This is a genomic window from Mesorhizobium sp. Ca11, from assembly GCF_020165275.1.
Lineage (GTDB): Bacteria > Pseudomonadota > Alphaproteobacteria > Rhizobiales > Rhizobiaceae > Mesorhizobium.
The window spans coordinates 170,296-226,823 of record NZ_JAIUHU010000004.1 but is presented as its reverse complement, the minus strand read 5'-3'; the positions used below and the strand labels follow the sequence as shown (position 1 = coordinate 226,823).

At 64.5% G+C, this 56,528-nt stretch carries 55 protein-coding genes (2 of these 55 only partly in view); 29 read left to right on the top strand and 26 right to left on the bottom strand.

Translation table 11 applies throughout. The features are described 5' to 3' along the window. On the bottom strand, positions 1 to 441 hold the 5' portion of the coding sequence (locus LB538_RS09605) for an IlvD/Edd family dehydratase (protein ID WP_224526886.1). Its footprint begins 1,365 nt before the window's first position; only the first 441 of its 1,806 coding nucleotides appear in the window; its start codon is at positions 439 to 441; its stop codon lies off the left edge, out of view. A gap of 150 nt (positions 442 to 591) precedes the next feature. On the opposite strand from LB538_RS09605, the gene LB538_RS09600 reads away from it, so the two are divergent. Then, positions 592 to 1,041, top strand: coding sequence for an SRPBCC family protein (locus tag LB538_RS09600; protein WP_224526890.1), 450 nt, complete (start codon positions 592 to 594; stop codon positions 1,039 to 1,041). Positions 1,042 to 1,059: 18 nt separating this feature from the next. On the opposite strand, the gene LB538_RS09595 is transcribed toward LB538_RS09600, so the two are convergent. Beyond that, the gene (locus LB538_RS09595) at positions 1,060 to 2,238 is read right to left on the bottom strand and encodes an Mrp/NBP35 family ATP-binding protein (protein ID WP_224527111.1); all 1,179 of its coding nucleotides are present in this window, start codon (positions 2,236 to 2,238) and stop codon (positions 1,060 to 1,062) included. 207 nt (positions 2,239 to 2,445) lie between these two features. On the opposite strand from LB538_RS09595, the gene LB538_RS09590 reads away from it, so the two are divergent. Continuing rightward, on the top strand, positions 2,446 to 2,823 hold the full coding sequence (locus LB538_RS09590) for a VOC family protein (RefSeq protein WP_224526892.1): 378 nt from the start codon (positions 2,446 to 2,448) through the stop codon (positions 2,821 to 2,823). Between the two features lie 29 nt (positions 2,824 to 2,852). Here the strand turns inward: LB538_RS09590 and LB538_RS09585 are convergent, their stop codons facing one another. Both LB538_RS09585 and LB538_RS09580 read right to left on the bottom strand, forming a co-directional pair. Then, positions 2,853 to 3,857, bottom strand: coding sequence for an inorganic phosphate transporter (locus LB538_RS09585; RefSeq protein WP_224526895.1), 1,005 nt, complete (start codon positions 3,855 to 3,857; stop codon positions 2,853 to 2,855). Between the two features lie 3 nt (positions 3,858 to 3,860). Next, positions 3,861 to 4,502 carry a DUF47 domain-containing protein gene (locus LB538_RS09580; protein WP_095766211.1) on the bottom strand — a complete coding sequence of 214 codons (642 nt, stop codon included), beginning with the start codon at positions 4,500 to 4,502 and terminating at the stop codon, positions 3,861 to 3,863. Positions 4,503 to 4,660: 158 nt separating this feature from the next. Between LB538_RS09580 and LB538_RS09575 the strand changes: the two genes are divergently transcribed. From LB538_RS09575 to LB538_RS09530, 10 genes are all read left to right on the top strand, one after another. Then, positions 4,661 to 5,560, top strand: coding sequence for a LysR family transcriptional regulator (locus LB538_RS09575; protein WP_095766056.1), 900 nt, complete (start codon positions 4,661 to 4,663; stop codon positions 5,558 to 5,560). 193 nt (positions 5,561 to 5,753) lie between these two features. Beyond that, a complete protein-coding gene (locus tag LB538_RS09570; protein ID WP_095766057.1) occupies positions 5,754 to 6,233 on the top strand; it encodes a formate dehydrogenase subunit gamma in 480 nt (159 codons plus the stop codon). Then, positions 6,230 to 7,786 carry a formate dehydrogenase beta subunit gene (locus tag LB538_RS09565; protein ID WP_224526898.1) on the top strand — a complete coding sequence of 519 codons (1,557 nt, stop codon included), beginning with the start codon at positions 6,230 to 6,232 and terminating at the stop codon, positions 7,784 to 7,786. The genes LB538_RS09570 and LB538_RS09565 overlap by 4 nt, the downstream gene beginning before the upstream one ends. A gap of 10 nt (positions 7,787 to 7,796) precedes the next feature. Continuing rightward, positions 7,797 to 10,709 (top strand): formate dehydrogenase subunit alpha, encoded by a 2,913-nt coding sequence (gene fdhF / locus LB538_RS09560; RefSeq protein ID WP_224526901.1) that lies wholly within the window; start codon positions 7,797 to 7,799, stop codon positions 10,707 to 10,709. A 144-nt stretch (positions 10,710 to 10,853) separates the two neighbouring features. Further along, entirely contained in the window at positions 10,854 to 11,684 is an 831-nt protein-coding gene (gene fdhD / locus LB538_RS09555; protein WP_224526906.1) for a formate dehydrogenase accessory sulfurtransferase FdhD, read from the top strand. Further along, positions 11,674 to 11,985: a formate dehydrogenase subunit delta gene (locus tag LB538_RS09550; RefSeq protein WP_224526908.1), complete on the top strand. Its 312-nt coding sequence runs from the start codon at positions 11,674 to 11,676 to the stop codon at positions 11,983 to 11,985. Before fdhD ends, LB538_RS09550 begins: the two co-directional genes overlap by 11 nt. 113 nt (positions 11,986 to 12,098) lie before the next feature. Then, complete coding sequence (locus tag LB538_RS09545) at positions 12,099 to 13,652, top strand: alpha/beta fold hydrolase (protein ID WP_224526911.1); 1,554 nt, start codon at positions 12,099 to 12,101, stop codon at positions 13,650 to 13,652. Between the two features lie 109 nt (positions 13,653 to 13,761). Next, complete coding sequence (locus LB538_RS09540; RefSeq protein ID WP_224526914.1) at positions 13,762 to 14,235, top strand: carboxymuconolactone decarboxylase family protein; 474 nt, start codon at positions 13,762 to 13,764, stop codon at positions 14,233 to 14,235. Positions 14,236 to 14,320: 85 nt separating this feature from the next. After that, on the top strand, positions 14,321 to 14,683 hold the full coding sequence (locus LB538_RS09535; RefSeq protein ID WP_027166011.1) for a nuclear transport factor 2 family protein: 363 nt from the start codon (positions 14,321 to 14,323) through the stop codon (positions 14,681 to 14,683). 42 nt (positions 14,684 to 14,725) lie between these two features. Continuing rightward, a complete protein-coding gene (locus LB538_RS09530; RefSeq protein WP_095766062.1) occupies positions 14,726 to 15,040 on the top strand; it encodes a hypothetical protein in 315 nt (104 codons plus the stop codon). Between the two features lie 183 nt (positions 15,041 to 15,223). Here the strand turns inward: LB538_RS09530 and LB538_RS09525 are convergent, their stop codons facing one another. The 6 genes from LB538_RS09525 to LB538_RS09500 all read right to left on the bottom strand — a co-directional run bounded on the left by LB538_RS09525 (position 15,224) and on the right by LB538_RS09500 (position 22,209). After that, the gene (locus LB538_RS09525; protein ID WP_224551436.1) at positions 15,224 to 16,651 is read right to left on the bottom strand and encodes a gamma-aminobutyraldehyde dehydrogenase; all 1,428 of its coding nucleotides are present in this window, start codon (positions 16,649 to 16,651) and stop codon (positions 15,224 to 15,226) included. A 104-nt stretch (positions 16,652 to 16,755) separates the two neighbouring features. Beyond that, complete coding sequence (locus LB538_RS09520; RefSeq protein WP_127227748.1) at positions 16,756 to 17,571, bottom strand: ABC transporter permease; 816 nt, start codon at positions 17,569 to 17,571, stop codon at positions 16,756 to 16,758. Then, positions 17,561 to 18,526, bottom strand: coding sequence for an ABC transporter permease (locus tag LB538_RS09515; protein WP_224526921.1), 966 nt, complete (start codon positions 18,524 to 18,526; stop codon positions 17,561 to 17,563). The genes LB538_RS09520 and LB538_RS09515 overlap by 11 nt, the downstream gene beginning before the upstream one ends. A gap of 223 nt (positions 18,527 to 18,749) precedes the next feature. Continuing rightward, entirely contained in the window at positions 18,750 to 19,748 is a 999-nt protein-coding gene (locus tag LB538_RS09510; protein ID WP_224526922.1) for an ABC transporter ATP-binding protein, read from the bottom strand. Positions 19,749 to 19,930: 182 nt separating this feature from the next. Continuing rightward, positions 19,931 to 21,085, bottom strand: a complete 1,155-nt coding sequence (locus LB538_RS09505; protein WP_140843908.1) for an ABC transporter substrate-binding protein — start codon at positions 21,083 to 21,085, stop codon at positions 19,931 to 19,933. A 212-nt stretch (positions 21,086 to 21,297) separates the two neighbouring features. Further along, positions 21,298 to 22,209: a LysR substrate-binding domain-containing protein gene (locus tag LB538_RS09500; protein WP_224526924.1), complete on the bottom strand. Its 912-nt coding sequence runs from the start codon at positions 22,207 to 22,209 to the stop codon at positions 21,298 to 21,300. 90 nt (positions 22,210 to 22,299) lie between these two features. Here LB538_RS09500 and LB538_RS09495 point away from each other — a divergent pair, with 90 nt between their 5' ends. Continuing rightward, positions 22,300 to 22,749, top strand: a complete 450-nt coding sequence (locus tag LB538_RS09495) for an RrF2 family transcriptional regulator (protein WP_224526927.1) — start codon at positions 22,300 to 22,302, stop codon at positions 22,747 to 22,749. Next, positions 22,739 to 23,635 carry an NAD(P)/FAD-dependent oxidoreductase gene (locus tag LB538_RS09490; protein ID WP_224526928.1) on the top strand — a complete coding sequence of 299 codons (897 nt, stop codon included), beginning with the start codon at positions 22,739 to 22,741 and terminating at the stop codon, positions 23,633 to 23,635. Before LB538_RS09495 ends, LB538_RS09490 begins: the two co-directional genes overlap by 11 nt. Positions 23,636 to 23,655: 20 nt before the next feature. Here the strand turns inward: LB538_RS09490 and LB538_RS09485 are convergent, their stop codons facing one another. Beyond that, the gene (locus LB538_RS09485) at positions 23,656 to 24,420 is read right to left on the bottom strand and encodes a DeoR/GlpR family DNA-binding transcription regulator (RefSeq protein WP_224526931.1); all 765 of its coding nucleotides are present in this window, start codon (positions 24,418 to 24,420) and stop codon (positions 23,656 to 23,658) included. 387 nt (positions 24,421 to 24,807) lie between these two features. Here LB538_RS09485 and LB538_RS09480 point away from each other — a divergent pair, with 387 nt between their 5' ends. Continuing rightward, on the top strand, positions 24,808 to 25,692 hold the full coding sequence (locus tag LB538_RS09480; protein WP_224526932.1) for a phosphotransferase: 885 nt from the start codon (positions 24,808 to 24,810) through the stop codon (positions 25,690 to 25,692). Continuing rightward, on the top strand, positions 25,689 to 28,142 hold the full coding sequence (locus LB538_RS09475; protein ID WP_224526934.1) for an FAD-dependent oxidoreductase: 2,454 nt from the start codon (positions 25,689 to 25,691) through the stop codon (positions 28,140 to 28,142). The genes LB538_RS09480 and LB538_RS09475 overlap by 4 nt, the downstream gene beginning before the upstream one ends. Before the next feature lie 12 nt (positions 28,143 to 28,154). Here LB538_RS09475 and LB538_RS09470 read toward each other — a convergent pair whose 3' ends face one another. Beyond that, positions 28,155 to 28,787, bottom strand: coding sequence for a class I SAM-dependent DNA methyltransferase (locus LB538_RS09470; protein ID WP_224526937.1), 633 nt, complete (start codon positions 28,785 to 28,787; stop codon positions 28,155 to 28,157). 96 nt (positions 28,788 to 28,883) lie between these two features. Here LB538_RS09470 and LB538_RS09465 point away from each other — a divergent pair, with 96 nt between their 5' ends. Beyond that, on the top strand, positions 28,884 to 29,786 hold the full coding sequence (locus tag LB538_RS09465; protein WP_224526940.1) for a phosphotransferase family protein: 903 nt from the start codon (positions 28,884 to 28,886) through the stop codon (positions 29,784 to 29,786). Positions 29,787 to 29,870: 84 nt separating this feature from the next. On the opposite strand, the gene LB538_RS09460 is transcribed toward LB538_RS09465, so the two are convergent. Beyond that, on the bottom strand, positions 29,871 to 30,791 hold the full coding sequence (locus LB538_RS09460; protein WP_224526943.1) for a DMT family transporter: 921 nt from the start codon (positions 30,789 to 30,791) through the stop codon (positions 29,871 to 29,873). An 81-nt stretch (positions 30,792 to 30,872) separates the two neighbouring features. Then, positions 30,873 to 32,153: an amidohydrolase family protein gene (locus tag LB538_RS09455; protein WP_224526946.1), complete on the bottom strand. Its 1,281-nt coding sequence runs from the start codon at positions 32,151 to 32,153 to the stop codon at positions 30,873 to 30,875. 175 nt (positions 32,154 to 32,328) lie between these two features. On the opposite strand from LB538_RS09455, the gene LB538_RS09450 reads away from it, so the two are divergent. Next, on the top strand, positions 32,329 to 34,083 hold the full coding sequence (locus LB538_RS09450; protein ID WP_224526948.1) for an ABC transporter ATP-binding protein: 1,755 nt from the start codon (positions 32,329 to 32,331) through the stop codon (positions 34,081 to 34,083). Positions 34,084 to 34,278: 195 nt separating this feature from the next. Here LB538_RS09450 and ilvD read toward each other — a convergent pair whose 3' ends face one another. Further along, positions 34,279 to 36,123 carry a dihydroxy-acid dehydratase gene (gene ilvD / locus LB538_RS09445; protein WP_224526950.1) on the bottom strand — a complete coding sequence of 615 codons (1,845 nt, stop codon included), beginning with the start codon at positions 36,121 to 36,123 and terminating at the stop codon, positions 34,279 to 34,281. Between the two features lie 271 nt (positions 36,124 to 36,394). Between ilvD and LB538_RS09440 the strand changes: the two genes are divergently transcribed. Next, the gene (locus tag LB538_RS09440; protein ID WP_140843932.1) at positions 36,395 to 36,862 is read left to right on the top strand and encodes a VOC family protein; all 468 of its coding nucleotides are present in this window, start codon (positions 36,395 to 36,397) and stop codon (positions 36,860 to 36,862) included. Positions 36,863 to 37,033: 171 nt separating this feature from the next. Here LB538_RS09440 and LB538_RS09435 read toward each other — a convergent pair whose 3' ends face one another. The 4 genes from LB538_RS09435 to LB538_RS09420 all read right to left on the bottom strand — a co-directional run bounded on the left by LB538_RS09435 (position 37,034) and on the right by LB538_RS09420 (position 39,885). After that, positions 37,034 to 38,626, bottom strand: a complete 1,593-nt coding sequence (locus LB538_RS09435; RefSeq protein WP_140843934.1) for a peptide chain release factor 3 — start codon at positions 38,624 to 38,626, stop codon at positions 37,034 to 37,036. Positions 38,627 to 38,749: 123 nt separating this feature from the next. After that, positions 38,750 to 39,001, bottom strand: coding sequence for a DUF1127 domain-containing protein (locus LB538_RS09430; RefSeq protein WP_224526952.1), 252 nt, complete (start codon positions 38,999 to 39,001; stop codon positions 38,750 to 38,752). 71 nt (positions 39,002 to 39,072) lie between these two features. Beyond that, complete coding sequence (locus LB538_RS09425; protein WP_140843938.1) at positions 39,073 to 39,588, bottom strand: hypothetical protein; 516 nt, start codon at positions 39,586 to 39,588, stop codon at positions 39,073 to 39,075. Between the two features lie 15 nt (positions 39,589 to 39,603). Continuing rightward, positions 39,604 to 39,885, bottom strand: a complete 282-nt coding sequence (locus tag LB538_RS09420; RefSeq protein ID WP_140843940.1) for a DUF4242 domain-containing protein — start codon at positions 39,883 to 39,885, stop codon at positions 39,604 to 39,606. Positions 39,886 to 40,088: 203 nt separating this feature from the next. Here LB538_RS09420 and LB538_RS09415 point away from each other — a divergent pair, with 203 nt between their 5' ends. Further along, complete coding sequence (locus LB538_RS09415) at positions 40,089 to 41,903, top strand: winged helix-turn-helix domain-containing protein (protein WP_224526954.1); 1,815 nt, start codon at positions 40,089 to 40,091, stop codon at positions 41,901 to 41,903. A gap of 62 nt (positions 41,904 to 41,965) precedes the next feature. Then, on the top strand, positions 41,966 to 43,039 hold the full coding sequence (locus LB538_RS09410) for an NAD(P)/FAD-dependent oxidoreductase (RefSeq protein ID WP_224526956.1): 1,074 nt from the start codon (positions 41,966 to 41,968) through the stop codon (positions 43,037 to 43,039). Here the strand turns inward: LB538_RS09410 and LB538_RS09405 are convergent. From LB538_RS09405 to LB538_RS09390, 4 genes are all read right to left on the bottom strand, one after another. Continuing rightward, entirely contained in the window at positions 43,033 to 44,406 is a 1,374-nt protein-coding gene (locus tag LB538_RS09405; protein ID WP_224526958.1) for an amidase, read from the bottom strand. The genes LB538_RS09410 and LB538_RS09405 overlap by 7 nt on opposite strands. Before the next feature lie 126 nt (positions 44,407 to 44,532). Then, complete coding sequence (locus LB538_RS09400; RefSeq protein WP_224526961.1) at positions 44,533 to 45,333, bottom strand: class II glutamine amidotransferase; 801 nt, start codon at positions 45,331 to 45,333, stop codon at positions 44,533 to 44,535. Positions 45,334 to 45,481: 148 nt separating this feature from the next. After that, a complete protein-coding gene (locus LB538_RS09395; RefSeq protein ID WP_224526963.1) occupies positions 45,482 to 46,282 on the bottom strand; it encodes a class II glutamine amidotransferase in 801 nt (266 codons plus the stop codon). Between the two features lie 16 nt (positions 46,283 to 46,298). Further along, positions 46,299 to 46,553, bottom strand: coding sequence for a DUF6356 family protein (locus LB538_RS09390; RefSeq protein WP_040994452.1), 255 nt, complete (start codon positions 46,551 to 46,553; stop codon positions 46,299 to 46,301). A 115-nt stretch (positions 46,554 to 46,668) separates the two neighbouring features. On the opposite strand from LB538_RS09390, the gene LB538_RS09385 reads away from it, so the two are divergent. The 5 genes from LB538_RS09385 (at position 46,669) to LB538_RS09365 (ending at position 50,420) form a co-directional block, all read left to right on the top strand. Further along, entirely contained in the window at positions 46,669 to 47,139 is a 471-nt protein-coding gene (locus LB538_RS09385) for an Lrp/AsnC family transcriptional regulator (protein WP_095766090.1), read from the top strand. 330 nt (positions 47,140 to 47,469) lie between these two features. After that, the gene (dut, locus tag LB538_RS09380) at positions 47,470 to 47,955 is read left to right on the top strand and encodes a dUTP diphosphatase (protein WP_224526966.1); all 486 of its coding nucleotides are present in this window, start codon (positions 47,470 to 47,472) and stop codon (positions 47,953 to 47,955) included. After that, on the top strand, positions 47,956 to 48,615 hold the full coding sequence (locus LB538_RS09375; protein WP_224526969.1) for an HAD family hydrolase: 660 nt from the start codon (positions 47,956 to 47,958) through the stop codon (positions 48,613 to 48,615). A gap of 130 nt (positions 48,616 to 48,745) precedes the next feature. Further along, positions 48,746 to 49,534, top strand: coding sequence for a hypothetical protein (locus tag LB538_RS09370; RefSeq protein ID WP_224526972.1), 789 nt, complete (start codon positions 48,746 to 48,748; stop codon positions 49,532 to 49,534). A 79-nt stretch (positions 49,535 to 49,613) separates the two neighbouring features. After that, positions 49,614 to 50,420, top strand: coding sequence for an isocitrate lyase/phosphoenolpyruvate mutase family protein (locus LB538_RS09365; RefSeq protein WP_224526975.1), 807 nt, complete (start codon positions 49,614 to 49,616; stop codon positions 50,418 to 50,420). Here LB538_RS09365 and LB538_RS09360 read toward each other — a convergent pair. Both LB538_RS09360 and LB538_RS09355 read right to left on the bottom strand, forming a co-directional pair. After that, a complete protein-coding gene (locus LB538_RS09360) occupies positions 50,417 to 51,112 on the bottom strand; it encodes a sulfate transporter family protein (protein WP_224526978.1) in 696 nt (231 codons plus the stop codon). The two genes, LB538_RS09365 and LB538_RS09360, sit on opposite strands and share 4 nt — an antisense overlap. Positions 51,113 to 51,176: 64 nt before the next feature. Then, complete coding sequence (locus LB538_RS09355; RefSeq protein WP_411909000.1) at positions 51,177 to 52,052, bottom strand: EamA family transporter; 876 nt, start codon at positions 52,050 to 52,052, stop codon at positions 51,177 to 51,179. A 317-nt stretch (positions 52,053 to 52,369) separates the two neighbouring features. On the opposite strand from LB538_RS09355, the gene LB538_RS09350 reads away from it, so the two are divergent. The 3 genes from LB538_RS09350 (at position 52,370) to LB538_RS09340 (ending at position 55,879) form a co-directional block, all read left to right on the top strand. Continuing rightward, a complete protein-coding gene (locus LB538_RS09350) occupies positions 52,370 to 53,362 on the top strand; it encodes an adenosine kinase (protein ID WP_224526984.1) in 993 nt (330 codons plus the stop codon). Positions 53,363 to 53,624: 262 nt separating this feature from the next. Beyond that, a complete protein-coding gene (locus tag LB538_RS09345) occupies positions 53,625 to 54,335 on the top strand; it encodes an antitoxin Xre/MbcA/ParS toxin-binding domain-containing protein (RefSeq protein WP_224526987.1) in 711 nt (236 codons plus the stop codon). Positions 54,336 to 54,715: 380 nt separating this feature from the next. Beyond that, positions 54,716 to 55,879, top strand: coding sequence for a porin (locus LB538_RS09340; RefSeq protein WP_140846668.1), 1,164 nt, complete (start codon positions 54,716 to 54,718; stop codon positions 55,877 to 55,879). Between the two features lie 101 nt (positions 55,880 to 55,980). On the opposite strand, the gene LB538_RS09335 is transcribed toward LB538_RS09340, so the two are convergent. Then, positions 55,981 to 56,528: the end of an NADP-dependent malic enzyme gene (locus tag LB538_RS09335; protein ID WP_095766100.1), read on the bottom strand. It continues 1,732 nt past the right edge of the window; the window shows 548 of its 2,280 coding nt (coding positions 1,733–2,280); its start codon lies off the right edge, out of view — the gene reads right to left on this strand; its stop codon occupies positions 55,981 to 55,983.

The window sequence follows — 56,528 nt, the reverse complement described above, 5'->3', positions numbered from 1 at the left end:
CGGGATGTTGACGGTGGCCGCCGCCATCAGCAAGGCAGGCGTCGTCTTGTCGCAGCCGATGGTCAGCACGACGCCGTCGAGCGGATAGCCGTAGAGCACTTCGACCAGGCTGAGATAGGCAAGGTTGCGGTCGAGCGCGGCCGTGGGGCGCTTGCCGGTCTCCTGGATCGGATGGCAGGGGAATTCGAAGGGGATGCCGCCCATCGAGACGATGCCCTCGCGCACGCGCTTGGCAAGCTCGAGGTGATGCCGGTTGCAGGGCGAAAGGTCGGAACCGGTCTGCGCGATGCCGATCAGCGGCTTGCCCGACATCAGCTCGGCGCGAGTCAGGCCGTAATTGAGGTAGCGTTCGAGATAGAGCGCCGTCATGCCCGGATTGTCGGGATTGTCGAACCACTCCTGCGAGCGAAATTTCTTCTTCTTGGTGGGGGCGCCTGCCATGGTGGTCTCCGTATTTGTATGACAAATCGATAGGACAATGCGTTCATGCAGGCAAGAGGCAGGCGCAGCCGGAACCCGGACTTTGGTGCGATAGACTTGTTTCGGGCCGCGCGCTACGACCAACCGGCATCAGCAATGCGGGAGGTCTTGATGGCTTTGGTGATCGAAGGCGAGGAGCGGATCGCCGCACCCATCGGGAAAGTGTGGGAAGCCCTTAACGACCCGGAGATCCTGAAGGTGGCGATTCCCGGCTGCCAGAGCCTTGAGAAGAATTCGGACACCGCCATGGCTGCGACCGTGGTGCTCAAGATCGGCCCCATCAAGGCGACCTTCAACGGCGAAGTCACGCTGAAAAACCTCAAGCCACCGCATTCCTACACCATCCAGGGCGAAGGCAAGGGCGGCGTTGCCGGTTTCGCCAAGGGCGGCGCCGACGTGACGCTGACCGCCGAAGGGGCGGACTCGACAGTGCTCAAATACGCCGCCAAGGCCGAGGTCGGCGGCAAGATCGCGCAACTCGGCAGCCGGCTGATCCAATCGACATCGAAGAAATTGGCAGGGCAGTTCTTCTCGACGTTTGGCGAGAAGGTCGGCGCCTGACCCTCAAAGGAAAGGGCGTTATTCGAACACGATGCTTGGCACGGCGGCTTCGGCGGCGCCGCGCTCTTCCTGGACCCTTTCCCAGACCTTGCTGGCGATATCGCGGTAGATCTTTGCTTCCGCGCCCTCCGGCTTGGAGGCGACGACCGGGGCGCCGGCATCCGAGCTTTCGCGGATGCCCATCTCAAGCGGCACCTCGCCGAGGAAGGTGACGCCGAGGCGCTCGGCCTCGCGGCGCGCGCCGCCATGGCCGAAAATGTCGTAGCGCTTGCCGGTGTCGGGAGCGAGAAAGTAGCTCATATTCTCGACGATGCCGAGCAGCGGCACGTCGACCTTCTTGAACATGTTGAGGCCCTTGCGGGCGTCGATCAGCGCCAGATCCTGCGGCGTCGAGACGATGACGGCGCCGGCGAGCGGCACCTGCTGGGCCATGGTGAGTTGGGCATCGCCGGTGCCGGGCGGCATGTCGACCACCAGCACGTCGAGCGGACCCCATTCGACCTCGCGCAGCATTTGCGTCAGCGCCGACATCACCATCGGGCCGCGCCAGATCATCGGCGTCTCCTCATCGACGAGGAAGCCCATCGACATCACCTTGAGGCCGTAATTCTGCATCGGCTTCAGCACCTTGCCGTCGACGGTCTGCGGCCGGCCGTGGATGTTGAGCAGCCTGGGCATGGACGGGCCGTAGATATCGGCATCAAGCACGCCGACCTTCAGCCCGTTGGCGGCAAGGCCGAGCGCCAGGTTGACGGCGGTGGTCGACTTGCCGACGCCGCCCTTGCCGGAGGCGACGGCGATGATGGCGTCGATGCCGGGCACGCCGCGCCTGCCATGGCTCTGCGAGGCGGGCGCATGCGGCGCGGGGCGCTGCGGCGCCGGCTGCGGAGTCGGCCGCTGCGGGGCAGACGCGCGCGGCGGAACCGGCGCTTCCATGCCGCCGCCCTTCTTCTCCGCCGTCAGCGCGACGACCGCGCTGGCGACGCCGGGGATAGCCTTCACCGCGCGCTCGGCGGCGGCACGCAACGGCTCCAGCTCCTGGGCGCGGGCGGCGGGCACGGTGATCGAGAAGAAGACCTTGGAATCGGCGATGAAAATCTCCGAGACCATGCCGAGATCGACGATGTTGCCGGTGAAGTCCGGCCCGTTCACCGTCTTCAGGCGCTCGATGACGGATTCCTTGGTAACGGTCATGATCTTTCCTCGGCGTTTGGCGTTCCAGATAGTGCAGTTTGCCGGCGGAACCAAGCCGTGGCGCAACGGCTCGCCTGGCGTGCCCCGGAAAGCGACGGATGGTGTCGGATTTGGCCACGGCCGCGGCGCAGGTTCGGGCCCGGTCATAGCCAAACGGTGCGCCCGCGCTATCTCCATCGCCATCACGACAACCGGGGAAGGAAGACGGTCATGCTTGAAAACAGCAATGTGACAGCCAATCTCGCGGTGAAGGACATCGCCAAGGCAAGGACGTTCTACGAGGGCACGCTGGGCCTCAGCCAAGTGGATGACATGGATGGCGAGCTGATCGTCTACAAAACCGGTGACACGCTCCTCAATGTCTATCGCTCGCAATTCGCCGGCACCAACAAGGCGACGGCCGCAACCTGGGCGGTAGGCGACCGCATCGAGCCGATCGTCAAATCGCTGCGGTCGAAGGGCATCACCTTCGAGCACTATGATATGCCCGGCCTGTCGCTCGAAGGCGACATCCATGTCGGCTCGGGCATGAAGGTGGCCTGGTTCAAGGATCCCGACGGCAACATCCTGAACCTGGTGGGCAAATAGCGGCCGCTCTCAGGCGGAGCCGGAACCCGTCATCCGGCCAGCCTTGTGGCGAGATAGGTCAACGCCGAAATCGCCGCCGTCGCCGGCAAGGTGATCACCCAGGCGACGACGATGTTGCCTGCGATGCCCCAGCGCACGGCGGAGACGCGGCGCGCGGCACCCACGCCGATGATGGCGCCTGTGATGGTATGCGTCGTCGAAACCGGGACACCGAGCCAGGTGGCGGCGAAGAGCGTAATGGCGCCGCCGGTCTCGGCGCAAAAACCCTGCATCGGGTTCAGCCGCGTGATCTTCGATCCCATGGTGTGGACGATGCGCCAGCCGCCGAGCAGCGTGCCCAGCGCCAGCGCCGACTGGCAGGTGAGCACCACCCACAGCGGCACATGGAAAGTCGGGCCGAGCGCGCCCTGCGAAAAGAGCAGCACGGCGATGATGCCCATGGTCTTCTGCGCGTCGTTGCCGCCGTGTCCCAGCGAATAGAGCGAGGCGGAAAAGAACTGCAGCACGCGAAAGCTGTTGTCGACCGCGAATGGCGTCTGGCGCACGAACAGCCATGAGACGATGAGCACCAGGACGAGCGCCAGCACGAATCCCGTCGCAGGCGAGAGCACGATGGCCGCGACCGTCTTGCCGAGCCCCGACCAGACGATGGCGCCCAGGCCTGCCTTGGCGACGCCGGCGCCGACCAGCCCGCCGATCAGCGCGTGCGAGCTGCTCGACGGAATGCCGGCGACCCAGGTGACGATATTCCAGACGATGGCGCCGACGAGTGCGGCAAAAATCACCGCCGGCGTGACGATGCTGGCGTCGATGATGCCTTTTCCCACCGTCTCGGCGACATGCAGGCCGAAGAACAGGAAGGCGATAAAATTGAAGAAAGCCGCCCACAGCACCGCGTAATGCGGCCTGAGCACCCGGGTGGAGACGATGGTCGCGATCGAGTTGGCGGCATCGTGCAGGCCGTTGAGGAAATCGAAGAACAGCGCCACGGCAACGAGGCCGACCAGCAGGGGAAAGGCGATCGTGGCGTCCATCGCCTAAACGTTCTCGATGACGATGCCGCTGATCTCGTTGGCGACATCCTCGAAACGGTCGACCACCTTCTCCAGCTGGCCATAAATCTCCGAACCGATCAGATAGGCCATGGCGTCGCTGCGGCCGTGACGCTTGAACAGATCCTTCAGGCCATGCTCGTGCAGATCGTCGGCGCGGCCCTCGACGCGCATGACCTCCTCGGCGATGGCGTTGAGGCGCGCTGCGTTGGCGCCGACCTTGCCGAGCAGCGGGATCGCCTCGGCGACCAACCGGGCCGCCTGGACGATGACGCCGCCCATTTCCCGCATCAGCGGATCGAATTCCCTCACTTCGAACAGTTTCACCGTCTTGACGGTCTTGTGCATCATGTCGATGGCGTCATCCATCGACTGGATCAGATCCTTGATGTCGCCGCGGTCGAAGGGCGTGATGAAGGAGCGCCTGACGGCAAGCAGGACCTCGGCGGTGATGCCGTCAGCCTCGTTTTCGAGATCGATGATTTTTTGGCACCAGCGGTCGATGTCCTTGCCCTGGAGAAGCTGCTCAAGGGCTTCGGCGCCGCCGACCACGGTGCGCGAATGCCGCTCGAACAGGTCGAAGAAGCGATCCTCGCGCGGCAACAGCTTGCGAAACCAACCCAGCATGTCGTCCCTCCCTGCTTCCACCTATCCCACATAACGCCACGCGCGGCGCGGGAAAACAGATAGCCGGCTCAAAAATGTGGACGAGGCCGATTGCGCATGCGTCTTGCGAAGCAGGGCGATTTCCCCGACCTTGGGCAAACCGCGGCGGATCGGACGGCATGATCGACAAACTGGAATTCTTCATCGCTCTCGCCAAGGAGGAGCATTTCGGCCGGGCCGCAGAAGTGTGCGGTGTCACCCAACCGACCTTATCGGCCGGCATCAAGCAGCTCGAGGAACAGCTCGGCGTCATGCTGGTGCTGCGCGGCTCGCGCTTCCAGGGCCTGACGCCGGAGGGCACGCAGGTGCTGGGCTGGGCGCGCCGCATCGTCGGCGACTCCCGCACGATGCGCGAGGAGATGCGGGCGGCGCGCCACGGCCTATCCGGGCGCATCCGCATCGCCGCGATCCCGACGGCGCTCGCCATGGTGGCGCGGCTGACGACGCCATTCCGCGAAAAGCATCCGGGCGTCACCTTCTCGGTGCTGTCGCGCACATCCATCGAAGTGCTGTCGCTGCTCGGCAATTTCGACGTCGATGCCGGCATCACCTATCTCGACAACGAGCCGCTCGGGCGCGTGACCAGCGTGCCGCTCTATGACGAGCGCTATCAGCTGATCACGGCGGTCGGGAACCCCTATTCCGACCGCGACAAAGTGTCGTGGGCCGAGATCAGCCAGCTGCCGCTCTGTCTGCTGACGCCGGATATGCAGAACCGGCGCATCATCGACCAGCATCTGGCGGAAGCCGGCGTGCAGGTGCGGCCGACGCTGGAATCGAATTCGATGATCGTGCTGTTCTCGCATATCCGCACAGGCAAATGGTCATCGATCATGCCGCTCAACCTTGCGGAAACGTTCGGCTTTTCCGAGCCCATCCGGGCCATCCCGATCGTCGAGCCGGACGCCAGCCACACGGTCGGGCTGGTGGCGGCGCCGCGCGAGCCGCACACGCCGCTGGTGCAGGCGCTTCTGGGAGAGGCGATGGCGCTGGCGGACGATTTCCGCGCCCACCGCTAGGTTAGACAATGCGAGCCGCCGGATCTTGATAGAAAATTTCTATCAAACGACGAAAGCGCTTTATTGATTTCGGAGGTTTCCTCTGATTTCGTAAGGACTTAGCGATATTGCGCCCTATGCATGTCGTTGCCCCGAAACCGCTCTATATTCCGGGGTGACATACATTGGCCGCCACGACCAGGGAGGGCGCTGCGTGAGCATGCAGGCCGCAAGTACCGAGATCGCGTCGCGCACGGCGGCGATCATTGACGAGATGAAGGGCCTCGAAGGCCCGTTGCTGCCGATCCTGCACAGCATACAGGAAGAGTTCGGCCATGTTCCGAAAGACGCGCTGCCGGTGATCGCCGATGGGCTGAACCTGTCGCGGGCCGAGGTGCACGGCGTGGTCAGCTTCTATCACGATTTCCGCGCCAAGCCCGCCGGACGGCACGTGCTGAAGCTCTGCCAGGCGGAAGCCTGCCAATCGATGGGCTCGGACGCCGTCGCGGCCAAGATCAAGCAGTTGCTGGGCATCGATTTCCACGAGACCACGCGCGACGGATCGGTTACACTGGAGCCGGTCTATTGCCTCGGGCTTTGCGCCTGCTCGCCGTCGGCGATGCTCGACGGCGAAGTCATCGGCCGGCTCGATGACGAGAAGATCGAAGAGATCGTCGCGGAGGTACGTTCATGATCCCGCGCATCTATGTCCCGGCAGATTCCGGCGCGCTGGCGCTCGGTGCCGAAAAGGTCGCCAAAGCGATCGAGAAGGAGCTCAAGGAGCGCGGCGTCGAAGCCAAGATCGTGCGCAACGGCTCGCGCGGCGCCTATTTCCTGGAGCCGATGGTCGAGGTGGCCACGGCTGAGGGCCGCGTCGCCTATGGGCCGGTCAAGCCGTCCGACGTCAAGAGCCTGTTCGACAGCGGCTTCCTCAAGGGCGGCCATCATAAGCGCTGGTTGGGCTCCCCCGACAAGATCCCCTTCTTCGCCAAGCAGACGCGGCTGACCTTCGCGCGCTGCGGCATCATCGATCCGCTGTCACTCGACAGCTACAAATCGCATGGCGGCCTGAATGGCCTGCAGAATGCAGTGGCGATGGCGCCCGCGGACATCGTGAAACAGGTGACCGAATCCGGCCTGCGCGGTCGCGGCGGCGCCGGCTTCCCGACCGGCATCAAGTGGAAGACGGTGCTGGATACGGCGGGCGAGCAGAAATACATCGTCTGCAACGCCGACGAAGGCGACAGCGCCACTTTCGCCGACCGCATGATCATGGAAGGCGATCCCTTCGTGCTGATCGAGGGCATGGCGATCGCCGGCATCGCCACCGGCGCGACCAAGGGCTTCGTCTATATCCGCTCGGAATATCCGCATGCGGTGGCGACGATGAACAAGGCCGTCGCTATCGCCCGCAAGGCGGGCGTGCTGGGCGTCAACGTGCTGGGCTCGCCCAACGCCTTCGACATGGAAATCCGCGTCGGCGCCGGCGCCTATGTCTGCGGCGAAGAAACCTCGCTCTTGAACAGTCTCGAAGGCAAGCGCGGCGTGGTGCGCGCCAAGCCGCCGCTGCCCGCGATCCAAGGCTTGTTCGGCAAGCCGACGGTGATCAACAACGTCATCTCGCTGGCTTCCGTGCCGATCATCATGGACAGGGGCGCTGCCTACTACAAGGATTTCGGCATGGGCCGCTCGCGCGGCACGATCCCGATCCAGATCGCCGGCAACGTCAAGCATGGCGGCCTGTTCGAGACGGCTTTCGGCCTGACGCTGGGCGAGATCGTCGACGACATCGGCGGCGGCACGGCTTCGGGGCGTCCGGTGAAGGCGGTGCAGGTCGGCGGTCCGCTCGGCGCCTATTTCCCGCGAGCTTTGTTCGACACGCCGTTCGACTACGAGGAATTCGCCAAGCGCGACGGGCTGATCGGCCATGCCGGCATCACCGTGTTCGACGACACCGCCGACATGCTGAAGCAGGCGCGCTTCGCCATGGAGTTCTGCGCCATCGAAAGCTGCGGCAAGTGCACGCCCTGCCGCATCGGCTCGACGCGCGGCGTGGAGGTTCTGGACAAGGTCGCCGCCGGCATCGAGGCGGAGAAGAACCTCGCGCTTGTCACCGACCTCTGCAACACGATGAAGTTCGGATCGCTTTGCGCGCTGGGCGGCTTCACGCCCTACCCGGTGATGAGCTCGATCACGCATTTCCCCGAGGATTTCAAGCCCGCGCCGGCGCGTGTGGCTGCTGAATAGGAGCTGGCAGATGAACATCAAGGCCGACTTCCCGACACTCATCGAAGAGATCGACTACGGCACGCCGGAGTCGAAAGCGACGAAGCAGGTGACCCTGACAGTCGACGGGCAAAGCATCACCGTGCCGGAAGGCACCTCGATCATGCGCGCGGCCATGGAAGGCGGCGTCGAGATCCCGAAGCTCTGCGCTACCGATATGCTGGACTCCTTCGGCTCCTGCCGCGTCTGCCTGGTCGAGATCGAAGGACGCGGCGGCACGCCGGCCTCCTGCACCACGCCAGTCGGCGAAGGCATGGTGGTGCGCACGCAGTCCGACCGGCTCGACGCCATCCGCCGCGGCGTCATGGAACTCTATGTCTCCGACCATCCGATGGGCTGGAACGAAAAGGCCGGAACCGGCGCCAGCGAGTTCGACGCGGTGGCGAAGTCGGTCGGCCTCACCGAGAACCGCTATGGTGTCGAGGGCCGCAACCACGTCAAGGAAGAAGGCGGCGTCGCGCCCGGCCACGGCTCGCTGGCGGTCGACTACATCGCCCGCGACGAATCCAATCCCTATTTCACCTATGATCCGGCACAGTGCATCGTCTGCTCGCGCTGCGTGCGCGCCTGCGAGGAGGTGCAGGGCACCTTCGCGCTGACCATCGAGGGCCGCGGCTTCGAATCGCGCATGGTCGCCGGCATGCATGAGGACTTCATCGCTTCCGAATGCGTGTCCTGCGGCGCCTGCGTGCAGGCCTGCCCGACCGACGCGCTGCGCGAGAAGACCGTGCTCGAGAAGGGCATGCCGGAGCGCTCGGCCGTCACCACCTGCGCCTATTGCGGCGTCGGCTGCTCGTTCAAGGCCGAGGTCAAGGATGACGAGGTCATCCGCATGATGCCCTACAAGGACGGCAAGGCGAACCACGGCCATAGCTGCGTCAAGGGCCGTTTCGCCTATGGCTATGCCACGCACAAGGACCGCATCCTGTCGCCGATGGTCCGCGAGAAGATCACCGATCCGTGGCGCGAAGTGACCTGGGAAGAGGCGATCGCCCATACGGCGAAGGAATTCCGCCGCATCCAGTATCAGTATGGACGCACGGCAATCGGCGGCATCACGTCCTCGCGCTGCACGAATGAGGAGACCTATCTCGTCCAGAAGCTGGTGCGGCAGGGCTTCCGCAACAACAACGTCGACACCTGCGCGCGCGTCTGCCACTCGCCGACCGGCTACGGGCTCGGCCAGACCTACGGCACCTCGGCAGGCACGCAGGATTTCGATTCGGTCGAATTCACCGACGTCGCCGTCATCATCGGCGCCAATCCGGCTTCCGCCCACCCGGTGTTCGCCTCGCGGCTGAAGAAGCGGCTGCGCCAGGGCGCCAAGCTGATCGTGCTTGATCCGCGCCGCACCGAAATGGTCAAGTCGGCGCATATCGAAGCCGACTACCACCTGCCCTTGAAGCCCGGCACCAATGTGGCGGTGCTGACGGCGCTGGCGCATGTCATCGTCACCGAAGGCCTGTTCGACGAGGCGTTCATCCGCGAGCGCTGCGACTGGGCCGAGTTCCAGGACTGGGCATCCTTCGTCGCCCTGCCGGAAAACAGCCCCGAAACCGTCGGCAAGCTCTCGGGCGTCGATCCGGAGCTGATCCGGGGTGCCGCGCGCATGTACGCCAAGGGCGGCAATGGCGCGATCTATTACGGCCTCGGCGTGACGGAGCACAGCCAGGGCTCCACTACGGTGATCGCCATCGCCAACCTCGCCATGGCCACGGGCAATATCGGCCGTCCGGGCGTCGGCGTGAACCCGCTACGCGGCCAGAACAACGTGCAGGGCTCCTGCGACATGGGCTCGTTCCCGCATGAATTGCCGGGCTACCGCCACATCTCGGGCGAAGCGGTGCGCGATATCTATGAGAGCCTGTGGGGCGTGAAGCTGGACGACGAGCCGGGCCTGCGCATCCCCAACATGCTGGACGCCGCCGTCGACGGCTCGTTCAAGGGCATCTACATCCAGGGCGAGGACATCCTGCAGTCCGATCCCGACACCAAGCATGTCGCCGGCGGCCTCGCCGCGATGGAATGCGTGGTCGTGCACGACCTCTTCCTCAACGAGACGGCGAACTACGCGCATGTCTTCCTGCCGGGTTCGACCTTCCTCGAGAAGGACGGCACCTTCACCAATGCCGAGCGCCGCATCAACATGGTGCGCAAGGTCATTGAGCCGAAGGCGCGCTATGCCGACTGGGAAGCGACGCAGGAGCTTGCCCGCGCCATCGGGCTCGACTGGAACTATACCCATCCCTCGCAGATCATGGACGAGATCGCCCAGACGACGCCGAGCTTCGCCGGCGTCTCGTTCGAGCTGCTCGACCGCGTCGGCTCGGTGCAGTGGCCATGTAACGAGAAGGCGCCGCTCGGCACGCCGATCATGCATGTCGACGGCTTCGTGCGCGGCAAGGGCAAGTTCATCCGCACCGAATATGTGGCGACGGACGAGCGGACCGGTCCGCGCTATCCGCTGCTGCTCACCACCGGCCGTATCCTGTCGCAATACAATGTCGGCGCGCAGACAAGGCGCACCGAAAACGTCGCGTGGCATGCCGAGGACCGGCTGGAGATCCATCCGCACGACGCCGAGGTCCGCGGCCTCCGCGACGGCGACTGGGTGCGGCTGGCGAGTCGCTCCGGCGAAACCACGCTGCGCGCGCTGATCACCGACCGCGTCTCGCCCGGTGTCGTCTACACGACCTTCCACCACCCGGACACGCAGGCCAACGTCATCACGACCGACTTCTCGGACTGGGCGACCAACTGTCCGGAATACAAGGTCACCGCCGTGCAGGTGGCGCCGTCCAACGGTCCGACCGATTGGCAGAAGGACTATAACGAGCAGGCCAAGCAGAGCCGGCGCATCGCCCCGCTGCAGGCGGCGGAGTAGGTGTGTCGAGGCAAGAGCTTCAATCTTGACGGCTGATCGACCCTCACTCCATCGAGCTTCGCTCGACACCTCTCCCCCGATCGACGGGGGAGAGGAAAGGCGCGAGTTGCTGCGAAGGGTGGGCAGTGCAGGGAGGCGCGCCTCGTGACGAAAGAACGTCCCGCCATTTCCCAGATCTCTCGCCTCGCGCATCGCGCCGGCGGCACCGCGGCCGCGAATCGCATGGTGCCGGAAGAGACGCCGGTGGCGTTCTCCTATGCCGGCACGACGCATGCGGTGATGATGGCGAGCCCCGCCGATTTCGAGGATTTCGCGCTCGGCTTCTCGCTGACCGAAGGCATCATTGCCGGCCCGGCAGAGATCGAGGCGATCGAGGTCGAGGATCTCGGCGCCGGCATCGACATCCAGATACGGCTCAAGGACAAGGCCAACACGCGCTTCCAGGCGCGGCGGCGCAGGCTGGCCGGGCCGGTCGGCTGCGGGCTGTGCGGCATCGAATCCATCGAGGAGGCGATGCGCTCGGTCGACGCCGTTGGTGCATCGCGACTTACGCTTCAATCTGACGATATAACAAGCGCCGTCCGCCTGCTGTCGAAGCAGCAGCCGCTGCACAAAGAGACCGGCGCAGTGCATGCCGCCGGCTTCTACGTTCCAGGCAAGGGCATCGTCATGGCGCGCGAGGATGTCGGCCGTCACAACGCGCTGGACAAGCTGGCCGGCGCGCTGGCCAGGGCCGGCATCGACGGTGCGAGCGGCGCCGTCGTGGTGACGTCGCGCGTCTCGGTGGAGATGGTGCAGAAGACGGCCGCCATCGGCGCCGCGATCATCATGGCGGTTTCGGCGCCGACCGCGCTCGCCATCCGCACGGCCGAGGCTGCCGGCATGACGCTGGTGGCGCTGGTTCGCGGCGACGATTTCGATGTTTTTACCCACCCTGAACGGGTGGCTTCCGGAGTTGCCAAGCATGTCGCATGACGAAGACCACATCACCAGCACCAGGGAGAAGCTGGTGCGCATGGCCAACCAGATCGCCACCTTCTTCCATTCGAAACCGCGCGAGGAAGGCATTGCCGGCGTTGCCGAGCACATCAACAAGTTCTGGGAGCCGCGGATGCGGCGCCAGTTCTTCGAGATGCTCGACGCCGGCACCGAGAATTTCGACGAGCTCGTGGTCGCCGCCTCGGCCAAGATCAAGCGGCCGATCAGCCCCGCGGAGGCCGACATGAAGCTTGGTCTTACGGCCTTCCCGGCAGATGTCGCCGCTTCGCAAAAATAGCGTAGTGACCGGGCGGTCTTATATTTCTTTCTCCTAAAATTTAAGCTGCCGCTATCCGCGCGGCTCTGCTATGTTTGACGATCGGAAAATCGTCGGGCCGGGCGGAAGAACTCGTGAGGCCGATCGAGACGCGATATGCCCGCAGCGGGGACGTGCGGATCGCCTATCAGGTGGTCGGCCAAGGCGCGTTCGATCTTGTGTTCGTGCCGGGCTTCATCTCCAATCTCGACCTGCACTGGGAAGACGAAGGCTACAGCCGCCTGTTGAAACGGCTTTCGGCTTTCTCGCGGCTCATCCTGTTCGACAAGCGCGGCACCGGGCTCTCCGACCGTGTCGATGCCCGTCATCTGCCGAGCTTAGAGGCCCGCATGGACGACGTGCGCGCGGTGATGGACGCGGCCGGCAGCGGTCGGGCGGCGATCCTCGGCGCCTCGGAAGGCGCGCCTATGGCGATGCTGTTCGCCGCCACCTATCCGGAGCGGACGCGCGCGCTGGTGCTTTATGGCGGCTATGCGCATTTCCACAAATGGGTGATGCCGCCGGAGCGGCTGGAGGCCTTCATCGAGACGGCGGAGACGTCGTGGGGCACCGGCGCCACCTTGCCCAATTTCGCGCCTGGCCGGGTCGACGATGCGCATTTCGCCCAGTGGTGGGCCCGGTTCGAGCGGCTGTCGGCGAGCCCGACCGCCGTGGCAGCCCTTGCCCGCATGAACGCCGACATCGATGTGCGCGGCATCCTGGCGATGATCAGCGCGCCGACGCTGATCATCCATCGCCGCAACGACGTCCGTGTCGATCCTGACGCCAGCCGTTTCCTGGCGAAGAAGATCCCGCATGCCCGGCTGGTCGAGATAGCCGGGCGCGATCATCCGATCTGGACCGGCGATGTCGATCGCGTTGCCGACCTGATCGAGGAATGCCTCACCGGTGAGCCCGCGGTGGCCGATACCGAGCGCGTGCTGGCGGCGCTGCTGGTGACGCGCATCTACGACACGGCCAGGCTCGGCGATCGCATGTGGAGCGAGCGCAGCCAGCGCTTCCAGGAAACCTGGCGGCTTCTTGTCGGCCGCCATGGCGGCCGCACGGCCGGCACGCATAGCGAATTGATGATGTCGCGCTTCGATGGGCCGGCGCGCGCCGTGCGCTGCGCCGCGGCATTGCGCGAGGCGGCGCAGCAGATCGGCGTGGCGAGCGCGCAAGGCGTGCATGTCGGCGAGATCGAAATGCGCGGCCAGCCGGTCGGGCTGACCGCGCGAGTGACGATGCAGCTCGCCACGCATGCCGGGCGCGGCGACATCCTCGCCTCACGGCTGGTCGCCGATCTCGCAACAGGCTCCGGCCTGCATTTCGTCGATGCCGGCCGCGTCAGCCTCGACGAGCTGGATGAGCCCATGCCGGCGGTTCTGGCGACGTCGGAGCAGCATCTGGAGCCCGCCTGCCGGCCCAGGGCCAGGCCGGCCGAGCCGCCCGCGCTGACGGCGCGCGAGAGCGAGGTGGTGAACCTGATCGCCGATGGCAAGAGCAATGCGGCGATCGCCGCCGAGCTCAGCCTCAGCGAGCACACGGTCAAGCGGCACGTCGCCAACATTCTATTGAAGCTCGATCTGCCGTCGCGGGCGGCGGCGGCGGCATTTTCGGCGAGGCACACTGGCCCGGACGGGCCATGAGAGCCATGGCGCTTTCGGGGGAAGCGCCGGGGCTGCCACAAGCGATACCAATTCACCCCATGCAGGCCGGGCGATGTCGCCGAAAGGGCGCTGCGAAATGGAGGATGAAATGCTGAAACTCAATCGCAAGATCGGATTGCTGGCATTCGCCGCGGGCGCATTGCTGGCCATCACTCCGGCGCATGCCGAAGACGCTTCGGCCAGCGCCGCCTACAAGGACATCCAGGCCACCCTCGGCTCGGTGCCCGACATGTTCAAGACCTTGCCGGACGTCGCGGTCGCCGGCGCCTGGGCCGAGATCAAGGGCGTGCAGCTCAACCCCAAGACCGCGCTCGACGGCAAGACCAAGGAGCTGCTGGGCCTTGCGGTCGCCGCGCAGATTCCCTGCCAGTACTGCATCTATTTCCACACCGAGGCCGCCAAGCTCAACGGCGCGAGCGACGAGGAAATCAAGGAGGCGGTGGCCATGGCGGCGATCGTGCGCCACTGGTCGACGATGCTCAACGGCAGCCAGGTCGACCTGGCGACCTTCAAGAAACAGACAGACGACGTGTTCGCGGCCGTCAAGGCCAAGTCGCAGTGAACGAAATCCCTGCCCGACGATGATCGCCGGGCAGTCCTTCCCTCGTCAACAGCCCGATCGAGAAGACGGGCACATGGAGGATGACATGCTGACCAAGACACAGACAGTGGACGGCGCGGCGATCAAGAAGGCGATCGAAGGCCGTGACGGCAAGCTCCTGTCGAGCTTCTACAATGACGACGCGCTGGTGCGGGTGATCGACCGCAACAATCCGCCGAGCAAGCCGCGCGAGATCCGCGGCCGGGCGGCGATCAGCACCTTCTGGGACGATATCTGCAGCCGGGCGATGACCCACAAGGTCGACACCACGATCGCCGAGGGCGACAGCCTCGCCTTCACCCAGGCCTGCGCCTATCCGGACGGCACGAAGGTGTTCTGCGCGGCGATGCTGGAATTGAAGAACGGCCGTATCGCACGCCAGACCGTCGTGCAGGCTTGGGACGAATAGATCAACCGCGGGCTCAACCGCAAATCAGGGAGGAGAACCAAAATGTTCAGCGCCAGATGGCAGATCGACGCCAAGTTCGGTCACAAGCAGACCGCGCTCGAGCTGATGCGCAAATGGGAGCGTGAGATCGGGTCGCAGGTCGGGCTCGCCGACATGAAGTTCCAACTCATGACCGGTTCCGTGGGCGCGCGCGAAGCGACGATCGAGGCGCACCACCAGGTCGAAAGCCTGGCCCAGTTGGAGGAGTTCTTCGCCAAGATCGCCAAGATCGATGCGCATGCCAAATGGGGCAAGGAGCTGGAGCCCTATGTGGTGTCGGGCACCAGCAAATGGACGATCTTCCGGATCGTGGAGTAGTGGCCTGAGCGCCGCCCGGCCTTCTCCCCTTGTGGGAGAAGGTGGCTCGGCGCGCCGCGCCGAGACGGATGAGGGGTGCTCCAGCTTGGCGCCAAGCTACCCCTCACCCGGATTGCCATCCGATTTGCGAAGAGCAAATCGGGGCAATCCGACCTCTCCCACAAGGGGAGAGGTAAAGGGAGCCTACCCATGCGCCACCATCACATGCCGCACGGCGGTGTAATCCTCCAGTGCGTAGAGCGACATGTCCTTGCCGTAGCCGGACTGCTTCAATCCGCCATGCGGCATCTCGTTGGTCAGCATGAAATGCGTGTTGATCCAGGTGCAGCCATATTGCAGGCGGGCGGCGGTCGCCATGGCGCGCGAGACATCCTTGGTCCACACCGACGAGGCCAGGCCGTAGTCGCTGTCGTTCGCCCAGCTCACCGCCTCGTCGACATCCGCGAAGCGGGTGACCGAAACGACCGGACCGAACACCTCGCGGCGCACGATCTCGTCCTCCTGCAGCGCACCGGCGACGACCGTCGGCTGGTAATAGAAGCCGGAGCCTTCGCCCGGCTTGCCGCCGGTGGTGATCTCGATGTGCTTCAGTTCCGAAGCGCGCTCGACGAAGCTCGACACACGGTCGCGCTGGCGACGCGAGATCAACGGTCCGATCTCATTGTCCGTATCGTCCGGCTGATTGTACCTGATGGTCGAGACAGCCGAGGAGAGGTCGGCGACGAGCTTGTCATAGATCTTCTTGCCGGCATAGATGCGGCAGGCGGCGGTGCAGTCCTGGCCGGCATTGTAATAGCCGAAGGCGCGCAGGCCGTTGACTACGGCGCCGAGGTCGGCGTCGTCGAAGACGATGACAGGCGCCTTGCCGCCGAGCTCCAGATGCGTGCGCTTGACCGACTTGGCGGCTGCCTGCAGCACCTTCTTGCCGGTGGCGACGTCGCCGGTGATCGAGATCATGTTGACCTTAGGGTGGTTGATCAGCGTGTTGCCGACGCTGTCGCCGCGGCCGAGCACGACATTGACGACGCCCTCGGGCAGCACCTCGGCGAGGATCTTCGCCAGCTTCAAAGCCGTCAGCGGCGTCTGCTCCGACGGCTTGAAGACCACCGTGTTGCCGCCGCCGATCGCCGGGGCCAGCTTCCAGGCCATCATCATCAGTGGATAATTCCAGGGCGCGATGGAAGCGACGATGCCGATCGGGTCGCGCCGCACCATCGAGGTGTGGCCTGGAATATACTCGCCGGCAACCTGGCCCGGCATCGAGCGCACCGCGCCGGCGAAGAACCGGTAGCAGTCGACGATCGCCGGAAGCTCGTCCTTGAGCACGGCATTGATCGGCTTGCCGCAGTTCAGCGCCTCGAGCGCGGCGAACTCCTTCGCTTCGGCTTCGATGCGGTCGGCGATCTTGAGCATGTAGCCCGAGCGCCGCGCCGGCGTGGTGCGCGACCAACTGACGAACGCCTGTTCGGCGGCCCTGACGGCAGCCTCGATCTGCGCCGGACTCGCCTCCGGCAGGTTGAAGATGGTCGCCCCGGTCTTCGGATTGAGGATCGGCTCCTCGGCCTCGGTGCCCTTCTCGAATTTCGAGCCGATCAGCATTTGGGTGTCCATTGGATTTCTCCCTTAACAGGAGCGAATAGGGAGTAGCGAATGGCGAGTAGGGTTGGGCCATCGATTTCCCTATTCGCTATTCGCTACTCCCTATTCGCTGTTTTTCATTTTCCACTGCCCGCAATCTGATCGCCGTCGCGGGTCAGGTAATAGGCAAAGAGGATCGGCAGCAGCGTCACCAGCACGACGACCATGGCCACGACATTGGTGACCGGGCGCTGGCGCGGGCGGATCAGTTCCTCCAGCATCCAGATCGGCACGGTCTGCTGTTGGCCGGCGGTGAAGGTGGTGACGATGACCTCGTCGAAGGACAGCGCGAAAGCGAGCATGCCGCCGGCAAGCAGCGCGGTTGCGATGTTCGGCAACACGACATGCCGGAAGGTCTGAAAACCGTCGGCGCCGAGATCCATCGAGGCTTCGATCATCGAGCCCGACGTGCGGCGGAAGCGGGCGACGGCGTTGTTGTAGACGACGACCACGCAAAAGGTCGCGTGGCCGAGCACGATCGTCCAGAACGAGAACGGGATATCGGCGAGCGCGAAGGCCGAGCGCAGCGCGATGCCGGTGATGATGCCGGGCAGCGCGATCGGCAGGATGACCAGCAGAGAGATGGCCTCGCGGCCGAAGAAGCGCGTCTGCGAGACGGCCGCGGCGCAGAGCGTGCCGAGCACCAGCGCGATCGCCGTCGAGATGGCGGCGACGCGGACCGACAGCGACAGCGCATCCCATACGTCCGGTCGGTTCCAGGTGACGGCGAACCATTGCGTGGTCAGTCCCGGCGGCGGCCAGACGAAACTCTTCTCCTCCGTCGTGAAGGCGTAGACGAAGATCAGCAGGATCGGCAGGTGCAGGAAGAGCAAGCCGCAGGCGGCGGCGATCTTCAGGCCGAGCGGAGCGGATTGACCACGGTCAGAGCGCATCGAAAGCCCCCATGCGCTTGGCGCCCCAGAGGTAGAAGCCCATGATGACGATGGGCACCACGGTGAAGGCGGCGGCCAAAGGAATGTTGCCGGCGGTGCCCTGCTGCGAATAGACGGCCTGGCCGATGAAGAGGCGCGAGGTGCCGATGATCTGCGGGATGATGTAGTCGCCGAGCGTCAGCGAGAAGGTGAAGATCGACCCGGCGACGATGCCGGGCAGCGCCAGCGGGAACAGCACGTTGCGGAAGGTCTGGCCGGGCGAGGCGCCGAGATCTGACGAAGCCTCGACCAGATTGCCGGGCACGCGCTCGAGCGCCGCCTGAACGGGGAGGATCATGAAAGGCAGCCAGACATAGACGAAGACGATGAAGGTGCCGGTGAAAGAGACCGACAGCGAATTGCCACCGACGATGGGCAGCGACAGCCAGCCGTCGAGCAGCCACAGAAGGTTCAGCTTGGCGAGCAGCCAGGTGAGGATGCCTTCCTTGGCCAGGATCAGCTTCCAGGCATAGATCTTGACCAGGTAGCTCGACCACAGCGGCAGCATGACGCCGAGATAGAACAGCGCCTTCCAGCGGCCGCGCGCATAGCGCGCCGCATAATAGGCGATGGGGAAAGCAATGATCGCCGAAGCAAGCGTGACCAGCGCCGCCATCGTCACCGTGCGCAGGATGATGTCGAGATTGGCGGCCTGAAACAGGTCGCCATAGGTCTTCAGCGTGAACTGGCGATTGATGAGGCCGGAGAACTCGTCGATCGAGAAGAAGCTCTGCAGGAGCAGCGCAAACAGCGAGCCGATATAGACGATGCCCAGCCACAGAAGCGGCGGCAGCAACATGAGCAGCAGCAGGAGTTTTGGGCGGCGCCAGAAGAGGTCGGAGAACGCGCCGCGCATGCCGCCGCTGCCCGGCAGGATGGCGGGTGTGGGGTTGGATTGAACAGCGGCGATGGTCATGGCGCCGCCGCGTGTTGAACGGGATCAGGGGAGAGGCCGAGATCCTTCGCGCCCCTCTCTTTCCTGCCGGACATCTCCCCCTCTAGGGGGGAGATTGGATGTCGCGTCGGGTTTCGCCAATTGCCAACGTGACAGGATTGGCGAGGCCGAGAAACTGCTGATCTCCCCCCTAGAGGGGGAGATGGCCGGCAGGCCAGAGGGGGGCGCCTCGCGCAAACCTTGCTCATGCCGGCTCGTCCATCAGATGCAGGCTGTCGCGGTTGAAGGTCAGCATCACCGCCTCGCCCTCGGCCGGCAGCGCCATTCCCGCCGGCACCACCGCATGCAGCCTCAGCCCGTCGGCATCGAGCGCGAGCCTGGTCGTCGCGCCGAGATAATTGGTCCCGACCAGGCGGGCGGCAACGCCGTCGCCGCTTGCCGCGCTTGAAACGCGGATCGACTCCGGGCGCAGGCTGCCCCAGCGGTGCTGGCCGGAATAGCGCTGGACGAAATCCGGCGGCAGCACATTGGACGAGCCGACGAAATCGGCGACGAAGCGCGTGTTCGGCCGCTGGTAGATATCCTCCGGCGTGCCGACCTGCATGATCTTGCCGTCGTTGAAGACGGCGACGCGATCGGCCATGGACAGCGCCTCGCCCTGGTCGTGGGTGACGAAGACAAAGGTGATGCCGAGCACTTTCTGCAGCGACTTCAACTCCTCCTGCATGTTCTCGCGCAGCTTGAGGTCGAGCGCGCCGAGCGGCTCGTCGAGCAAAAGCACCTTGGGCTGGTTGACCAGTGCACGCGCCAACGCAACGCGCTGGCGCTGGCCGCCGGAGAGCTGGCCGGGACGGCGCGCGCCGTAGCCCGGCAGGCGCACCAGCGAAAGCGCTTCCTCGGCCGCCTTCAGCCGCTCGGCCTTGCGGACACCCTTGACCATCAGGCCGTAGGCGACGTTGTCGAGCACATTGAGATGCGGAAACAGCGCATAGTCCTGGAAGACGGTGTTGACGTTGCGGCGATAGGGCGGAACGCCTTCGGCGCGCTCGCCGAAGATGGAGATCGAGCCCGTCGTCGGCTGCTCGAAGCCGGCGATCAGCCTGAGGCACGTCGTCTTGCCGGAACCGGACGGACCCAGCATGGCGAAGAACTCGCCGGGCACGATGTCGAGATCGACAGCGTCGACGGCGCGCACGCTGCCGAAATGGCGCGAGACTTGTTTGAAGGAAACGGCAGAGGTCATGGGCCCAGTCAGTTCAGTTGCCGGTTAAACGAAGGCGAGTTCGCACGGCGCCCTGCCTCCCCTCGATGGGGGAGGTCGCGGCGAAGCCGCGGGTGGGGGTGGTTGGCGCCAATGTCGATGCCGACCCCCACCCCGACGCTACGCGTCGACCCTCCCCACAAGAAGGAGGGTAAGGGAGGAGCTCACCGGCCGCCGATGACGCCGATATAGTCAGACACCCAGCGGTAATAAGGCACGCACTGGTCATTCTGGCTGGCGCATTTCGACACCGGCGTCTTCCAGAACTTGATCTTGTCGAAATTATCGTAGCCGTTGGTCTTGCAGCCCTCGTCGCCGAGCAGCTCGTTGCCCTTGCAGGCGGCGGGCACGACGGGCAGCGAGCCGAACCAGGCCGAAACGTCGCCCTGGACCTTCGGCGACAGCGAATGCTCGAGCCACATATAGGCGCAGTTCGGATGGGCGGCGTCGGCTTCCATCATGGTGGTGTCGGCCCAGCCGGTGACGCCCTCTTCCGGCACGGTCGAGGCGACCGGCTTCTTGGCGGCGACCAGCGTATTGACCTGATAGGGCCATGAGCCGGAAGCGACCACGCCCTCGTTCTGGAAGTCGTCGACCTGGATCGCGGCATCGTGCCAGTAGCGGCCGACCAGCGTGCGCTGCGTGCGCAAGAGCTCGAGCGCCGCCTTGTACTGGTCCTCGTTGAGCTCGTAAGGGTCCTTGATGCCGAGTTCCGGCTTGTGGAACATCAAATAGTTGGCGGCGTCGGCGATATGGATCGGCCCGTCATAGGCCTGGACGCGACCTTTGTTCGACTTGCCGTCGGGCAGCTTCATCTCCTCGAAGACGACGTTCCAGCTCTTGGGCGCTTCCTTGAAGACTTCGGTGTTGTACATCAGGATGTTCGGACCCCACTGGTAGGGAACGCCGTAATGCACCTTGTCGACGGTGAACCAGGGCGCGTCCTTCAGCCGGTCGTCGACGGTCTTCCAGCTCGGGATGAGATCGGTGTTGATCGGCTGCACGCGCTTGCCGGCAACGAGGCGCAGCGATGCATCGCCCGAAGCGGTGACCAGGTCGAAGCCGCCCTCGTTCATCAGGGAGACCATTTCGTCCGAGGTGTTGGCGGTCTTGACGTTGACCTTGCAGCCGCTTTCCTTCTCGAAAGCCGTCACCCAGTCGTAATTCTTGTCGGTCTCGCCGCGCTCGATATAGCCGGGCCAGGCAACGATGTTGACCTCGCCCTCGCCCTTGCCGAGTTCCTTGACCTGGGCCATGGCCTGACCGGAAAAAGTCAGCGCGACAGTCAGCGCCGTGCACGACTTCAGGAATGCATTCATCATCGATCTCCCATTGCTAGGGGCAGCAGCGCTCTCAGGGCGCGGCTTTGTTCCCTGAGCGAAAGGTGCTTTGAAAAATCCGGTTTCGCAAATTCATTTATCAGAAGGCCGATATCGGTTTTACCGATACTTGTTTGACGCAATTCCAGACGGAAGGCTAGGGCGAAGTCGCCGAACCCAACCGCTCCACACTTTTCCTGGAACTGCTCTTTTCAGGGCCGCTGGCGCACCATGCGCTGCGACTGCGCGAGGCCGATGAAATCGCGAGCCGCCTGCGGCAGGGCGGAGCCGCGACGCCACACCGTGCCGACCTGGACCACCGGCAGCGAGCCGGAAACGTCGCGCGATTCGATGCGGTCGCCTTCCAGCGACCAGGGCCTGTAGACGAGGTCGGGCAGCAGCGCCACGCCGGCGCCGGTGGCGACCAGGCTGCGCACCGCCTCGACCGAGCGGGTGCGGAAGGCGACATGCGGCCTGGCGCCGATCGCCGACAGCAGCTTGCCGGTGTTCTCCTCGATCTCGTCGACCGTGAGCATGATCAGCGGCTCGGAGACGATGTCATTGACCCCGATGATGTCGGCGCTGGCGAGCCTGTGGCTGAGCGGAATCCACAGCCTGTAGGCCGAGACTTCCAGGATTTCCGACTGCAGCGCCGTGCGGTCGCGCAGGTTGGACGTCACCATGACGGCGATGTCGAGCTTGCCGCCGACCAAAAGGTGCTCGAGATAATCGCCATTGTCCTCGATTGCCGAGACCTCGACGCCGGGATAGGCGCGCCGGTAGCGGGCGAGCAGGTCGGATAGGACATAGCCGGCGACCAGCGAGGTGACGCCGAGTTGCAGCCGCCCGCCGGCGGCGGCCTGCTCGCTGGAGAAAGAGCGGCGCGCGTCGGAAACGTCGGCCAGGATCTTGGTCGCGTGGCGCAGGAACTGATGGCCCTTGTGGGTGATGTTGAGGCCACGTGGGTGGCGCTCGAAGAGTTCGACGCCGAGATCGCTCTCCAGTTCCTTGATCGCCTCGGTGACCGAGGACTGGGAAATCGACAGGTTCTGCGCGGCGCCCGAGACAGTGCCCTGCTCGGCGACGGCGACGAAGTACTGCAATTGGCGGATGGTGAAAGCCATGGCCGGACTAAACACCGGCCAACGTGGCGTTGGGAAGTGGGGCAAGCTCCGAAACTTGACCACCTTCCGATTCGTAACTAACTAAGTTACATGAAACGCAACAGCCGACTGTCCTCGACCCTGCATATCCTCGTTCATATGGCCGACGCCCCCGAGCGGGCACTGACCTCCGAACGGCTTGCCGGCTTCATCCACACCAACCCGGTGGTGGTGCGCCGCACCATTGCCGGGCTGCGGGAGGCCGGCATCGTCAGCTCGTCGCGCGGCCATGGCGGCGGCTGGCAACTCGGCCGCGCGCCGGACAAGATCTCGCTGGCCGAGATCAGCGGCGCGCTCGGCGAGACGCTGTTGCCGTTCAGCACCGAACCGGAAAGTCCCGGATGCCTAGTCGAGCAGGCGGTGATCGCCGTGCTCGACGATTTTCGCCTGGAGGCGGAAAGGCTGCTCACTGAGCGGCTCAGCCATATCACGCTGGCCGACCTGACGGCCGATTTCCGCCGCCGTTATGACCTCATTGGAGTATCCAGCCATGCAGTATGATGTGATCGTCGTCGGCGGCAGCTTTGCCGGCCTGTCCGCCGCCATGTATGCGGCGCGCGGGCGGCGCAAGGTGCTGGTGATCGATGCCGGCGAGCCGCGGAATCGATTTGCCGAACATTCGCACGGCTTCTTCGGCCAGGACGGACGGGCGCCGGCAGACATTCTCGGCGAGGCCAGGGCACAGCTGCTTGCCTATCCCGCCGTCACGATGATCGAGGGCCGCGCCGAGCGGGCCGCCATTGCCGGCACTGGATTCGAGGTTCGGATGGACGATGGCGAGCGTTTCGGTGCGACGCGGCTGGTGCTGGCCACCGGCGTCCGGGACATCCTGCCGGACGTTCCAGGACTTGCCGCGCATTGGGGCAAGACGGTGCTGCATTGCCCTTATTGCCACGGCTACGAGGTGGCCGGCGGGCCGCTCGGCGTGCTGGCGACCGGACCGATGTCGCTGCACCAGGCCGAGCTGATCTCCGACTGGGGCGACGTCACGCTGTTCGCCGACGGTTTGTTCGAACCGGACGCTGACCAGGCGCGGATATTGGAGAAGCGCAACATCCGGTTCGAGCCGGGCAAGGTGAGCGAAGTGCAGAACGACGGGTCCGGCGGTCTGGTCGTCAAGCTCGACGGCAATCGCAGCGCGAGCGTGCGGGCGCTGTTCACCGCGCCGCGCAACGTGATGGCAAGTCCGCTTGCCGAACAGCTTGGCTGCGCCTTCAACGAAGGCCCGCTCGGCAAGGCGGTCGTCGTGGACGACAAGCAGCAGACATCGGTGCCTGGCGTCTTCGCGGCAGGAGACGCCGCGCGCCTGATGCACAACATCGCCTTCGCGGTGTCGGGCGGCGCGATGGCCGGGGTTGCGGCGCACCAGTCGCTGGTGTTCGGCTAGCTCTTATCCCTTGGGCGACGTCAGGCCGCGGCGATACTGACCCGGGCGCCGGCCTGACTCAGCGCGGCGGCTATATCGCGTGGCGGCGGCTGGTCGGTGGCAAGCTCGGAAAAGCCATCGAAGCCGCAGACCCGGACCAGTCCCTGGCGGCCGAACTTGGAATGGTCGGTGACGACCAGCGAGCGATGGCCGCGCGACAGCACCATGCGGGCGAACTCCGCCTCGTCCAGATCATAGTCGGTCAGGCCGGCGGCCGCATCGACGGCTCCGATCGAGATCACGGCATGATCGACCGAAAAGCGGCTGACGAACTCGATCGCCGAAATGCCGAAAGCCGCGCCCGAATCGCTGCGCAGCTCGCCGCCCGCCATGTAGACCTTGTTGCCGTTCACCGTCGCCAGCGTGCGGGCAATGTCGGAGGAATTGGTGACCACCGTCAGCCGGCGATGGCCGAGCAGCTCGCGCGCGAGGAAGGATGTGGTCGTGCCGGTATCGAGCATGATCGCCTCGCCATCGCGGATCGTAGCCGCGACCATCCTGGCGATCAGGCGCTTGGCTCCGGCATTTTCGCGCATGCGCCGCTCGAACGGCGCCTCGCCCACAATCGAGGCAAGGCCGACGGCGCCGTGCATCTTCAGCACCGACCCGTCATCGGCGAGCGGCTTGACATCGCGCCGCACGGTTTCCAGCGAGACGCCGAGCCGCTCGGCGAGGCTGGCTATGGTGATCGTGCCCTCCTCGCTGAGGAGCCGCAGGATTTCGCCGTGCCGTTTCGAATGGATCATCGGTGTGTCCGGGAATTCTGACCGAATTTAATGCTTTGCCGACGCTTTGAAAGGAGTCGCTTATATTTTCGGGCAAAACACCCAAAAAAGGTCACAGCTTTTGGATTGACAGCGCTGCCACGCTGGCGTGACATTGACCTTGTGACAGGCTCGGAACTGCCGCGGGAGGGTGATGGCAGAGCCGCAACCTAGTGACCAGATCGCCTGGAACCAGCCAGGCGCGAGCTTTTATCGAATCCGCGGGGGCGGATGCCGGGATATCATACCTGGCCAAGGGGCTCGTCGGTGCGGTGCGGGATACCGATCCTGGCGTCTCGCACCGACGAGGCTTTTTCATGTTCTCCCAGCCTTGTTTTCCGCGGGACCGGTTGGGGCCGGAGCGAAGCCGTGAGTGCCGAAGACCGCATCCGCGCCTTGCCGTGCTGGAACGGCGGCATTGAGATCGAGCCGCTGCCGGGCGGCCTCAGCAACGCCAATTTTGTCGTCACCGACGCGGCAGGGCGGCATGTCGTGCGCTTCGGCCAGGACTTCCCTTTCCACCATGTCTTTCGCGAGCGCGAGGTGATGACGGCACGGGCGGCGCATGCGGCGGGCTTCGCGCCGGCCGTGCATTATGCCGAGCCCGGCATCCTGGTGACGGAATTTCTCGGCGCCAAGACCCTCCTGGGAGAGGATGTGCGGGCCAATCTCGGCCGCGTGGCCGCGCTGCTGCGCGGCTTTCACCGCGAGATGCCGAAGCATGTCTCCGGCGCCGGTTTCATGTTCTGGGTGTTTCACGTCATCCGCGACTATGCGCGCACGCTGGACGAGGGCGGCAGCCGCAAGAAGGATGAGCTGCCACGTTATCTGGCCCTGGCGGACGAGCTCGAGCGGGCGCAAAAGCTGCTGCCCATCGTCTTCGGCCATAACGACCTTTTGCCGGCGAACATCCTCGACGACGGCAAGCGGCTGTGGCTGATCGATTTCGAGTATGCCGGCTTCAACACGGCAATGTTCGACCTCGCCGGCGCCGCCTCGAACGCCGGCCTGAGCGATGACGAATCCTTCGCCTTCATGACCGCCTATTTCATGAAGGAGCCGGACGGCGAAATCCGCCGATCGCATGCCGCCATGCAATGCGCCTCGCTGCTGCGCGAAGCGATGTGGAGCATGGTGTCCGAGCTTTATCTCGACGCGCCCGGCATCGACTATGTCGCCTATAGCGAGGAAAACCTCGTCCGGCTCGACGCGGCGCTGGACAACTACCGGACGAAATACGGAACCAGATCATGACCTTGCCCAGCCATGCCGAAATCGTCGTCATCGGCGGTGGCATCATCGGCTGTTCCACTGCCTACCACCTGGCGCGCGACCATAGGACGGATGTGGTGCTGCTCGAGCAGGGCAAGCTGACCTCTGGCTCGACCTGGCACGCCGCCGGCCTGGTCGGGCAGCTGCGCTCCTCCGCCTCGATCACGCGCGTGCTCAAATATTCGGTCGAGCTTTACAAGGGGCTGGAGGCCGAGACGGGCCTGGCGACCGGCTGGAAGATGACCGGCTGTCTGCGGCTGGCGACGAATGCCGACCGCTGGACCGAGTTCAAGCGGCTGGCGACGACGGCCAAAAGCTTCGGCATGGATATGCAGCTGCTGTCGCCGGCGGAGGTGAAGCGCATGTGGCCGCTGATGGAGACAAGCGACCTTGTCGGCGCTTCCTGGCTGCCGACCGACGGACAGGCGAGCCCCTCCGACATCGCCCAGTCGCTCGCCAAGGGCGCCCGCATGCATGGCGCGAAACTGTTCGAGGGCGTGCGCGTCACCGGCTTTACGATGAAGGACGGCCGCATCACGGCGGTGAAGACTTCACAAGGCGACATTGCCTGCGACAAGGTGGTGAACTGCGCTGGACAATGGGCAAGGCAGGTCGGCGCGATGGCCGGCATCAACGTGCCGCTGCAGCCGGTCAAGCACCAGTACATCATCACCGAGAAGATCGCGGGCCTTGCGACCGACGCGCCGACAATCCGCGACCCCGACCGCCGCACCTATTTCAAGGAAGAGGTCGGCGGGCTGGTGATGGGGGGCTACGAGCCCAACCCGCAGGCCTGGGCAACCGGACTTCCCGGCGGCGATGTCCCGAACGACTGGGAATTCCGCCTGTTCGATGACGACTACGATCATTTCGAGCAGCACATGACCCAGGCGATCGCGCGTGTTCCGGCGCTGCAAACCGCCGGCGTCAAGCAGATGATCAACGGATCGGAGAGTTTCACGCCGGACGGCAACTTCGTCCTCGGCGCAGCACCGGAATGCGCCAACATGTTCGTCGGCGCCGGCTTCAACGCCTTCGGCATCGCTTCCGGCGGCGGCGCAGGATGGGTGCTGGCGCAATGGGTGGTCGACGGCGAGGCGCCGCTCGACCTCTGGGTGGTCGACATCCGCCGCTTCTCCGGCCTGCACCGCGACCGCGACTGGGTCCGCGACCGCACGCTGGAGGCCTATGGCAAGCATTACACGATCGGCTTCCCGCACGAGGAGTATCTCTCCGGGCGGCCGCGCATCGTCTCGCCGCTCTATGAGCGGCTGAAGATGCATCGCGCCGTGTTCGGCTCCAAGCTTGGCTGGGAGCGGCCGAACTGGTTTGCGCCGGATGGCGCGGCCGCCGAGGACGTCTATTCGATGGGCCGCCAGAACTGGTTCGGCCCGGTCGGCGACGAGCACCGTCATGTGCGCGAGAAGGTCGGCATCTTCGACCAGTCCTCCTTCGCCAAATACGAGCTGACCGGCACTGACGCGCTGAAGGCGCTCGACTGGATCTGCGCCAACGACGTCGACAAGCCGGTCGGACGGCTGACCTACACGCAGCTTCTCAATACGCGCGGCGGCATCGAGGCCGACCTCACCGTGTCGCGGCTCGGCGAGAACCGGTTCTACATCGACACCGGCACGGGCTTCCGCACGCATGACCTCTCCTGGATCGGCGACCATATAGGCCACGGGCTGGATGCCAGGCTGACCGACGTCACGGAGGATTTCGGCACGCTGTCGCTGATGGGGCCGCGCGCCCGCGACGTGCTGTCGGCGGTGACGGACGCCGATGTCTCAAACGCCGCCTTCCCCTTCGGCCATGCGCGCGAGATCGCAATAGCCGGCCACAGCGTGAAGGCGCTGCGCGTCACCTATGTCGGGGAACTGGGCTGGGAGCTGCATGTGCCGATCGCCGCCACCGGCGAGGTTTTCGATGCGCTGATGGCGGCGGGCAAGGCGCATGGCATTCGCCCGGTCGGCTACCGGGCGCTGGAATCGCTGCGACTGGAGAAGGGCTATCGCGCCTGGGGTTCCGACATCACGCCGAACGATATGCCGCAGGAGGCGGGGCTCGGCTGGGCCGTGAAGCTTCGCAAGAATACCGACTTCATCGGACGCCGGGCGCTGGAGAAGGCAGCCGGCAAGCCGCCGATGAAACGCTTTGCCGGCTTCACGGTTGACGACCCGGAGATCGTGCTGGTCGGACGCGAGACGATCCTGCGCAATGGCGACCCGGTCGGTTACCTGACCAGCGGCGGCTACGGCTACACGGTGGGCAAGAATATCGGCTACGGCTATGTGCGCAATGCCGACGGCGTCAGCGACGATTTTCTGGCCTCGGGCGACTATGAGCTTGTCGTGGCGATGGAGCGCACGCCGGCAAAGATCCATCTCGAGCCGATGTATGACCCGGCCGGGGCAAGGATAAAGGCTTGATCGACGAAACGGTCAGCTGACACGCAGCACAAGTCCCCTGCTCGGCACGGTATCGGACTCGCCCGGCATCGAGGCGTAGGGCGCCGTTTCCTCGAGGCGCTTCAACCTGCCCTGAACCTCAAGTCCGGCAATGCGCTCGGCGAAGCCTGATTGCCACAGCGTGTTCTTGACGGTCAGCACGATGATCCCGCCTGGGCGGCAGATGCGGATCAACTCGTCCAGTCCCTCAGCCCCGACATGGCCCGAGGTGAAGACGCCCGCCGAAACAATGCCGGCATAGGCGCCGTCGGCGAAGGGCAAAGTATCGCCCATCGCCAGGCGATGCAGTGCACTGTAGACGCCCTTGGCGTCGGCCTTGTCCAGCATGCCTTGCGAGATGTCGAGCGCCTCGACCTTCGGATAGCCGGTGATGGCCAGCCATTCGCCGATCAGGCCGGTGCCGGCGCCCGCATCGAGCAAGGGTTCGGCGCCGCGCGGCAGGTGCCTGGCAAGCAGCGCCAGACAGATCGTCGGGTGGCGATAGCCGGCGGCCGACATGTCGGCATCATAGGTCTCGGACCAGCTGTCATAGATCGCCGCCACTTCCTCAGGCCGCTTCGCGGCGTAGGCCGCGCTTAGCGAGCCGCTGTGCTTGCCGTCCGCCATTTCTGCTCCCGCCGCCGATTCGTATCCGCAATGGTAGCCAAGCGGCAAAAACTGTGGAACCGTTCCGCTGTAAAACATCGTGTGATGGTAAAGGGGATGACGATGGACGAGGCGCGCGCCGCGTTGGCCACCATTCCGGCGCTGGCAGGCTATGACGGGCCGCTGGAGCGTTTGGCCGGCCTGACCAACAAGGTCTACCGGGCCGGCGAAGCGTGTCTGCGCATTCCCGGCAAGGGCACGGAAGAATATATCAACCGCACCAACGAGGCAGTGGCGGCACGCGAAGCGGCCAGGGCCGGAGTCAGCCCCGAGGTGCTTTATGCCGATCCGGCGTCCGGCCTGATGGCGACGCGCTTCATCGCCGGTGCCGAGACGATGTCGCCGGAGAAATTCAAGGCGCGGTCGGGCAGCCCCGCGCGAGCGGGCTACGCCTTCCGCAAGCTGCATGCTTCGGGCGCGGTGTTCCCCTTCCGCTTCGAATTGTTCGCGATGATCGACGACTATCTCAAGGTCTTATCGACGAAGGACGTGGCGCTGCCCGCCGGCTATCACGACGTGGTGCGCGAGGCAGGCGCGGTGCGCGCCGCGCTTGCCGCGCACGCCATCCCGCTCGCCGCCTGCCACTGCGATCCGCTGTGCGAAAATTTCCTCGATACGGGCGAGCGGATGTGGATCGTCGACTGGGAATATTCCGGCATGAACGATCCGCTGTGGGACCTCGGCGACCTTTCGGTCGAGGGCCGGTTCGATGCGGACCAGGATGAGGAACTGATGCGCGCCTATTTCGGCGGCGAGGCGAGGCCGGCGGCGCGCGGACGTATCGTCATCTACAAGGCGATGTGCGACCTTTTATGGACGCTCTGGGGATTGATCCAGCTCGCCAACGACAATCCGGCCGACGATTTCCGCGCCTATGCCGACGGTCGCTTTGCCCGCTGCAAGGCGCTGATGGAGACCGCGGAATTTTCGCGGCACCTCGCTGCCGTGCGCGCGGGTTAGGCACCGGAAAAGCCAAGCCTTCAAGCTTTTGTTTTCATACATGTCGTTATCGCAAAACCGCTGCACACTTTTGCGCGACATGCATTAATTCACGCCCTTCAGCACGTTCTCCGGCGGCACCTCGGTCTCCACCACCTTCTGGCGATGGAAGATGAACATGCCGGCAAGCACGACGATGGCGGCACCGACGAGAATGCGCGGGCCGGGCATGTCGCCGAAGAAGGCCAGTCCGAAGACCACCGCCCACAGAAGCAGGCTGTAGTGCAGCGGCGCCAGCGTCGAGGCCGGCGCCAGCTTCAGCGCCCTCGTGATCATCAGATGCGCGGCGCAGGAGACGACACCGAGTAGTAGCATGGCGCCGAAATCGAGCGCCGACGGCGTGCGCCAAGCACCGATGGTGAGCAGGCCGCCGACAATCAGCGTGCCGATCGTCTGCCAGGTCACCAAAGTCGTGTCGCTGGTGCCGCGCAGGAGGCGGCCGAGGATGATGGCAAAGCCGAAGGCGATACTGCCCACCAGCGCGAAGGCCGATGACAGCGAGAAGGCCGCCGAGGACGGCTTGAGAATGATCAGCACGCCGCAGAAGCCGACCAGGATCGCCAGCCAGCGCCGCCAGCCGACCTTTTCGCCGAGCAGCAAGTGCGACAGCGCCGCGACATAGATCGGCCCGGCCATGTAGAAGCTCATTACGTCGGCGAGCGGCAGGTAGACGACCGCGGCGTAGAAAAGCCCGGTATCGGCGGTGGTGGCCACGACACGCAGGAACTGCAAAACCGGCCGGTCCATGTGAAACAGCCTGGCCGTGCCCTGGTTGGCGATCATCGGGCCCAGCACGATGAAGGCGCCGATCGAGCGGATCAGCACCACCTGCCCGACTGAAAAGGAGGCGACCAGCCATTTGCCCATCGCGTCGTTCAGCGCGAACATGAAGTCGCCGGCCAGCATCAAGAGGATGCCGGCGAGCAACATGTTCCTGATCGTGAAATTTCGGGCGAGCAAGGCCATGCCGCTCCCTAGCCGCAAGCGGCCGGCTTGACGAGGGAAAATGGGGCGATCGGTAAGACCAGCGGCGGAAATCGGCTGGTTCTAGCCGGCCTTATGCCGCCTGTTCACCTGCGCCGGCCGTCCCGCGATCGAAAGCCGCGTTTCCTGCTTCGTCCGCTCAGCCACCACCTTGCCCCTGGCGATGACGCAGAGGCGTTCGGGGCGCAGGCGAACGGCCTCGATCGCATTGCCGGCATCGAGCACAACGAGGCTCGCCCGCTTGCCGACGGCAAGGCCCAGATGATCGAGCCCCATGATGGCGGCGTTGACGTTGGTCACCATGTCGAAGCAGCGCGCCATGTCGGCCGGGCTCGACATCTGCGCGACATGCAGGCCCATGAAGGCGACGTCGAGCATGTCGGCGGTGCCCAGCGAATACCAGGGATCGAGCACGCAATCCTGGCCCCAGCCGACGCGGATGCCGAGCGCCTGCATCTCCTTGACACGGGTCAGGCCGCGCCGCTTCGGGAAGGTGTCGTGGCGCCCCTGCAGCATGATGTTGATCAGCGGATTTGGGATTGCCGATACACCGGCCTCGGCGATGAGCGGCAAAAGCTTCGAGACGTAATAATTGTCCATCGAATGCATCGATGTGAGGTGCGAGCCGGCCACCCTGCCCTGCAACCCAAGGCGCTGCGTTTCATAGGCCAGCTGCTCGATATGGCGCGACAGCGGATCGTCAGTCTCGTCGCAATGCATGTCGACCATCAGGCCGCGTTTGGCCGCGATCTCGCAAAGCTCGGTCACCGAGCGGGCGCCCTCGGCCATGGTGCGCTCGAAATGCGGGATGCCGCCGACGATGTCGACGCCCATGTCGAGCGCGCGGATGGTGTTTTCACGAGCATTCGGCGAGCGGTAGAGGCCGTCCTGCGGAAACGCGACCAGTTGTAGGTCGATATAGGGCGCGACGGTTTTCTTCACATCGAGCAGGGCTTCCACCGCGAGCAGCCGGTCGTCGCAGACATCGACATGGCTGCGGATGGCGAGCAGGCCCATCGACACGGCCCAGTCGCAATAGGCGAGCGCGCGCTCGCGCACGGCCTCATGCGTCAAAAGCGGCTTCAGCTCGCCCCAGAGCGCGATGCCCTCGAGCAGCGTGCCCGACGCATTGATGCGCGGAATGCCGTAGGAGAGCGTGGCGTCCATATGGAAATGCGGATCAACGAAAGGCGGCGAGACGAGATTGCCGCTCGCGTCGATTTCGGCCGGCGCCGAACCCTGGAGCTTTGGTTCGATCGCGACGATGGTCTCGCCGGCAATGCCGATATCGGCAATCCTGCCATCCGGCAGCGTGCCGCCGCGCACGATCAAGTCGAAATCCATCTGTCGTCACCCTTTTCCAGGAATCGGCAACCATCGTGACCGAAAAGACAGCCTGCCGCAGCCTTTTCTTTCCCTCGACGGCGAAAGGTTCCATCCGGCCTCAACTCGCTCTATAAGCCGCCACGCGCCCTTGTGGCGAATCCGAATTTCTCACAGCCAGCCATAGGATCGGCCGTTGTTTCGCTTCTTCCGCTCGACGGAAAACCAACGCCTCATCGCGAGGCTGGTAAGAGAATCCTTCCATGACCATAAGTTCGGCTATGGCGCGGCCATATTGTCGATGCTGGTGGTCGCCCTCATGACGGGGGCAAGCGCCTGGATCCTGCGCGAAATCACCAACGAGTTCGTGGTCTATAAGCGGATAGACCGCGTCAACCTGATTGCCGGGGGTGTGGCGGCGATCTTTGTTCTCAAGGGCATCGCGACTTTCGTCCAGACCTATTTCATGAGCCGCGTCGGCAATGCCATCATTGCCGACCGGCAGCGCAAGATCTACGACCGTATCCTGGCGCAAGGCATCGAATTCTACCATTCGACCTCGTCTTCCGACCTGATCACCCGCATGACCAACAACGCGCAGGCGGCGCGCAGCGTGCTCGACCTCGTCGTCACGTCCTATGTGCGCGACCTGGTGACGCTGGTTGTGCTGGTGATGGTCATGGTCTGGCAACAGCCGGCGCTGTCGCTGATCTGCTTCGTCGTCGGACCGGTGGCGATCTACGGCGTCAACCGCATCCTGAGACGCGTCCGCAAGATCGCGGCGATGGAATTCATCTCGCTCGGCCAGATCGTGCATGTGATGCAGGAAACGGCCATCGGCGTGCGGGTCGTCAAATCCTTCAATCTCGAAGCCGCGATGCGCAAGCGTATGCACAAGGCGGTGTCGGACGTCGAAACCCGTGCCAACAACATCGCCACGCTGGAAGCCGCCACCAGCCCGGTGATGGAAACTCTGGCCGGGCTGGCGATTGCCGGCGCCGTGCTGGTCAGCGGCCTGCTGGTGCTGCAGGGCGGCCAGATGCCGGGCAACATCATGGCCTTCATCGCCGCGCTGCTGCTGGCCTATGAGCCGGCAAAGCGCCTGGCCCGCGTCCGCATCTCGCTGGAGACGGGCATCGTCGGCGTGCGTATGATGTTCCAGCTCGCCGACCGGCCGCTGACGCTGGCCGAGAAACCCGGCGCCACGCCGCTCCAACCCGGTCCGGGCGAAATCCGCTTCGACAATGTCAGCTTCGCCTATCCGGAAAGCCCTCCGGTGTTCGAAGGATTCAACCTGACGCTTGACGCCGGCAAGATGACGGCGCTGGTCGGACCGTCGGGCAGCGGCAAGTCGACGATCCTGAACCTGATCATGCGCATGTATGATCCGCAGACCGGCAAGGTGATGTTCGACGGCCAGGACATCTCGTTCGCGACGCTCGATTCGCTCAGAAGCAAGATCGCCTATGTCAGCCAGGACACGTTCCTGTTTGCCGGCACGGTCATGCACAACATCCGCCTCGGCCGCGAGGACGCGACCGACCAAGAGGTAATCGCCGCCGCCAAGGCCGCCAACGCGCATGACTTCATCAGCGCCATGACCAAGGGTTACGATACGGAGGTCGGCGAGAACGGCTCGCTGTTGTCCGGGGGCCAGCGCCAGCGCATTTCGATCGCGCGCGCCATGCTGCGCAACGCCGAGATCCTGCTGCTCGACGAGGCGACCAGCGCGCTCGATGCCGAATCGGAAGCGCTGTTCCGCGACGCGCTGCAGCAGCTTACCGTCGGGCGCACGACGATCGTGATCGCGCACCGGCTGTCGACCGTGCACCAGGCCGACACGATCGTGGTGCTGGAAAAGGGCAAGGTGGTGGAAAGCGGCCCGCACAAGACGCTGCTCAAGCAGGGTGGGCTCTACCAGAAACTTTATGAATATCAGCTGATGCCGTGACGCAGCGCCTCTCCTTCTCCCCTTGCGGGAGAAGGTGGATCGGCGCGCAGCGCCGAGACGGATGAGGGGTGTTCCAGCGGAGTGAGACGTTGGCGAATTCTGACTGGATAAGCGGTGCCGCCAAGCTGGAGCACCCCTCATCCGTCGCCTTCGGCGACACCTTCTCCCACAAGGGGAGAAGGGGAAATGCGCCCTCTACTCCGGCACCTTCCTGACCGCGCCCTTGTCGGCGCTGGTGGCGAAAGCCGCATAGGCACGCAATGCCGTCGTCACCTTGCGCTTGCGCTTCTCGGCCGGCTTCCAGGCGTCTGCGCCCTTGGCGTTCATCGCAGCCCGGCGCGCTTCGAGCTCGGCATCGCTGATGGCGAGGCGAATAGTGCGGTTGGGTATGTCGATCTCGATCGTGTCGCCTTCCTGGACCAAGCCGATGGCGCCGCCTTCGGCGGCTTCCGGCGAGACGTGGCCAATGGAAAGGCCCGACGTGCCGCCGGAGAAGCGGCCGTCGGTGATCAGCGCGCAGGCTTTGCCGAGGCCCTTCGACTTCAGGTAGCTGGTCGGGTAGAGCATCTCCTGCATGCCGGGGCCGCCGCGCGGTCCCTCGTAGCGGATGACGACGATGTCGCCGGCCTTGATCTCGTTACCGAGGATCGCCTTGACCGAGGCGTCCTGGCTTTCGAAGACGCGGGCCGGGCCGGTGAATTTCAGGATGGATTCATCCACGCCGGCAGTCTTCACGATGCAGCCGTCGAGCGCCAGATTGCCCTTCAAGACGGCAAGACCGCCATCCTTCGAGAACGGCGTCCTGGCCGAGCGGATGACGCCCTTCTCACGGTCGAGATCGAGTTCGTCCCAGCGGCGGTCCTGGCTGAAGGCGACCTGGGTCGGCACGCCGCCGGGAGCGGCGAGGAAGAAGTCGCGGACGTTTTCGGCAGAGGTGCGCGAAATATCCCAGTGGTCGAGGGCCTCGCCGAGGGTCGCCGTATGCACCGTCGGCAGGTCGCGATTGATCAGACCGGCCTCGTCGAGCTGGCCGAGGATGGCCATGATGCCGCCGGCGCGGTGGACGTCCTCCATGTGCACGTCGGACTTGGCCGGCGCCACCTTGCAGAGCACCGGCACCTTGCGCGACAGCCGGTCGATGTCCTCCATGGTGAAGTCGACCTCTCCTTCATGCGCGGCGGCAAGGATATGCAGCACCGTGTTGGTCGAACCGCCCATGGCGATATCGAGCGCCATGGCGTTCTCGAAGGCGCCCTTGGAGGCGATGCTGCGCGGCAGTGCCGTCTCGTCGTCCTGCTCGTAATAGCGCTGGGCGAGATCGACGATGAGATGGCCGGCCTCGACGAACAGGCGCTTGCGGTCGGCATGGGTGGCCAAGGTCGAGCCGTTGCCCGGCAGCGACAGACCCAGCGCCTCGGTCAGGCAGTTCATCGAATTGGCGGTGAACATGCCGGAGCAGGAGCCGCAGGTCGGGCAGGCCGAGCGCTCGATGACCTTGACGTCCTCATCGGAGATCTTGTCGTCGGCGGCCGCGACCATGGCGTCGACCAGATCGAGCGCCTGCGCCTTGCCGGCCAGCACCACCTTGCCGGCCTCCATCGGACCGCCGGAAACGAAGACGGTCGGGATATTGAGGCGCAGCGAGGCCATCAGCATGCCGGGGGTGATCTTGTCGCAGTTGGAGATGCAGACCATGGCGTCGGCGCAATGCGCGTTGACCATATATTCGACGGAATCGGCGATCAGCTCGCGCGACGGCAGCGAATAGAGCATGCCGTCGTGACCCATAGCGATGCCGTCGTCGACCGCGATGGTATTGAACTCCTTGGCGACGCCGCCAGCCTTCTCGATCTCGCGCGCGACGAGCTGGCCGAGATCCTTCAGATGGACATGGCCCGGCACGAACTGGGTGAAGGAATTGACCACCGCGATGATCGGCTTGCCGAAGTCCGAATCCTTCATGCCGGTGGCGCGCCAGAGGCCGCGAGCGCCGGCCATGTTGCGGCCATGGGTGGTGGTGCGGGAACGATAGGCGGGCATTCGATTGTCCTTGCTGGCTGGCCACACCGATGCGCGGCGGGCGGCGCTCGAATTTAGTCGGCAGCGGTTATAGCGGCCATGTTCCGGCATGACCACCATTTTGCGCTGCGCCAGCATGCTTCGGCAAATTTGCGCTTTTCAGGAAATTTTTGCTGCCGCTGTCGGATGACGCTTCGCTGAAGCGTCCTTGAGGCAGACGGCATCGAAATGGCACGAAATCGCCACCGAACCGTTTGACGACGAAGCCAACATGAAGCCCGAGGAGCAAGGCATGCAGAAGATCACCACCTTCCTGTGGTTCGACGATCAGGCCGAGGAGGCCATGAACCACTACATCTCCATCTTCAAGAATTCGAAGGTGCTGAGCGTGACGCGCTGGCCCAAGGGCCATCCCCAGGAAGGCCAGGTGCTGGTCGCCTCGTTCGAGCTCGACGGCGTGCAGTTCCAAGCCCTCAACGGCGGGCCGCAATACAAGTTCACCGAAGCGATCTCGCTGTCGATCGACTGCAAGACGCAGGAAGAGGTGGATCATTTCTGGACCAGGCTCACCGAAGGCGGCGAACCGGGACGCTGCAGCTGGCTGAAGGACAAGTTCGGGGTTTCCTGGCAGGTCGTGCCGGAGCAACTGCCGCGGCTGCTTCAGGATCCGGACCGCGAGAAAGCCGGCCGCGTGATGTCCGCGATGATGCAGATGGGCAAGATCGACATCGCCAAGATCGAGGAAGCGGCGAAGGGGTGAGCACTTTTTCCTTCTCCCCTTGTTTGTGGGAGAAGGTGGATCGGTGCGCAGCGCCCGAGACGGATGAGGGGTACTCCAGCGGAGTGAGGCGTTGGCTTTCCCTGGAATACCCCTCATCCGACCTCGCTTCGCGAGGCCACCTTCCCCCACAAGGGGGGAAGGGAAAAACACTCACGCCGCTTTGTCGCGCACCTGGTAATCCTTGACCGCGGTGAAGCGGATCGCTTTCCAACGCTCGGCTTCGTAGTTCAGCGAGAAGGCGTGCTGGGCGAGAAAGACCGGATCGTTGTCGAGGTCGCGGGCGATGTCGCCCCGATGCGCCTCGATGAAACGCTGGACTTCCGCCTTGTCGTCGGCCGAGATCCAGCGGCAGATCGAGAAACGCGACATCTCGAAATCAACCGGCAGCGTGTATTCGATGTTCAGCCGTTCCTTCAGAACGTCGAGCTGCAGCGCGCCGACGACGCCGACGATCGCCGGCGAGCCGTCCTCGGGCGAGAACAGCTGCACGACGCCTTCCTCGGCCATCTGGTGCAGCGCTTCCTTCAGCTTCTTGGCCTTCATGGCGTCGCCGAGGCGCACGCGGCGTAGGATTTCCGGGGCGAAGTTCGGCACGCCGCGGAACAGGATCTCCTCGCCTTCGGTCAGTGTGTCGCCGATGCGCAGCGTGCCGTGGTTGGGGATGCCGACGACGTCGCCGGCGAAGGCCTCGTCGGCTGTGACGCGGGTGCGGGCGAAGAAGAACTGCGGCGCCGACAGGCTCATCGGCTTACCGGTGCGCACCAGCTTGGCCTTCATGCCGCGCTCAAGCTTACCCGAGCAGACGCGGACGAAGGCGATGCGGTCGCGGTGGTTCGGATCCATGTTGGCCTGGATCTTGAAGACGAAGGAGGTCATCTTCTCCTCTGTCGCCTCCACAGTTCGCTCGTCGGCTTCCTGGGCGCGCGGCGGCGGGCCGTAGGCGCCGAGCGCCTCGATCAGGTCGCGCACGCCGTAATTGCGCAACGCCGAGCCGAAATAGACCGGCGTCAGGTGGCCTTCGCGAAAGGCTTCCACGTCGAGCGGACGACAAGCCTCCCGCGCGAGTTCCAGTTCCTCGATGAAGGCTTCGCGCTCGTTTTCGGGCAAAAGGCCGGCGACGCGGTTGGAATCGGGCCCGTTGACCGGCGTGCGCTCCTTTTCCGCGTCGCCCTTGCGCACCGCGTTCAGCGCCAGGTGGTAGGTGCCGGAAAAGGTCCTGCCGCGGCCGATCGGCCAGGTGACGGGCGCGGTGTCCAGCGCCAGCTTCTGCTCGATCTCGTCGAGGATTTCGAACGGATCGCGGCTCTCGCGGTCCATCTTGTTGACGAAGGTTATGATCGGAATGTCGCGCAGCCGACAGACCTCGAACAATTTCAGCGTGCGCGGCTCGATGCCCTTGGCGGCGTCGATGACCATGACCGCCGAATCCACCGCCGACAGCGTGCGATACGTGTCGTCGGCGAAATCCTCGTGGCCGGGCGTGTCGAGCAGGTTGAAGACGTTGTCGTCATATTCGAAGGTCATCACCGAGGTAACGACCGAGATGCCGCGCTCGCGCTCGATCTTCATCCAGTCGGACCGGGTCTGGATGCGGTCCTTCTTGGCCTTAACCTCGCCGGCGAGCTGGATGGCGCCGCCGAACAGCAGCAGCTTTTCGGTGAGCGTGGTCTTGCCGGCGTCAGGGTGCGCGATGATCGCGAAGGTGCGGCGGCGCGATACCGCCTGTTCGATGTCTTCTGCCAATTTCTGGAATCCTGTCTGTGGCGCGGGCTTCTAGCAGCGCTTGTCCGGCGTGTCGACGGTTTTGGAGAGACCGGTTCGACCGGCGCAGCAGAGAGACGTGCCGTCGGCAAAAGACCTTGGTCCTCAATTCCACATTCCGTCGCGATCGATCTTGCCGCCGTACCTGGTGACCGACGATATTTCCAAGCGTTTGATACCGATGTCGCGCAACAGGTAGTCCGGCAACTCGTCCAGCCAGGCGCGATCCCTGCGAATGCGGACCATCCGCGCGAGGACGCGCAGGCCGGAACGGCATATTTCGACGGCTGTCGCGAAGAAACGCCCGTTAACGGATGAGCGGGCGACGGGCTTCATTCCCATGCGAAGGGATGGCATGATCATCTTCCTTTTGTTTGAACGAAAGGATCGGGAGGGCCGTGCAGGCCCTCCCGAAGACGCTGCGCGTGTCAGGACCGGTCGTGCTCGCAGCTCACATAAGGGTTCCAGTCGGCGAACATGCCGGCCGGGTTGTGCCGCCAGTGCCAGACATGGAGCTCGTAATACGGGTCCACCGGATGGACTCCCACCGTCGTCTTGCGCTGCAGGGTGCGGCCGAGGAATTCGGGTACACCTTTGCCCTTCCAGTCCTTTTCGAAGACGATGTATTCCATGCCGACGAGCTGCATCGAGCCATCGGCCTCCGGCTCGTAGGTCAGCACATCTGGCTCGCCGAGCACGAGCCTGCCGTCGCCGGCCCGCTCGGGATGGATGAAGTGGACGCCCATCGTTCCGTGCTGGTCATGCGTCGTGCATTCGAACAGTTGCCGATAGCCGTCCGCCTTGGCGACCTCGATGTCGAAATACTTGGCCGCCATCTCCCGAGACCGGTTGAGCACCGGATCGGGCATGTCGTGGGCGACCGCGGTGCCGCAAAACAGCGCGGAGGCGCCGACGGCAAGGACAATTTCGGCAAAGCGCTTCACGATCGATCCTCCCCGTCAGGCTGCGGCGTAAGCCGTCGTCGGATCGAACAGGCGCTTGACCTGCGTGATCTTCGTTGCCGGGAAGCCGCTCATCTTGGCATGACGCTGGATGATCGCCTCGTCCTTGGCGAGATAGACGCAAAAGGTCTTGTCGTCCGCCACGAAGGATTCGACCCACTGGATGTCGGGGCCAAGCTCGGCCAGAACGGCATTTGAGGCCTTGGACGCATCGCGAAGCTGCTCGCGCTCGAAGGTGCCGACCTTGGGAATCTCGCGTTCGATGATGTATTTGTGCATATCATAATCTCCTTGATCTGGGTTCAAATGCCACCGGGCGCCCGACCAGGTCGGTGCCCGTGACATCCCGGGGGCCGCTGAGCTAAACTGCAGCTTGGCCCGCCAGGCAGACGGAGAATTACGAAAGAGGCGGCCAACAGTCCTTACGCCGCCCTTATCTTATTCTGATCCTTTGCCTATTGCCGTTACAGGGATTGCTGCCGATGGGAATTTATTGCTTCGGCGACTTCGAACTCAATGAGGAGTCCCGCGCCCTTCGCCTCGCCGGAAGCGAGATCGAGGTGCAGCCCCTGGTCTTCGATTTCTTCGCCGTCCTGCTGCGCCATAAGGAGCGCGCCTTGAGCAAGGACGAATTGCTTGAGAGGCTGTGGCCCGACGTGACGGTGACCGAGGCTTCGCTGCAGCGCGTCGCGAGCCTTGCCCGCGGCATCCTTCGCCAGGGCGGCATGGAGACGGCGCTGCGCAACCTGCCCCGCTTCGGCTACCGGATTTGCCTCGATCAGCCGGCCGCCTTGCAAACCAGGCCGGCGCCGGCTGATGGGGGCGGCAGGCCCTCGATCCCCGGCCTGCCAATTCTGTCGGCGCGGGCTGCCGTTGCAGCGAGGAAATGGCATGACGCCGCGGCCTCTTTCACGCAGGCGGATGCCGCCGACGAGCTGCTGACGGCCGATCTCGAGGAATGGGCGCTGGCGCTGGAATGCATGGGCCGGCCGGCCGAAGCCATTCCGCTTCTGGCGCGCGCGGTGACGGCTTACGGCGTGGCCGGCGAGCGACTGCGCGCGGCTTCCCCCGCAATCACCCTCGCCAGGATCCATCTCGAGAGAGGCGAGCTTGCCGTCGCCAAGGGCTGGCACAAGCGCGCCGCGCAGTTGATCGATACCGCTTCCGACAGCAGGGAGCACGGTCTCTGGTGCTGGATGGGGGCGCGCATCATGGGCGCGGAAGCCGAGCCGGAACAGGCGCTTGCGCTGGCTGAGCAAGCCTTCGCGGTCGGCAGGCACCTCGACGATCCGGTGGTGGAGTCGCTCGGCCTTATCTATCGCGGCTTCTTCAAGCTGTGTCTCGGTGAAACCAAAGCCGGGCAGGAGGATCAGGACCTTGCCGCCGCGCTCGGCCTGTCCAGCGATGTCGACCCGATCGTCGGCGGGATCCTCTACTGCAACATTCTGTGGGCTTGCCGGAATTTCGGCGACTGGTCGCGCGCCAACCAATGGACGCTCGGCTACGAAGATTGGTGCAGGGGACACGGGCTGGAAGACCTTTCGGGCTCGTGCCGGCTGCATCGCGCCGAAGTGCTCGGCGTTCATGGCACGCTGAAGGAGGCGGAAGCGCTTGTGCGCGCGGCACTCGACCAGCTCGCACTCGACGCGCCCTGGGCGACCGGCGACGCCTTGCGCGTGCTGGGCGACATTCACCTGGCGGCCGGAGAATTCACGGAAGCCGAAACGGCCTACCGCGCATCGCACGCAGCAGGCTGGGATCCGCAGCCCGGACTTGCGCTGCTGCAACTGGAGCAAGGGCAGGCGGAGGCCGCTTTCAGCGCTCTCGAACGTTCCCTGGTGGGCAATGGCTGGCCGACCTTGCAGCGGCGAGGCATGGTCCTCGCCACGCTCGCCAAGGTGGCGGCGCGGACCAATCGGCGCGAGCGGGCGAAGGAGGTGATCGCCGAATTGGAGACCCAGCCGCAGCGCTGGCCGATGGCCTCCATCCAGGCGCTGACCGCGGAAGCCAAAGCGGAGCTTTTCATGCAGGAAGAGCGCCCCGCCGAGGCTGCCCGGGAGCTGCAGATCGCATGCTCGCACTGGAACGAGATCGGCTCGCCGATCAATGTCGCTGACGCCCGGCTGTCGCTCGCGGCGCTGCTCATCAGGATGGGCGATCGTTCCGGCGCTGAGCTGGAGCTCGGCACCGCGCTCGCGATTGCGAAGAAAGTCGACTCTTCACGGCTCATGCGGCGCTGCGACGAGCTGAAGGGCCTGATTGCCGGGGCGCAGGCGGTAGCGGCGGGCAGCGTCTAGCTCTCACTTGAGGTCTGCTCGGCGCGGTGGCATGAGAGGGAAATCTCTCTCAAAGGTCCGGCATGAGCAGCGCAAAGCAAGTCATCGTCATCGGCGCCGGCATCATCGGCGCTTCGATCGCTTGGCATCTTATGAAAGCCGGCGCGCGGGTGACGGTGGTTTCGGAAAGCGGCGCCGGCGGTGTCGCCACGCCGAATTCCTTTGCCTGGATCAATGCAAGCTGGGGCAATCCGGAAACCTATTTCCGGCTGCGCATCCGCGCCATGGCCGAATGGAAGCGGCTGGCGAAGGACGTGCCGGGCCTGCCGCTCGCCTGGTGCGGCGGCCTGTGCTGGGACCTGCCCGCGGACAGGCTCGAGGCCTATGCGGCCGAGCATTCGTCCTGGGGCTATGGCATCGAAAGGGTCGGGCGCGAACAGGCGGGGCGCATCGAGCCCAATTTGGCAGAGCTTCCCGAGTTTGCGCTTTATGTCGCGCAGGAAGGCGTGGCCGAGCCTGTGGCGACCACGAAGGCGCTGCTGGCCGATGCCGAACGGCGCGGCGCACGGATCGTCACGGGAACCGTCGACAGGCTGGCGCTGGTCAACGGCAAGGTCACGGGCGTCGTCGCTTCGGGCGAAATCATCGCCGCCGACGAGGTGGTGATCGCGTCGGGCGCCGGCGCTCCGGCGATCGCCGCGACGGCAGGCATCAAGCTGCCGATCGAGACCCCGCCCGGCCTGATCGTGCATTCGCGACCGCACCCAAAGCTGCTCAACGGGCTGGTGCTGGCTGACAGACTGCATATGCGCCAAACCGCCGAGGGCCGCATCATCGCCGGCTCAGATTTCGGCGGCGGCGATCCGGGCGAGAATCCGGAGGCCGCCGCGCAGGCGCTGTTCGCCGCGACGAAAGCGATGCTGCGCGACGCCAACGGGCTGGAATTCGACTTCCACACGATCGGCTACCGTCCGACGCCGGTCGACGGTTTCCCGATCGTCAGCCGCGCGGAAGGCATCGGCGCGCTCTACGTCGCCGTCACCCATTCCGGCATCACGCTGGCGCCGGCTATAGGCCTGTTTGCGGCCAGCGAAATCCTCGGCGACAAGCGCGATGCGTTGCTTGAACCCTACGCGCTGTCGCGTTTCGCTCAGTAGCCAGGAGGCCGGCGAAACCCTCCGATGAGCGACGCAATCGCGGCTGCAATGCCGAGCAGCCGCGCTTCCGACCATTTCCTGCCGACCAATTGAAGGCCGACCGGCAAGCCGTCGCGGTCCTGCCCACAAGGGAACGCGAGCGCCGGATGGCTGGAATAGTTGAACACCGCTCCATAGGCCGGTAGCATCCAGTAGCTCTCCTCCTTGCCATTGACCTTGAGCGGGCTGCCCGGCTTGCAGTGCGGGAAGGCCGTGGTCATGGCGACCGGGCAGAGCAAGGCATCGCAGCTGTCAAAGAACCGCTCCCAGGCTAGGATCGACCGGTCGCGGCGCGCAAGCGCGGCGAACCAGCGCGACACCGGCGTCGGCTGCTCCGGCGGTTCCGGCTGTGCGGCTTCCAACATCATGCCGATCAATGCACCGCCTTCGGACAAATCGTCGTGCAGGTCGAGCTTCGGCAATTTCGCGCTCTCCACAGCCGCGCCAGCCGAGGCGAGCTGCGCGGCCAGGCCTTCTACGGCGGCACGGATTTCGGCGGCGACGGGGAAGCCGGGGAAAGATTCGGCCACGGCGATGTGCAACGACTTGAGTTCGAGTTTCGGCATCGGCTCAACCGGCAGGGGCGCCAGGTCGGTGTCCGCGCGGACCGGTCCCGCAATGATCCGATAGATCAGCGCCAGATCCTCGATGTTGCGAGCAAGCGGGCCAACACATGACATCAGCCGCACGCTGCGCGGCATGCCGCCGGGATCGGGAAAGGCGCCGGCCAGCGACACGCGATGTTCAGTTGGCTTCAGGCCATAGACGCCGCAGAAAGCAGCGGGCAAGCGTATGGAATCCTGCATGTCGGTGCCGACTTCGAACGGAGTCATGCCTGTCGCGACTGCCGCGGCCGCGCCACCGCTTGAGCCGCCCGCCGTGCGCGACGGATCCCACGGATTGGACGTGCGCCCGAACAGCGGGTTATCGGACTGCCAGTCGCCCAGCATAGTGGCGACGTTGGTCTTGCCGACCAGTATGGCGCCGGCTGCTTTCAGCCTTTCAACCACAGGGCTGTCCTGCCTAGCCATGTAGTCAGCAAAAGGCGGGAAGCCGCCGGTGGTCCTGATGCCCGCCGTCTCGTGCGCATCCTTCAGCGTGAACGCCACCCCATGCAGCGGACCGAGCGTGTCGCCGCGCGCCGTTGCCGCATCGGCCAGCAGGGCACGTGCCCGCGCCTGTTCGCGATCGAAGATGACGACAGCGTTGACCGCCCCGTTGTGCCGGTCGATCTGGGCAAGCTGCGCATCGAGCGCCTCGATCGCCGAAATTTTTCGCTGGGCAATGGCTGCCGCGAGCTCGGCAGTCGAGGAAAACCCGATATCCATGTGCACACTCCGGCTGCTTGGCGCGCTTCGCCTTGAACATGGCGGATGAGGGCGCGGCTTCAAGCCGAATTCAGCATCCGAAGCTTGCCGGCGCTTGATCGAAATTGCGCCAAGTGCCGATTTCCCTCACCCTGCCAGAGCCAACCGGACGGCCGCCGGCGCGAAAGGCTTGATGCTAGTGCTGTCGCGGGTCATGGTGACGAAACTCGACTGCGGAATCTCGTGCCAGGTCCGGCCCTCCCGATCGAACGGCTCGGAGACGATGCAGCGGCCTATTCCCTTGGCGAAGGCGCCGGTATAAAGCGTCGGAGCATGCTCGTCGGTGGCGTAGCGAACGGCGTGAAGCGCCCGACCGTCGCTGAACGCAGCCGTCAGCTTCAGCGACGGTTCGATGCCGGCACCGCGCGCAGCCTCAAGGACGCGACTGGTGGTGCGCGACACCGCACCGTAGGGATCGTCCGAAAGCCCTTCGCCCATCATAAGCTGAAAGAACAGTTCGGAATCCGTGCTGCCTTCGATCTGGTCGAACAACGTATCGGAGAGGGAATTCTCGAGCGCGCGACGGATCTTCTCGAAGCCGCCGATCTGGCCGTTATGCATGAACGACCAGCGGCCCGAAACGAAGGGATGGCAGTTCGCGCGGCTGGTGGCGCCGCCTGTCGAGGCGCGCACATGGGCCAGGAACAGGCCGGATTTTATCTGGCGTCCAAGGCTCCTGAGATTGGTATCGGACCAGGCCGGCAGGACGTCGCGGTAAAGGCCGGGTTCCGGCCGGTCACCGTACCAGGCTACGCCGAAGCCGTCGGCATTGGTCGGCGATTTCGCCTCCTTCGCGCCATGGCTCTGAACGATCAGGGAATGGGAGGGTGCGGCGATGACGTCCTCGAGGAAGATCGCATCGCCGAGATAGGCTGCCCACCTGCACATTGTTTGATCCTCTGTCGATGCGTTCCGGGCACGCGAATGGATGCGCGGCCCGCCGAGCGCCACAGTTGACAGGAGGGAGCCTGGGCGTCCTTACGCCGCGCTTACGTTTTGCTGATCTCTGCCTGAATCCGGCAGCCTGGATCTTGCTTCAGCCGACCAGCGCCAGCGGGGCCGCCGCCGGCGCGAACGGACGGATGCCGGTGCCGCCCCTCGTCATGGTGACGAAGCTCGATGGCGGGATCGCCTGCCACTCGCCGCCGTTGCGGTCGAAGGGCTCGGAGACGATGCAATGGCCGGCGCGCTTCGCGAAGGCGCCGGTATAGAGCGTCGGCGCATGGCTGTCGGTGGTATAGCGGACGGCGTACAGCGCCTCGCCATCGGAAAAGGCCGCGGTCAGTTTCAACGCAGGTTCGATGCCGGCCCGGCGGGAGGCTTCGATGACGCGACCGGTTGCCCGCGACACCGCGCCATGTGGGTCGGTCGCCAGTCCCTGGTCGATCATCAAGAGGAAAAAGAGCTCGGAATCGGTGGTGCCCTCGCGCTGGTCGAAGACCGCGTCGGAGAGCGTGTTCTCCAGCGCGCGACGGATCCTTTCGAAGCCGCCGATCTGGCCGTTATGCATGAACGACCAGCGGCCGGAGACGAAGGGGTGGCAGTTCATGCGGCTGGTGGCGCCGCCGGTCGAAGCGCGCACATGGGCGAGGAACAGGCCCGACTTGATCTGCCGGCAGAGGCTCTTGAGGTTGGGATCGGACCATGCCGGCAGGATGTCGCGGTAGAGTCCAGGCTCGGGCCGGTCGCCATACCAGGCCAGACCAAAGCCGTCGCCATTGGTCGGCGACTTGGCTTCCTGGGCGCAGTGGCTCTGGGCGATCAGCGAATGGCAGGGCGCGGTGATGATGTCTTCGAGGAAGACCGCTTCACCAAGATAGGCCGCCCACCGGCACATCGCTTTCCACCATCTATCAGGCGCGGTCCAGGAGAGCCTTCGGCTCCTTCACCGCATGCGAGCCCCTGTTGTGCGTGCGCTCATAGAGCTCGCGAACGATTCGGCTGGCCGTAGTCTCGAACAGAAATGGCAAGAAAGCGTGAACGAGCGCGGCCCCAGCCGCCATCGACAGGCGCGAGCAGAACCAGGCGGCGAAAGCCATATGGCCGAAATAGGTCTCGCCGACCTTCTCCGGGTGAGCCGTGAACAGTGCCGTAAACCGTGTCGTCATGGTGATCCCTCCTGCCGGGATGAGTCCCGATAATGAGTATCGTGCCATACGGCTTTGGTTCATCGGTCCCAAATGGTCCTTGCTTTTCGATGTTTTGTGGGACATTCATCCCAACATGGCGACGGAAATCGATGAGATTGATCGAAGATTGCTGGCTGAGCTGCAACGCGACGGCACGCTGTCGGTCGACCAGCTGTCGGAGCGGGTGGCGCTGTCGCGCAATGCCTGTTGGCGGCGTGTCAAGCGGCTGGAGGAGGATGGCGTCATCACCGGCCGCGTCGCGCTGGTCGATGCCGACAAGCTTGGGCTTGGGCTGTCCGTCTTCATCCTGGTCCGCACCTCCAACCATGACCCGGACTGGTTGCAGAAATTCCGCGCGGCGGTTACCGGCTTTGCCGAGATCACCGGCGTCTACCGCATGTCGGGCGACCTCGACTATGTGCTGAGGGCCCGCGTCGCCGACGTGAAGGCCTATGACCGCCTCTACCAGCGGCTGATCGCCAAAGTGGCGCTGTCGGACGTCTCGGCCTCCTTCGTCATGGAGGAGATCAAGGAGACGACCGTGGTGCCGGTGGAACTGCGCTAGATAGGCCGAGGCCTCCGCGACTTCGTCATCCACGGGCGGAGCGGGAGCGAAGCGGACGCGGAGACCCGAGGATCCATTCCGTTACCTCGATCAGAGACTGCGGCGGAGCAGAATTCTGCACCGTTGCGACGCTTTGAGGTCACGGAATGGATCCTCGGGTCTGCGCCGCGTCGCTTCGCTCCTTGCTCCGCCCGTGGATGACGAAGTGACGAGTGTTTTCGCCAATCGCCAAAGTAGACCGCGAGGCCATAGTCACGCCAGAAAGAAAGCCGTTGATAGTATGGCGGGCGAGTTGACCGAATCGCCGCACGCGCCGATAGGATCGATTTCATGCGCACGGCTGTCCATTCTTCCTCCGTCATCGGCCCCACCGTCGGTTTCGTCAGGCTTCCGCATGGCGAAGGCCTGCCTCTACCTGCCTATGAGAGCTCAGGCGCCGCCGGCATGGATTTGCGCGCCGCGGTGCCGGAAGACCGGCCGCTGCTCATCCTGCCGGGAAAACGCGCGCTGGTGCCGACCGGGCTCGTCCTGGAAATCCCGGAAGGCATGGAGGGCCAGGTGCGGCCACGCTCGGGCCTCGCCTTCAAGCATGGGCTCACCGTCCTCAATACGCCCGGCACCGTCGACAGCGACTATCGCGGCGAGGTGAAAGTGCTGCTCGTCAATCTCGGCGACGAGGATTTCTCGGTGACGCGCGGCATGCGCATTGCCCAGATCGTTTTCGCGGCCGTGACCCAGGTTGCGGTCGAGGAAAGAGCATTGGCCGGCGGCACGGCGCGCGGCGCAGGCGGCTTCGGGTCGACCGGCACCGCTTGAATGGCAATCCCCAAGCTCGTTATCTTCGACTGCGACGGTGTCCTGGTCGACACTGAGAACCTTGCCAACAGGCGCCTCGCCGAATGGCTGACCGTCGCCGGGTTTACGACCACCTTCGAATATTGCCGCAAGAACTTCTCCGGCCGCAGCATGGCCTCGGTGCAGAAGGAGATCGAAGAGACGACCGAGGTGCGGCTCGGCGCCGACTTCGTCGAGCGCTGGAATGCCGGCCTGCCGGACCTTTTTTCAAACGGGGTCGAAGCGATCCCTTATGTGCGCGACTTCATCGATAAGGTGCGGGCCGCGGGCATCGCCTATTGCGTCGCCTCTTCGGCGCGGGTCGCGAAGATGCACATCACGCTCGGCCAGACCGGGCTGTTGCCGCTGTTCGAGCATGCGATGTTCTCGTCCACCATGGTCAGCCGAGGCAAGCCGTTCCCGGATCTCTTTCTGCATGCGGCAAGGACGATGGGCTTCCCGCCGGCTGACTGCATCGTCATCGAGGACAGCGTCGCCGGTACCCAAGCCGGCATTGCCGCCGGCATGCGGGTGTTCTCCTATTACGCCGATCCGCTCTCCGATCGCGACGGCCTAGCGGCGGCTGGCGGCATCCTGTTCGATGACATGCGCGAACTTGCCGGGCTCGTGCCGATCCGCTGATCGCACCCGGCTGCGCATCGCAACCGGCCGTGCTAGCGTGAGCGCATCCGAGGGGCGCGGTCCCATGATTTCCACCCTATGCCGTTTCATATTTGCATGCCTGCTGCTGCCATGCGTGTGCGCGGCCGCGATGGCGCAGGCCGTCAGCTTTCCGGAACTGAACAGCGCCGTTCCCGGGCACCAGGACGTCACCTATTTCGACCTCGCCAAAATGATCGTGCCTGATCTCAAGCCCGGCGACGACGGCTTCTACACAGGCGGCGCGCCGATCGAGATGCGCGACATCCTCGGCGGCGACGACGGCGGATCGCCGCCCGAGGCCGTCAACCTGCCGAATGCGGCGGTGCTGGCCATCAAGGCCGGCGGCAAGGACCGGCTGGCGATGCTTCTCGACCTCGGCCAGGCGCAGGACAGCGCCGAAGGGTTTGCCGCGCTGGCGCTCTACGATCTCACCGGCAAGCCGAAGCTGCTCGACGCCGTCAATGTCGGAACCGACCGGAGCACCTATTTTCGCGATCCAGGAAAACTCCCGATCAGTGCGGGCGACGACGCGCTCATCACCATGAGCACACATTTCAATTCGAACCAGGGCTATGTCGGCACGATCCTGATCCTCGTCCGCGACGACCGCTTCGAGCCTATCGACCAGATCAACACGTTCGACGAGAATGTCTGCGCCTACAAGCGCACGCAGGACCTGTCCTTCCGGACGCTCGGCGGCGACAAACCCTACGCCGCGATCAAAGTGACGGTGACCGATGCCACCAAGCCGAGCGGCGAGAGTTGCGAGGAGCCGGCGCCCAAGGCGGTCTCGCACGACATTTCCGTCACCTATCGCTGGAATAAAGCCAGATCGCGTTACGCAAGCAATTCCGACGCTTTCGAGAAATTGTCAGCAGAAAACGCCAAACGCTTCTGAGCCGTAAGCATTCGTTTGCCCGGTTCAAGCGGCCGCTATAAATTCGCCGCACGACCCAACTCATGATTGAGGACCTACCATGGACGACAAGGGCAAGATTTTTCGCGATCTGCACGCCTCCACCTTCGTCATGCCCAATCCCTGGGACATAGGTACGACAAAGCTTCTTTCTTCGTTCGGCTTCAAGGCGCTGGCGACGACCAGCGCCGGCTTCGCCTTCTCGCGCGGCCTGCCGGACGGCGCCGTGACCTTCGAAGCCATGATCCATCATTGCCGCGAGGTGACGGCGGCGACTGAGCTGCCGGTTTCGGCCGATCTGGAGCGCGGCAAGGGGGACAGCCCAGAACAGGCGGCCGAAACCATCTTCGCGGCCGAAGCCGCCGGTCTCGCCGGCTGCTCGATCGAGGACCACACCGGCGACCCCGGCAATCCGATCTACGATTTCTCGCTGGCGAGCGAGCGCGTCGCTGCCGCCGTTGAGGCAGCCCGGGCGCTCAAGCATGATTTCGTCTTCACCGCGCGGGCCGAGAATTTCCTGTGGGGCAAGACAGACCTCGACGACACCATCAAGCGGCTTCAGGCTTTCGAGAAAGCCGGCGCGGACGTGCTCTACGCGCCGGGCATCGGCGACGTCGAAATGGTGCGCACGATCTGCTCGTCGGTGAGCCGGCCGGTCAATGTGATGGCCCGACCCGGCTTCACCATCGCCGACCTTGCCACGGCCGGAGCCAAGCGCATCTCGCTCGGACCGTGGCTGACCAATTTCGCCTATGGCATGCTGGAGACGGCGGCGCGCGAAATCCAGCAGGACGGCACCTTCGGCTTCGCCCGGGCGGCGATGCCGTTCGGCAAGCTGCAGGCGCTGTTCCGCGGCGGCACCGATTAAAGCAGTTCCCGCGCCGAAACCGCCTTGTGCAGATGCACCATCATGGCGGCGGCGAAAAGCGGCGTCAGAAGGTTGAGCAACGGCACGGTAAGAAACATGGCGATGACCAGTCCGGCCAGGAACACCGTGCCGGCATGTTTGCGGCGCAACGCCTTGGCCTCTGGCTCGGGACGAAACCGCATGGCGGCGAATTCGAAGAATTCGCGGCCCAGCAGATAGCCGTTGACGATGAAGAACGCGGCAATGTTGATGCCCGGCACCAGCAACAGCAGCAGCGCGACGATGTTGCCGAGGACGACCACGCCGAAGAATTTGACGGCCAGCGCAAGCGAATGCAGCGCCGGCACGGCGCGGCCGGGCGGATCGTTGGGGTAGTCGGTACGTTCGACCACTTCGGCGACATCGTCGAGGAACAGGCCGGCGACGATCGCGGTCACCGGCGCGATGAGCAAGGCCAAGCCCACAGCCAGAACGATGCCGGCGATGATGCCGCCCAGCCACCCGGCCCAGGACGGCAGGCCTGGAAGCAGCGTTTGCAGCCATGGCCAGGCCAGCCATTCGAGCAGGCTCTCCAAACCGACCCAGAGCGCCAGCAGAGCGAGCAGCGTCAGCCCCAGCGTCTTTAGAAAGACGGAGCGGAATTCGGGAGAGAACAACCGGCTGGCGGCGGCGCGGGCCGCGTCGAGGATCACAGCGTCTTCAACCCCTCATCGAAAAAGACGCTTCGCAGATAAGCAGGCTGGATGCCAGGCGCAACTATTGCGCAAGCCTGGCCGGAATGGTCATCGCCGCGACGCCAGCGACGACGAAGGCCATGCCGAGCCAGGCCGCCGGTCCGAGGCTTTCGCCGAGGAAGACGGCGCCGATGCCGACGCCGATCGGCACGCGCAGATAGGCCTGCGAGGTGGTGCCGACCGAGCCCAGCGTGTGGATGAGGCGGAAATAGATGACGAAGGCCAGCGCCGTCGAGAAGACCGACAGGCCGAGCAGGGCCAGGATCGATGCGGCCGACGGCGCAAGCGTCCATGGCCGGTCGACAACCAGGCTCAGCGGCACAAGGATGGCGGCGCCGCAAAGCATCGAACCCGCGGCGGGTATCATCGGATCGAGGCCCTTGAAGCCGCGGCCGAAGATCGCCGCGCCGGCATAGGAGACCGTCGCGATGACGATCGCAAGCTGCGCCCACAATTGATGGCCAAGCCCGCCAAGCGCCTGCGTGCCGATGATGAGACAGATGCCGACGATGCCGGCGCCGACGCCGAGCAGCTTGCGCGCCGTTACGGGCTCATGGCGCGTGATCAATGCCGTCAGCAGGAAGGTGAAGATCGGCGACGTCGAATTGAGGATGGTGGCGAGGCCGGCATCGACCGAGCGCTCGGCGGCGGCGATCAGCGTGAACGGCACGACGCTGTTGAGACAGGCCTGGAAGGCGAACCGGCGCCATACTGCCGCATCGGCCGGCATGGCAAGGCCGCGCCAGCGGATGATGATGAAGAGAATGCCTCCGGCGATCAAGGTCCGGGCGGCGATGAAGGTCACAGGCGGGATCGTCTCGACGCCGATCTTGATGAATGTGTAGGAAGCGCCCCACAGCACCGCCAGGACGCCGAGCAGCGCCAGTTCGGTGGACATTTCGCTCTTCTCGGACATTTCTGCGCCTTCTGCTGCGGGAACGATCCGCTTTGTTGTTACGCAATTGCTGACGGAATACCGCCACCCACTTTTCCTGGAATTGCTTCTAGCCCATGGCGGCGCGGAAATGTTTCGATCGCCGTGAAACCATAGCGGTGAAGGCCGCGGTCGATATGGGCCAGTTCGACACGAACGCTGCCGCAGCCGGCGCTTCGCAAACAATGGCGATTTTCGGGGTAGGCAAAGCAATGCCAAGTCGCTAGACCCGCGCCCGGCCGGCATGCCAGATAGCCGGGCAGCCCTTGGCGGAGATTTTGATGCCGGAATATGACGTGCTTTGCATCGGCAATGCCATTGTCGACATCATCGCGCAGTGCGACGAAGCTTTTCTCGAGACCAACGGCATCATCAAAGGCGCGATGAACCTCATCGACGCCAAGCGCGCCGAACTGCTCTATAGCCGCATGGGTCCGGCGATCGAGGCTTCCGGCGGCAGCGCCGGCAACACCGCGGCCGGCGTCGCCAGCCTCGGCGGACGGGCCGCTTTCTTCGGCAAGGTGTCGAACGACGCGCTGGGCGAGATCTACACCCATGACATCCACGCCCAGGGCGTGGCCTTCGATACCGCACCGCTCAAGGGCGAACCGCCGACGGCGCGCTCGATGATCTTCGTCACGCCCGACGGCGAGCGTTCGATGAACACCTATCTCGGCGCCTGCGTCGAGCTTGGCCCCGAGGATGTCGAGGCCGACAAGGCCGCCGGCGCCAAGGTGACTTATTTCGAAGGCTATCTGTGGGATCCGCCGCGCGCCAAGGAAGCCATCCGGCAGACGGCGAAGCTGGCGCATGCGGCGGGCCGCGAAGTGTCGATGACGCTGTCGGATTCCTTCTGCGTCGACCGCTACCGCGACGAGTTTCTCGAGCTGATGCGTTCGGGCACCGTCGACATCGTCTTTGCCAACAGCCACGAGATCAAGTCGCTCTACCAGACCGCCTCCTTCGAGGAGGCGCTCGCCGCCATCCGCAAGGATTGCAGGATAGCCGCCGTCACCCGTTCTGAAAAAGGTTCGGTCATCGTGCGCGGCGACGAGACCGTCGTCATCCAGGCGACGAAGATCAAGGATCTGGTCGACACGACCGGCGCCGGCGATCTCTACGCTGCCGGCTTTCTCTACGGCTACACGACCGGCCGCAGCCTCAAGGACTGCGGCGATCTCGGCTCGCTGTCGGCCGGGCTGGTGATCCAGCAGATCGGCCCGCGCCCGCGCCAGAATCTGCGTCGCGAGGCCGAGCAAGTGGGGCTTCTTTAGAGCTGCCCAATAAGTACCGTTGCGTTACCGCCAACAGGGTCAAAATCGGCTTCTCTGTCGCGCCCCTGTCATAGAGCGCTCCTACACGCAAACTGAGGCGTACTGCGACTGACATTGCAGCGCGCCAAACCAGGGGTGTGAAGATGCATGCCAGCAACCTGCCGGGCCGCGGCGTTCGTTGCCGCCGCAGTTTTTGCTTTCCGCAATAAGAATTTCAGCATCCGCCGGCGCCTGGGAGGAGCGCGGGCCGCAAGACAGATTCATGACCAGATTCCAGAACTCGTCCGACGGGATTTCACAAGAGGCATTGGCGGGCCTGGTCGCCGAGGCGGTGCAGCAGGCCTTGATGCAGCAGGGCGTCCTGCTTGACACCGAGGCGCTGACTTCAGCCGGCAAGGTTGCCGGCCATGTGGCCGCTGCCCTTCCCTTCCTGCCGCAAGCACAGCGCCTTGCCATCAGCTCCTTCAAGGGTGAGTGGACCGACCTTGCTTCCGACTTCTTTCGTGCGATGACGAACAAGGCCGCGAGCGACGGCCCGGCCATATCCGGCCGCGCTCTTGAGCGCTCACCGCCGAAATCGGAGACAGAGAGGCCTGCGGCGCAGCCGATCGCCGAGCGAGCCGCGGAGCTCCAATCGATGCTGATCGAGGATTGGGCCGGCGAGGTCGCCGGCTCGACCTATCTGGAAGAGAAGCTCCGCATCCCGCGTTCCACGCTGCATCGCTGGCAAAGACGCGGCGAGGTCGTCGCGTTGCGCAAGGGCGGCCGCAAGCATGTCTTCCCATTAGCCCAATTCGTCGACGGCAGGCCGGTTCCCGGGATCAGCGACGTGCTTTCGGCGATCGCCAATCCGAGACTTGCCTGGTTTTGGCTGACCCGACCCTCGCCCGAGCTCGACGGTCGGATCCCCATCGAGATGTTACGGGAAGACATGGTCGAGGACGTGCTCCGCGCGACACGTACTCTATCCTGACTCCTGTTTCGCGGAGTCGATTTTTCTATGCTTATCTGGATTTTTAGAAAACTTGTCCGGCAAATCGCTTGTCATAAAACTGTAATAATTGGCACATTTGGCACATTGTGCAGGTTACCTGACGTTCCGATTGTACTTATTGTTCAGAATGTTCCATCTTTGCATTTATGTGACGTGATATTTGCGCAACAAGACTTCTACAAGAGTTCAAAAGGCCGCCTTTCCGACACAATCCCTGTTGTGTGAGGCCAACGATTAGGCCATGTCCAAGGCGAAGAAGCGGCGCCGGTGCGCGTGCTTTTTCAACGATGGGGACGGGGGTGGCAAAGCCGAACGGCACGTCAGGCCTGTCTTGAACCTTTGACTGGAGATTCAAGAAAATGAACATCAAGAGCCTTCTACTCGGCTCCGCTGCGGCTCTGATCGCAGTTTCGGGCGCCCGCGCCGCCGACGCGGTCACCGTCGCCGAGCCGGAACCGGCCGAATACGTGAAGATCTGCGACGTCTATGGCGCCGGCTATTTCTACATCCCCGGCACCGAGACCTGCCTGCGCGTCGGCGGCTACATCCGCTATGACGCCGGCTTCGGCGACGTCGGCACTTTCGACGGCCGCAAGACCACCGACGTTCAGGACGGCGACTCGCAGAACAGCTGGAACAAGAACGCCCGTTTTAACCTGAAGACTTGGACCGGCCAGGAGACCGAGCTCGGCACGTTGAAGACCTATACCGAGACGCGTTTCAACTTCAAGAATGGTGGCCCGACGAGCACGCCAACGCTGAACTTCGCTTGGATCCAGCTCGGCGGGCTGCGCGTCGGCAAGGACGAGACGCCTTATGACTCGTTCATCGGCTATGCCGGCAACGTCATCCAGGACACGACCATCCCGTACGGCATAAAGGACACCAATGTCGTCAGCTACTACTTCGATGCTGGCAGCGGCTTCTCGGGCGTGATCTCCCTTGAAGAAGGATCGGACGTTACAGGTCTTGCTACCGGCACGGGTACGGGCGTTATCGCAGGCACGATCGACAGCTACGTTCCGCATGTCGTCGGCGGTCTGAAGTATAAGGGCGACTGGGGTGCGATCACCGGCGTCGTTGCCTATGACAGCAACTACGAAGAAGTGGCCGGCAAGGTTCGCCTGGATGTCAATGTCACCAAGGAACTGACGCTGTTCATCATGGGCGGCTACGGTACGGACGATAACTTCCGCGACGCGGGTAACGCCATCAACACCCATGGCCGCGGCTTCTACAAGCCGTGGGGCGGCAACTGGGCTGTCTGGGGTGGCGGCACCTACAAGTTCGACGCCAAGACTTCGTTCAACCTCCAGGCTTCGGCTGACGACGACAAGAACTACGCCGTGGCTGCGAACATCGCCTACAGCATCGTTCCGGGCTTCACGATCACAGGCGAAGTTGATTGGGACCATTTCGGCAGGTTTGACGATGGGATCGGTGACACCAATGTCGTCGACTGGACCAAGGCCGACAAGAAGAACAGCGTCGGCGGCATCGTTCGCTTCCAGCGCAATTTCTGATCGGACTGGCGATCTCAGGGAAGGCTCGCGGCATCGCCGCGGGCCTTTTCCAATTCCAAACTTGGCGATGTGGGCAAACGCCTCGTCAGCAAACGCCTTCGTCAGTTGCCCGCCGTATAAGCTGCAATTGCCGCCATATTGACGATGTCGCTGTCTTTGGCATTCAGCGACACAATCTGCACCGGCTTGTTGAGGCCGACCAGCAGCGGGCCGATGACGGTCGAGCCGCCGAGTTCCTGCAGCATCTTGGTCGAGATCGAGGCCGAGTGGAATGCCGGCATCACCAGCACATTGGCCGGGCCGGTCAAGCGGATGAACGGATATTGCGCCATGGCGCGCGGGTTCAGCGCCACGTCGGCGGCCATCTCACCGTCATACTCGAAATCGACGCGGCGCTTGTCGAGGATGCGCACCGCTTCCTGCACGCGCTCGGAACGTTCGCCCTGCGGATGGCCGAAGGTGGAATAGGCGAGCATGGCGAGCCTTGGCTCGTAGCCCATGCGGCGGGCAAAACCGGCCGCCTCCTCGGCGATGTCCGCAATCTGCTCGGCGTTCGGCATGTCGTGCACGGCGGTGTCGGCGACCAACACGGTGCGGCCGCGCGCCAGCACGATCGAGACGCCGATGACGCGGTGGCCCGGCTTGGCGT

Bases quoted from the DNA above. Each gene is read 5' to 3' on its own strand.
- LB538_RS09415 (WP_224526954.1), top strand. From the start codon at position 40,089: ATGGGAATTTATTGCTTCGGCGACTTCGAACTCAATGAGGAGTCCCGC.
- LB538_RS09505 (WP_140843908.1), bottom strand. From the start codon at position 21,085: ATGAATGCATTCCTGAAGTCGTGCACGGCGCTGACTGTCGCGCTGACT.
- LB538_RS09390 (WP_040994452.1), bottom strand. From the start codon at position 46,553: ATGACGACACGGTTTACGGCACTGTTCACGGCTCACCCGGAGAAGGTC.
- LB538_RS09465 (WP_224526940.1), top strand. From the start codon at position 28,884: ATGACGATGGACGAGGCGCGCGCCGCGTTGGCCACCATTCCGGCGCTG.
- LB538_RS09590 (WP_224526892.1), top strand. From the start codon at position 2,446: ATGCTTGAAAACAGCAATGTGACAGCCAATCTCGCGGTGAAGGACATC.
- LB538_RS09565 (WP_224526898.1), top strand. From the start codon at position 6,230: ATGATCCCGCGCATCTATGTCCCGGCAGATTCCGGCGCGCTGGCGCTC.
- LB538_RS09340 (WP_140846668.1), top strand. From the start codon at position 54,716: ATGAACATCAAGAGCCTTCTACTCGGCTCCGCTGCGGCTCTGATCGCA.
- LB538_RS09460 (WP_224526943.1), bottom strand. From the start codon at position 30,791: ATGGCCTTGCTCGCCCGAAATTTCACGATCAGGAACATGTTGCTCGCC.
- LB538_RS09375 (WP_224526969.1), top strand. From the start codon at position 47,956: ATGGCAATCCCCAAGCTCGTTATCTTCGACTGCGACGGTGTCCTGGTC.
- LB538_RS09430 (WP_224526952.1), bottom strand. From the start codon at position 39,001: ATGCCATCCCTTCGCATGGGAATGAAGCCCGTCGCCCGCTCATCCGTT.
- LB538_RS09410 (WP_224526956.1), top strand. From the start codon at position 41,966: ATGAGCAGCGCAAAGCAAGTCATCGTCATCGGCGCCGGCATCATCGGC.
- LB538_RS09405 (WP_224526958.1), bottom strand. From the start codon at position 44,406: ATGGATATCGGGTTTTCCTCGACTGCCGAGCTCGCGGCAGCCATTGCC.
- LB538_RS09400 (WP_224526961.1), bottom strand. From the start codon at position 45,333: ATGTGCAGGTGGGCAGCCTATCTCGGCGATGCGATCTTCCTCGAGGAC.
- LB538_RS09365 (WP_224526975.1), top strand. From the start codon at position 49,614: ATGGACGACAAGGGCAAGATTTTTCGCGATCTGCACGCCTCCACCTTC.
- LB538_RS09420 (WP_140843940.1), bottom strand. From the start codon at position 39,885: ATGCACAAATACATCATCGAACGCGAGATTCCCAAGGTCGGCACCTTC.
- LB538_RS09455 (WP_224526946.1), bottom strand. From the start codon at position 32,153: ATGGATTTCGACTTGATCGTGCGCGGCGGCACGCTGCCGGATGGCAGG.
- dut (WP_224526966.1), top strand. From the start codon at position 47,470: ATGCGCACGGCTGTCCATTCTTCCTCCGTCATCGGCCCCACCGTCGGT.
- LB538_RS09585 (WP_224526895.1), bottom strand. From the start codon at position 3,857: ATGGACGCCACGATCGCCTTTCCCCTGCTGGTCGGCCTCGTTGCCGTG.
- LB538_RS09550 (WP_224526908.1), top strand. From the start codon at position 11,674: ATGTCGCATGACGAAGACCACATCACCAGCACCAGGGAGAAGCTGGTG.
- LB538_RS09540 (WP_224526914.1), top strand. From the start codon at position 13,762: ATGCTGAAACTCAATCGCAAGATCGGATTGCTGGCATTCGCCGCGGGC.
- LB538_RS09515 (WP_224526921.1), bottom strand. From the start codon at position 18,526: ATGACCATCGCCGCTGTTCAATCCAACCCCACACCCGCCATCCTGCCG.
- LB538_RS09530 (WP_095766062.1), top strand. From the start codon at position 14,726: ATGTTCAGCGCCAGATGGCAGATCGACGCCAAGTTCGGTCACAAGCAG.
- LB538_RS09350 (WP_224526984.1), top strand. From the start codon at position 52,370: ATGCCGGAATATGACGTGCTTTGCATCGGCAATGCCATTGTCGACATC.
- ilvD (WP_224526950.1), bottom strand. From the start codon at position 36,123: ATGCCCGCCTATCGTTCCCGCACCACCACCCATGGCCGCAACATGGCC.
- LB538_RS09500 (WP_224526924.1), bottom strand. From the start codon at position 22,209: ATGGCTTTCACCATCCGCCAATTGCAGTACTTCGTCGCCGTCGCCGAG.
- LB538_RS09490 (WP_224526928.1), top strand. From the start codon at position 22,739: ATGCAGTATGATGTGATCGTCGTCGGCGGCAGCTTTGCCGGCCTGTCC.
- LB538_RS09600 (WP_224526890.1), top strand. From the start codon at position 592: ATGGCTTTGGTGATCGAAGGCGAGGAGCGGATCGCCGCACCCATCGGG.
- LB538_RS09575 (WP_095766056.1), top strand. From the start codon at position 4,661: ATGATCGACAAACTGGAATTCTTCATCGCTCTCGCCAAGGAGGAGCAT.
- LB538_RS09345 (WP_224526987.1), top strand. From the start codon at position 53,625: ATGACCAGATTCCAGAACTCGTCCGACGGGATTTCACAAGAGGCATTG.
- LB538_RS09510 (WP_224526922.1), bottom strand. From the start codon at position 19,748: ATGACCTCTGCCGTTTCCTTCAAACAAGTCTCGCGCCATTTCGGCAGC.
- LB538_RS09385 (WP_095766090.1), top strand. From the start codon at position 46,669: ATGGCGACGGAAATCGATGAGATTGATCGAAGATTGCTGGCTGAGCTG.
- LB538_RS09440 (WP_140843932.1), top strand. From the start codon at position 36,395: ATGCAGAAGATCACCACCTTCCTGTGGTTCGACGATCAGGCCGAGGAG.
- LB538_RS09395 (WP_224526963.1), bottom strand. From the start codon at position 46,282: ATGTGCCGGTGGGCGGCCTATCTTGGTGAAGCGGTCTTCCTCGAAGAC.
- fdhF (WP_224526901.1), top strand. From the start codon at position 7,797: ATGAACATCAAGGCCGACTTCCCGACACTCATCGAAGAGATCGACTAC.
- LB538_RS09470 (WP_224526937.1), bottom strand. From the start codon at position 28,787: ATGGCGGACGGCAAGCACAGCGGCTCGCTAAGCGCGGCCTACGCCGCG.
- LB538_RS09525 (WP_224551436.1), bottom strand. From the start codon at position 16,651: ATGGACACCCAAATGCTGATCGGCTCGAAATTCGAGAAGGGCACCGAG.
- LB538_RS09370 (WP_224526972.1), top strand. From the start codon at position 48,746: ATGGCGCAGGCCGTCAGCTTTCCGGAACTGAACAGCGCCGTTCCCGGG.
- LB538_RS09475 (WP_224526934.1), top strand. From the start codon at position 25,689: ATGACCTTGCCCAGCCATGCCGAAATCGTCGTCATCGGCGGTGGCATC.
- LB538_RS09355 (WP_411909000.1), bottom strand. From the start codon at position 52,052: ATGTCCACCGAACTGGCGCTGCTCGGCGTCCTGGCGGTGCTGTGGGGC.
- LB538_RS09495 (WP_224526927.1), top strand. From the start codon at position 22,300: ATGAAACGCAACAGCCGACTGTCCTCGACCCTGCATATCCTCGTTCAT.
- LB538_RS09520 (WP_127227748.1), bottom strand. From the start codon at position 17,571: ATGCGCTCTGACCGTGGTCAATCCGCTCCGCTCGGCCTGAAGATCGCC.
- LB538_RS09580 (WP_095766211.1), bottom strand. From the start codon at position 4,502: ATGCTGGGTTGGTTTCGCAAGCTGTTGCCGCGCGAGGATCGCTTCTTC.
- LB538_RS09485 (WP_224526931.1), bottom strand. From the start codon at position 24,420: ATGATCCATTCGAAACGGCACGGCGAAATCCTGCGGCTCCTCAGCGAG.
- LB538_RS09535 (WP_027166011.1), top strand. From the start codon at position 14,321: ATGCTGACCAAGACACAGACAGTGGACGGCGCGGCGATCAAGAAGGCG.